We start from the raw sequence: 57331 nt of genomic DNA on the forward strand, positions 1-57331 counted from the left end.
CTTCCGGCGGTCTGTCCCGCTACCCCTCCTTTCCCCGCTCGGAACCGCCTTGGGCCGTAGGCCAAACGGCGGTAGACACCTGCTCCTTTGCTCTCTCCTGTAACACTCCCGCCGCGACTCGACGGACGAGCACCTTCACCGCGCCACCGGCACAGACTCGCTGCAGTGTGGTGGCTTCTGGCGGAAATCACAGCATTTTGTCGTACTATACGTCTGGCGTGCCCGTTCCCACGCTTTGATCGGCTTCGACATGTTCCGCCCGAATCCTTCCTCGCTCCGCCTTGTCCGGAGAGGCCCGGGCGGGCCCGGGCGACCGAGTCAGCGCCCTCCTGCCAGGGCCCGCTCCAGCAGCAGCACGGCGACGTAGTCGTCGTACTGTTCGGGCGGCACCTGGAGCGAGAGCGGAATCAGCCGCCGCCACCCCCGCGGCGGATGGTCCCGGAAGTAGCGGCGGCGGGCCTCGAGAGTGGTCCCGCGCTCCTGCACGGTCTCCACCCGGACAAGCCCGGAAAAGCGGCTCAGGGCCGCCAGTACGGCCTCCGAACCCGTCCCTCCTCCTACTATTATCCGGCCCACGCCGTACTGCTTCACCCACCCGGCCACCACCTCGGGCGCTTGCGACGCTGGCACGACCGTTCGGGCCAGCAGCTCGCCGGGCCGCCCAACCGCCAGGCCGCACTTCTGCCGGCCCGGGTCGACCGCAAGGACCACATCACTCACCGAAGGTGACCCAGAGAAGAAGGTGGGCATCGACGGGAACGCCGTCGCGACGGGCGGGGAGGAAGCGCCAGCGCAGCAGGCCCTGGCGCGCCGCCTGGTCGAGTTCCGGGTCGCCGGAGGAGATGAGGACCTCCACCTCGGCAACGGTGCCGTCGGCCAGGACGAGAAGCCGCACCCGGACTCGCCCGCGGACCGTCGCCTGGCCGGCCGCCATCCCTCCCGGGCCCGGTACGACCACAGCCCGCAGCACCGGGTGCAGCGGCGGCTGCTCCACCGGGACGGGAGGAGTGAGGACGGGCGAGGGTTCGCCGCGGGACGGTCCACCGGCGGCACCCGCCGGCGGCTGCGGCACCGGGGTCGACGGAGCGGGCGACGGAGCGTCCCGCGCCGGCGTCCCGGGGACGGGTTCCTCTGGCAGGGAGGCTGCGGAGGCAGGAGGCCCCCCAGCCCCCTCACCGGGACCGGCTCCTTCTCTTCCGGGAGGGGCCCCTCCCCCTTCCTGCGCAGCGGTCTGGGCCTTACCCTCTGCCTTCGCGGCGGCTCTCTCCCTCGGCTGAGACTGCGAGGCTTCAGGAGGTCCAGGTAAAGACCCTGCCGCTGTGGGGGGGGAGGTCGTCTGCCCCGAAAGTGCTGGCAGCGGTGGCGAGACCTGCGGTTGGACGGAGGGCGCCGGATGCGGCCGGGGAACCATTGCCTTCCCTGACAGGGTCGGCTTCGCCGGGCCAGCAGCCGGCCGCGGAGAAGGTGCGCGGGAGGGCTGCGGCGGGTGAGGGGCGTCCTGTTGTCGAGATTTCAGGAGTGCAGCCTGGAACTCGGGGTCGTCCTCATCGGCCGCAGACGGCCCGGGGATGCGGGGGTAGCCAGCCGCCGGGGAGGAGTCCCAGGGGGCGGGTGCGGGCCGCCGCCGCACCACGACTTCCGTGCCTGCCGCCAGGCCCGTCAGCAGGACAAGAGCGGCGACCGCCATCCTCCAGGGTACCCCGCGGTCTGTCATGGGTTCCGGCCAGCCTCTCCCCAGCCCTGTGCAATCACTGCGCTCACCGCCCTGATGCGAGCTGGACGAAGAAGGTCCTCCCCTGACCGGGATAGCCCCGCAGGGTCTCGTAGCGGGCGTCCAGCAGGTTGTCCACCCCGGCCAGCAGCAGGAGCGGGCCGAAGTTCCGCTCGTAGCGCAGGCCCACGGTCAGGTAGCCCGGAAGGGTCACGCGCGTCGCCGGGAAGGTGGAGGTGTCCAGGTCGTCGCGCGCCGAAGTGTAGTTCACCACGAGAGACGCCGCGCCTCCGGAGGGCCAGATCCGGCGGAGTACGGCTCCGGCCTGCCAGGGCGAGACGCGCAGCAACCGCAGCCCCGTCCCCCGGTCGACCCCATCGGTCCAGGTCAGGTTCCCCTGCACCGTCCATTCCTCGCCGATTCGCCATGCCGCCTCCGCCGAGACACCGGCGATGCGGGCCGAGCCGACGTTTTGCGGGTTGCAGCCGCCCACGATGAGGTTCCGGGCGTCGGTGGCAAACCCGTTGAGGCGCAGGAGCAGGCCCGGACGGGGGGCGGCCTCCAGGCCCAGGTCGGCAGCCCACGCCTCCTCTGGGCGCAGCGCGGGATTGCTGCACCCGGGGTAGCTAAGCTCGAAGAAAGTGGGGGGGCGGAAGGCCCGTCCCACGCTGCCGCGCACCCGTATCCGGTCAGTGAGGAGGTGGACGAACCCCAGCCGGGGGTTCACCTGCGCGCCGTGGGTCGGGTGGGCGTCGTAGCGCGCCCCCAGGCCCAGGTGCGTCTTCAGTCCCAGAACGGCGTCGTACTGCAGGTAGCCGGCCCAGGTGGCGGCATCGCCCTGGAATGCGGCAAAGGTGGAGGTGGAGCTGAAGGTGGTGCGCAGAAGCTCCAGCCCCCAGGTGAGGACGGCGCCGTCCGGGCGGCGGAGCACCCGCTGGAAGGCACCGCCCAGCGCCTCTCCGCGGTCGTCCGAGGAGAAGCCGGGCGAGGTAAACCCCAGTCGGTCCTCCAGCCACCACAGCCGCGCCCGCGTGGTCTGCGGGCCGGCCTCCTCCCAAGTCAGGGCCAGGAGCGAGCGCACATCGTCGAGGCGGTCTTCCGCCGTGGGGAAGAACGTCGGCCCTGGCAGGCCCGCTGCGCCCGCGGAGTGTCGCGCGATCAGGGTGAGGGTGCGCTGCGGGCCACCGGCGAGCTCCAGGTGCAGCGTCCCCGTCCAGCGGGTGGCGTCGCTGTTTGGCCGCTCGCCAGAGGTGCCCAGCACCTCTGCGCCGAGCGCGATCCGGCCCCCGGGCCAGACGCGTCCCAGGCGAAGACGCGCTCCGGCGCTCCCGAAGCTGCCGCCTCCCACGGAGTAGCCGGACCGCGCGGACGATCGCGTCCGCACCGAGATCACCCCGCCCAGCGCGTTCCCATAGATCGCGGAGTAGGACCCGCGCAGCACCTCTATCCGTTCCACCTCCGCGAGGGAGATGGTGCTCAGGTTGACCCCGAACTGGGCGGTGGCGTTCAGGGGCACGCCGTCGACCAGCACCAGCACCTGCTGTGGGGTGGAGCCGCGGATGGAGGCCTGGGTGAACCCACCGGGGCCACCGCCGGCGGCGCGGGTGGAGACCTCCGCCAGGAAGCGCAGGGCGTCGCCCAACGTGGCGAACCCCAGCCGGCGCAACTCCTCCCCGTCCAGGACGCTGACGAGGGCGGGCGTCGTGGTCGAGAGCTGGGGACGAAGGCCGGGGACGGTCACCTCCTCCCCCTCGAACGTGGGGACCTGGCCCCGGGCCGGGGCCACCAGGAAAAGCAAAATACCCACGACGGCAATCCCCGTGGGCACAGTACATAGAGCCATCGGACCCACTCCCCTTTCCGCGAAGGTGTGAGGGCCACGGCGGCAGGCAGGTCTTCTGGCTCCGGTTCATCGCGCGGCCGGCCTTCCCGGGCGGCAGGGTGATCGCCCTCGCCCAGTGGCCCCCTGGCCACACTCCCCGTTACAGCGGCGGGACCGCGCCGGATTCCCTGCGACCTCCGCAAGGCCTGCAGGTCACCGGCTTCCCTCTTCCGACGGAGCGGCGCTCCGTCAACCTGCGCCGTTCACTGGGGTATTCCCGGCCGGGTGGCCGATTCCTCCCGGGGAGTTATCTCAGCGTGGATGTGGCGCATCACCGTGCCCGTTGACGACTTGCCCGTAGGGAACCGCCTCGCCTGGGTCAGATGCGCGGGCGGAAAGAGACGCGCAGGGGGCCGACGGTGTATACGTCCTGCGTCACCACCACGTCCACACGAACTGGGCGGCGGGCCTGGGTGATGGCGCTCACCACGCGGCGCAGGGCGTCCAGCTCCGTCTCCACCAGCGGGGGGTCGGTGATGCGGGCGAACGGCGGCGAGAGGACCTCGCGGCGGGCGGCGGGGGCAGACTGGTCGAGCAGTTCCAGCAACTGTCGCCCCACCTCGTCACGGGAGCGCCGACCGTCGACCTGACCCGACCCCAGCACCCGGCCCCGCGGGAAGACCAGCCGGTTGTCCACCAGTTGAACCGAGACCTCCAGGGGCTCGCCCACCAGGGTGTTCTCGTTGGCCACGATGCGCACCACGGTCTCCCCTGGGTGCTGCTTGACCAGCTCCGCCACCTGGTCCCAGGTCAGGGCGGGAGGAAAGAGGCGCAGCACCGACCCCGTCGTCCCGTCGACGCCGATGCCGCTGGCCAGCGCCTGGTCCACCGCGCGCAGGCGCAGCGTGTCCACCTCTACCGCCACCTGTACCAGGGGGAGGCGGGCGTCGATGATCCCCCGCAGCACCTCCTGGTTGCGCAGGTAAGCTATGTCTCCCTGCTTCAACTGCTTCAGCCGACTCTCCGCCCCCCGGATTTCCCCCTGCAGGCTGTCGAGCTGGGCCTGGAGGCTGCGGAACTGGAAGAGCGCCTGGCGGGCGTCCTGCGAGACCAGCAGCACCGCGGCCACGGTGAGGACGGTGATGAGCATGCCGGTGGCCACAGTGATGATCTGGGCGGTGTGGCGGGGGCGCAATCCGAGGAGGGTGAGCCGGCGCCGCCCGATGGCCCGGCCGACCAGGTTTCCCACGAAGGCGATCCCCCCGCTAACCAGGATGAGCAGGGGAACCAGGATGATGCCGAACTCCATCAGCGGGAGACCAGCAGGCGGCCGAGCAGCCGCAGGTAGGCGATGACCTCTCGCGGTGAGAGTTTGCTGCGCCCGGTGGCGCGGTCGGTGAAGGTGTAGCCCACCTCCACCACGGTCAGCCCGGGGTTGCGCGCCAGGATCTCCAGCAGGATCTTGAACCCCAGGCCCCAGTAGTCGCCGGCGAGCACCTCACGGCGTGCGGCGAAGTAGCCCGAGAGCGGGTCGCGCACAGCCAGGCGCAGGAGGAGGCGTGCTCCGGCCGTCGCCACCATGCTGGCCAGGCGCCGCCAGGCGGGCCACCGCTGGATCCTCCCGCCCGGCACGTAGCGCGAGGCCACCGCCAGATCCGCGCCTCTCTGCACCGCCGCCACCAGGGCCGGCAGGACCTCCGGAGGGTGGGAGCCGTCGCAGTCCATCACCGCGACCACCGGCGCGGAGGCGACCGCCGCTCCCGCCAGCACCGCCGAGGCCAGCCCCGCCTTCCCCGGCCGGCGGATCACACGTATGGGCACGGGACCATCCGCGGCCAGGGCCGCGGCCACCTCCGCCGTCCCGTCGGGGGAGGCGTCGTCCACGACGATCACCTCCAGGTCCATCACCGGGACCAGCGGACGCAGGGCGGCCACCAGCCGGGGCAGGGCCTCTCGCTCGTTGTAGGTGGGCAGGATCAGGGCGGTCCGGGCCGTCATGGCGAGGCGCACGGAAGGGGCTGCGCCGTCCGCAGCACAAGCAGCTCGCCCCTCGATGCCATCGGTACCAGCTCCCCGGCAAAGGCCCGCCGCGCCCAGCGGTCGTAGTCGCCGCGCTCGAGTACCAGGAAGGCGCGTCCCGGGCCGCACAGTGCCCGCCGGGCTTCCGCCTCGCGAGGCGCGACCCACCGGACCGGGTGCCCGCTGTAGAAGACCAGGGAGGCCCGATCGCTCAGGCCGGCAGCGACGATGCGGTCACCCGGCTGGATCCGGGCCCCCAGTACCAGGGCCAGCGGCTTCATCGGCTTGAGGGTCTCCGCCGCAGGGAGGACGACGAAGACCAGGACCCCCAGGGTGACCGCCATGGTGGTAACCAGGGCGGCCAGAGCAGGCGCGTGCCTCCGCCAGGCCATCAACCCCGCTGCCACCGCCACGCCCCCGACCACCGGGAGGGCCAGCAGGCGGAGCTGCAGCCGCAAGGAGGCGTAATGCGCCGGTGATTGCCGCGCGCCCAGCACTGCCACAGCCACGACCAGAAACCCGGCAACGGACAGCAGCACCGCGCCGCTCCAGCGCAGGAGGCCATCGGCCCGGGGGTCGCCCTCCCACAGCGCAGCAGCACACAGGCGGGCGACGGCGACGGCGGCCACCGGCAGGAGAGGGAGGATGTAGTTAGGCAGCTTCGTACCCGCGGCGGAGTAGAACAGGAGCACAGTCCCCATCCACAGCAGCAGGAGGAGGCTGCTGTCCTTCTGGCGGGCCCTCCGCCAGTGGTAGACGCAGGCTGAGGGCAGCAGCGCGCTCCAGGGAAAGGCGCCGGCGGCCAGCACGGGCAGGTAGTAGTACCAAGGCCCGGGCTGGTTCTCCACGACGCCGAAGAAGCGGGTGAACAGGTAATAGCCCACCGCCGTGCGCAGGAACGCCCGGCCGTGGAGGGCGGTCTCGATGCCGTACCAGGAGAGGCCGATCAGGCCGTAGAGGAGCAGGCCCTCCCAGGGAAGCTCCCGCAGGCGCTCCCGAAGCCTTCCCCGCACCAGCCACCAGATCCCCAGCGCCATCCCCGGCAGCAGCAGGGCGATCGGACCTTTGGTCAGCGTCCCCAGGCCAGCCCAGACGAACAACCAGCGGTAGGCGCTCCTCCGATCCGGCCCGCTCCTGGCCTGCTCCGCCGCCACCGCCATCGAGAGTGCCAGAAGCATGAAGACCACAAGCGGGACGTCGAAGACGGCCATGCGGGACAGCAGGAAGTACTCCAGCATGGTCATCAGGATCAGCCCGGCCAGCAGCCCCGTGCGCAGGTCATAAAACCGGCGGGCAAGCAGCACGGTAACGAGCACGCCGGAGGCCCCAAAGAGCGCCGACCAGATCCGCGCGGTGAACTCCGTGAAACCAAACAGAGCACCGGTGGCGGCAACCAGCCACATATACAGAGGCGGGTGGACGAACCAGGGTGCGCCGTTGCTGTACAGGGTGAAGGGATCTCCCCGCTGGACGATGGCGCGGGCCACCTCGGTGTATTTCGCCTCGTCCTGGTCCCACAGGCTCCCCTGCCCCAGGGCAACAGTGAAGAAGGCCAGGGCGGCCGCCGCCAGCAGCAGGGGAGCAGCCCGCTCCGGCAGCCGGACGGTCAGCGCACCCGCCACAGGAGGGCACCCCCCAGCGAGGCCAGCAATAGGTTGGGCGTCCACGCGGCCAGCAGGGGCGGCAGGCGACCGGTCTGGCCCAGGGCAAGTGTGGCGTTGGTCAGCAGGTAGTAAATCAGGATGATCAGCACGGTCAGGCCCAGGCCGATGGAGGGCCCGCCGCGGTGCGGACGCAGCCCCAGGGGGATGGCCAGGAGGGCAAAGGGCAGGCTGCTGCTGGGCAGCGCCATCCGGGCGTGCATCCACACCAGGTACTCGACGACGACCTCCCCCGTACGCCGCAGGACGGCGATATAGGCGCGCAGCTCCCGGATGGTCATCTGCGAGGGGTCTTTGTGCTGGGCCAGGATCTCCCGCGGCGTGCGCCGGATCTGGGCCTCCAGGCGGTGGAAGCTCATCTCCACCGGTGGGCTCGCCGAAAGCAGGTGGACGGTCCCCTCCTCGAACTCCCACCGGCCGCCGCTGTAGCGGGCCCGCCTGGCCTCGATGACCCGGACCAGGCGCTCCGCCTCGAACTGGTTGACCACCAGCCCTTCCAGGACCTCGCCGCCCCCGGCCATGCGGCGGGCGTAGTAGACGGAGACGCGGGAGCCTTCCACCTCGCGGAAGAGGACGTAGCCGCGTGGAGACGGGGGCTGCCTGGTGGCGCGGCTTATCTCCTGGGCGAAGCGATCCTCCGCCAGGGGTACCGTCCACTCGCCAAGCACCGCTCCCCCTACCGCCACCAGCGCCGCCACCACCAGGACCGGCAGGCTCATCCTTCCCAGGCTGATCCCTCCTGTGCGCATGGCCACCACCTCGTTGTGCTCTGAGAGGCGGCCCGCGGTCATCAGCACCGCCAGCAGCAGGGCCATGGGCAGGGAGGCCACGGCCAGGTTGGGCAGCCGCAGCAGGAGCAGCCGCAGGACGGTGGGGAGGGCGATGTGCTGGCTGACGGCGATCCGCACCAGCCCGAAGATGTCGTTCACCGCCAGCAGGACGGTGAACAGGCCCACCCCAAAGAGGAAGAGGCCCAGCACCTGCTTCAGGATGTACCGATCCAGGATGGAGATCACAGCTGGAAGGTCTCTCCCAGGTAGAAGCGCCGTGCCTCCTCGCTCTCCATGATCTCCCGCGCTGTACCCGCCAGGAGGACGGAGCCCTGGTGGATGATCATGGAGCGGTCGGTGATGGCCAGGGTCTCCCGCACGTTGTGGTCGGTGACCACCACACCCAGGCCGCGGGCCCGCAGACCGCGCACCACCTCCTGGAGCTCCGACACGGACTTGGGGTCGATTCCGGTAAACGGCTCGTCCAGCAGGATGTAGGACGGCTCCATGGCCATGACCCGGGCGATCTCCACGCGCCGCCGCTCCCCTCCGGAAAGGGAGACTCCCACCTGGCGGCGCAGGTGGGTGAGGCCGAACTCCACCAGCAGCCGCTCCACCGTCTCCCGCCGCGCGGCGCGCGGCCGCCCGGCGGCCTCCAGGACGATGAGGATGTTCTCCTCCACGGTGAGCCCGCGGAAGATCGAGGGCTCCTGGGCCAGGTAGCCGATGCCCAGGCGCGCCCGCCTGTGCACGGGCAGGTGAGTCAGCTCCAGACCGTCCAGCCAGACCTCCCCGGCATTGGGCCGTACCAGGCCTACCATCATGTAAAAGGTCGTGGTCTTCCCGGCGCCGTTGGGCCCCAGCAGGCCGATGATCTCACCCCGCTCCACCTCCAGCGTCACGCCGTTGACCACGGTGCGCGCCCCGTACCGTTTGACCAGGTTGCGTGTCCGCAGCACGGCCGACCACTCCCCGGGGTTACTGCCCCGGCCCGCCCAGAGTCAGACGGGGACCGCCGGTTGCGGTCACCCGCCGCGCCCGCAGCTCCACTCTCACCACCTCGGCGGTCAGGGTATGGGAGCCGCGGCGCACCACCACCCCGCCGCTCAGGGTGACCACTCCGGCACGCCCGTCCGCTACCGCCAGCGGCGCGCGCGCCAGCAGCTCCCCGGCGGTGAGGCGGACGTCGTCCACAGCCGTCGCCCGCTCCTCCGCAAGGCGGGCCTCTACCCTACCCGCCTGCAGGCGCCCCTCCGGAAGGGTGAGGTCCGCGTCCCCGGCGGCGGTCCCCACCTCCGCCGCCGCGTCAAACTCCAGCCGCCGCCCTGCCAGCCGCATTTGCCCGAAGGTGAGGAGGGGACTGCCCTCGGCCATCACCCGCCTCCTGGCCAGGTCCACCTCGATCCGCCCCGCCGTCAGACGCACCAGGTCGGCGCCGCGCTGCGCGGTCACCTCCACGCCCTCCTCAGCCACGACAAGGTTGCTCCGCAGCCAGGCTGCGGTACGGGACGCCCGCAGGACCAGCGTCTCCTGCCGCAGGACCACGCCGCCGGACGCTTCCACCAAACCCCGCCGCTCATCGTAGCGAACCTCCGGGGCCTCCAGCCTGGCCGGGCCCCAGGCCACTACCACCGGGAAGCCTCGCAGGAGCCAGGTGCCGGCAGCACGGTCGTACTCGGCGTACGAGGCGCCGGTGACCTCTACGGGCGGTCCTCCCTGGGCCGCGGCGGGCTGGCCTGCGGCAAACGGCGCCCTCGCCGCAGCAGAGGGGCTGGCGGCACAGGTCAGGGTGGCCGCGAGCACCAGGGTGGCGGCCAGGGCCAGGGTGCCAGTGAGGGTCAGGGCCGCACCCGGGAGTGGAGCAGCGGCCACAGCGGTGCGCGACGAGACTGCGGGGGCGGGGAAAGGGCGACCGCGCACAGCTACTCCCGCACAGTCACGCGGATGTTCCCGCTCAGCCTGGCCCTGCGTAGCTCGATGTCGCTCTCCAGGCGGTCGGCGCGGACGGTAATCCGGTCCTGCACCAGCACCACGCCGCCGGTCGCCACTAGGAGGCGGCGAGCGGGCAACCACTGCACGCGCCCCGCCGCCAGAGACCGTCCCTGGGCACGGGCGCGTACCTCGCCCCACAGCGTCAGTACCTGCGCCCCAATAGAGAAGACGGCGCTGGCCGCGGCAACCGTCAGCACCGCCCTGCCCCGCTCGTAAAATGTTCCGTCCACGCCCTCCAGCCGCACCTCCTGTCGGGCGGCATCCGTCTCCAGAGTCCTGGCCCGCAGCTCCCACCGGATAGTGCCCGCCGCATCACCTCCGGTGAGGCGGCCGCCCACAACGGAGACCTCCGGCGGGGCAGTTTCAGAGGTGGGCGCGGGCGCACCGCGTACCGAGCCAGGCGCAGGCGTGGAAACAGGCGCAGGTGGGGAGGCGCCGGACGACGGGCCGGGATCGCCGGCGGACCCTCCGCGGCCCAGCCAGGTCAGGCCGGCCAGCCCCAGCACGGCGACCACCGCTGCGGCCGTCCACCACCTCACGCGCATCTGTGCCGGGGCTCCGTCTCCCCGCCTGAGCCGGCTCGTCGCCCTCTCCCCGCAGTCGTCAGATCGTCTGTATGGTACTCGAGCCCTCTCTGCCCAGCAAGCGCGCCAGGCGGAGGACCTCTGCTGCGGCGCGCTCCGCAGCGCCACCGTCCGCCAGCCCCAGGCGAAGCGCCCGCAGCTCCTCCTGCTGGCGGGTGCGCCGCGGCGTATCCGCCAGCCAGTCCGCTAGCGTCGCGGCCAGACGTCGGGGCGTCAGAGCGTCCTGCAGCAGCTCCGGCATCACCTCCCGTCCGGCCAGGAGGGAAGGCAGGCCGGCCCACTGCACAGCTGCGATCCGCCTGGCTATCCAGTAGTCCAGGCGGGAGGTCTTGTAGATGACGACGCCGGGGATGCCCAGGCAGAGCGCTTCCAGCGTGGCGGTCCCTGAGGCGATCACAGCGAAGTCGGAGGAGGCCAGGGCGTCGTATCCCGCCTGCGTCCCGCCCTCCACGACGGTGACTTGAAGACCCGCAGGCCGCAGCGCGGCTTCTACCTGCGTCCTGTAGTGGGGCGCGGCCAGCAGGAGGACAGCACGCAGCGCAGGGAGGCGCGCCCGAACGGAGGCCAGGGCGCCGGCGATGACGGGGAGGTGGCGGCGCAGCTCCTGGCGGCGGCTTCCTGGCAGAAGCGCCAGCAGCGGCGCCTGCAGGGGAATCCCCAGGCGACTGCGGACTACCTCGGGCGGTGCAGACGGCCGGACGCGGTCAACGGCGGGATGGCCGACGTAGCGGACGTCGGCGCCCGCCGCGCGGTACGCCTGGGCCTCGAAGGGAAAGGCCGCCAGCAGGCGCAGGCCCAGCTTGGCCACCCCACAGGCCCGCCGCCCTCGCCGTGTGGAGACCATGGGTGGCAGGAAGTAGGCGACGGGCACCCTGCCCTGAAGGCGACGGGCCAGGGCCAGGTTGAAACCGGGGAAGTCGATCAGGACCACCGCCCGGGGAGCGGCGGCGGCGATCGCCCGATGCACCCGGGAGAGCCGGGCCAGAAAGGCCGGCAGGCGAGGGAGCACCTCCAGCCACCCCACCACGCCCCACCCGGAGCTGTCCAGCAGCAGGCGCGCGCCCGCCGCAGCCATCCTCGGCCCTCCCACCGCTGGCAGATCCACATCGGGACGGAAGCGGCGCAGAGCGGCGACCAGGTCAGCCCCGTAGATGTCTCCCGAGACCTCTCCCGCCACCAGGAAGATACGGGGCCCCACTGCGGCCATGGACTGCCCTGGGACAGTGTGACCGCTCACCTCTGCCTGGGGCCCAGGGGGAACGAGGGCCCGCTCACTCGGCGCCCGACGCCCAGCGAACCACGCCGCGCGGCCGCTCGCGGGCGGCGCGGAGGAAGGCCACCAGCTCCCCCACCAGCGGGTGATCGCCCAGCTCGGCCTGCAACCGCTCCAGCGCCTGACCCAATCCCAGCGCGGACTGGTACAGGATGCGAAATGCCCGGCGCAGCACGGCGCGGTCGCCCGCACTGATTCCCTGCCGCTGCAGGCCGACGCGGTTCAGACTGCGGCAGCGCGCGGGACGCCCTTCCGCCAGCATGAACGGCGGGCAGTCCTGGCGCAGCAGGCTGAATCCGCCGATCATGGCCAGGCGGCCGATGTGCACGAACTGGTGGATCCCGGTCATCCCGCCGATGTACGCGCCGTCGTCCACCTGCACGTGCCCGGCCATCTGCACGCCGTTGACCACCACAACCCGATCCCCCAGACGGCAGTTGTGCCCGATGTGGGCGGAGCACATGATGAGGCACTCGTTGCCCACCACGGTGGCCGCACCCTCCCCGGTGGCCCGGCTGATGTTCACGTACTCCCGGATGCGGTTGCGGTCGCCGATCACCAGGTAGCTGCGCTCGCCCTGGAAGTGCCGGTCCTGCGGAATGGTGCCCAGGGTGGCACCGCTGGAGATCTCGTTGTCCATCCCGATGCGCACCCCGTCCTCGATGACCACGTGGGGGCCGATGCGGGTCCCCGGGCCGACGACCACGTCGCTGCCGACCACGGCGTAGGGCCCTACCACCACGCCGGGGTGCAGGCGGGCGCCGGGATGGACCACGGCGGTCGGGTGCACCTCCACCGAGTCCCGAGCATGATCCCTTCCCCGGGGGGTGCTCATAGTGAGTGCAACCCCATCACCGCGCCTCCCCCGGCCGTGGCCCCAGCGGCGAGGCCTCTACGGCGAACACGCTGATCCCCGCCTCCTCCGCACGGGCGGCCAGCCGCAGCCGCTCCAGGACGATGGTGCGGAAGGCCTCCACCGCCAGCACCCGTGCCCGTCCCGCCCGCATCACCTCCACGGTTTCCGGACCCACGGTGGGAAGATCGAAGCGGGGGTCTTGCTGCGGCCGGCTCACCTTCACCACTACTGCGCCCGGTGCCATGGCCGTGCCCCGCCGGATGGCGGCATCGGTCCCCTCCGCCGCCTCCACGGCCAGGATCGCCCCGTGCTTGAGAACCACGGTCTGGCCCACTTCGTGGGCCGCCAGTGCACGGCCCACGGCCAGGCCGATGCGCACGTCGCGCTCTTCCGCAGGGCTAAGTGGGGTGCCGGCCAGCAGCCCGGGCGGGGCCACAAGGTCGGGGACGTAGGCGAGCTGGTCCAGGACGCGGATCCCCTGCGCGGCCAGGCGGCGGGCCAGGGCGTCCAGGATCTGCTGGTCACCCCGTTCCGGCAGTCGCTCCAGGAACCCGCGCAGGTCGGACCCGGAGGCGAGCAGCCGCGCCACCATCTCTCCGCGGCGAAACCGCCCGGCCAGCAGTACCTCGCGCACTGCATGCCGGTGCCACAGGGCCTCCAGCTCCTCCCACTGCTCCGGGGCCAGCCTGGCGAAGACGTGGGCCAGGTGCTCCAGAGCCGGAGTCTCCCCCGCCATCTGCACGCAGACGAGGCGGCGGCCCCGCGCCCGCACCGCCCTGGCCAGCACCTCTGGCAGGCGCCCCTCGCCCGCCAGCAGTCCCACGGCACCGCGCAGTGCCTCCCCACCGCCTGGGGCGGCCCTGGGGAATCGTCTCTGGGGCCGGGCCGCGGTCACCTCTCGCCGACCAGCGGCTCCGCGGAGGGTGCGGGCGCCACCTGTTCCTCCGGCAGGAGGGCAGTCGCCGTCTCTTCCCGGGGAAGGGCAAACGCGATCTCCGCTTCTGCCGCCACCTCCTCCCCCACCCGGGCCACTCCCCAGACCTTTCCCAGCCGCCCGCGCAGGGCCCGCACCTCCACCTCGATGCGCAGGGTGTCGCCGGGTACCACCGGGCGGCGGAAACGACAGCGGTCGATCCCGGCCAGGTAGGCCAGGTGCCCGCGCAGGCGGGGGACGTTGAGGATCAGGCACGCCGCCACCTGGGCCATCGCCTCCACCACCAGCACCCCCGGCATAACCGGATAGCCCGGGATGTGACCGGCGAAGAAGGGTTCGTTGACGGTCACGTTCTTGATGCCGACGATGCGCCGCTCCTCCATCTCCACGATCCGGTCCACGAGGAGAAAGGGGTAGCGGTGGGGCAGGATGGCAAGGATCTGCTCAAGGCTCAGTGCGGGCATTTCTCTCCCCCCAGCGGCGCGCAATCTCCCGGGCCAGGGCCACGTGCAAGGCGTGGCCTCCGCGGACGACCTCCACGTATCCATGCAGGCGAGCACCCAGCAGGGCCAGGTCCCCCAGCAGGTCGAGGATCTTGTGCCGGACCGGCTCGTCGGCGAACCGGGGCGGGTTCAGGTAGCCGCCCGCGGCAATGACCAGGACGTTCCCCGGCCCGGCCCCCCGAGCCAGTCCCGCGGCGCGCAGCGTCGCGGCTTCGTCAACAAATCCCCAGGTCCGCGCCGGAGCAATCGCGGTGGCGAACACCGAGAGGTCGGCGGTGGCCACCTGACGGCCCAGGGGCGGCGGCAGGTCCACGATGTAGCGGACGCGGAGCTCGCCGCCCGCCCGGGTGACGGCGCGGGCATCCCCGACCGTCACCTCCACCTCGCCGAGTTCGATCACCCGGGCAGGCTCTTCCTGCTCCACGATGCCGGCCCCGGCCAGCGCCTCCACGTACCCGGCCGCGCTGCCGTCGAGGGCAGGCAGCTCCGGCCCTTCCACCTCCACCTGCAGGTTGTCGATGCAAAGACCCGCCGCCGCCGCCAGCAGGTGCTCCACGGAGGCCACGGTCACGCCGTCTCCCAGGGTGACCCCGCGGCGCGTGCTGCGCACGTTCTCCAGTGTCGCCCGAAGGGCGCCAGGGCCGAGGTCGCAGCGGGAGAAGATGACACCCGCACCGGGAGGCGCGCCCAGAAGGCGCACGCGTACCGCCGCGCCGCTGTGTACCCCCACGCCACTTAGGGAGACGGCTCTAGTGATGGTGCGCTGGCGGATGGGCATCCTCCCCCGGGCGATGCTACTCCTTCGGTCGCAGCAGGAGGCGCACAGGGTAATAGGAGCCGGCCGCGGGCATGGTAACGACGCCGACCTGCACGCTCTGCCCAGCCGGCACGGTGAGGGTACCAAGGACGCGCTCCTCGCCCGGCCGGTAGATGGCGATCTCCACCGGGCGGCCATCCACCAGGAAGGTTCCGCGCGCCGGACCGCCGGCGGCGACGGCCACCAGCTCCGCCTGCACCTCGGTCGGCCCGCCGGCCACTGTGAGCAGCAGGCGGTAGACGACGCCGTAGTCTCCCACCAGCGGCTCGGCCGTGCGCACGTCCTGCAGTCCGGCCGCCGCCCCCAGGTCCACCAGGGGCACCGGCCCGCCCAGCTCCACCCGTCGATGGACGGTCACCGTGGGCAAGGGGAAGACGCCCCGGGGATGGGGGTAGGCCACCTGGTACACGGGCAGGGGGACCGTGCCCTCCAGCAGCCAGGGGAGGCGGACTTGCACCCGGACCTCGAGCTCCTCTCCCCGCAGCAACTGGAGCTGCAGGATACCCGAGACCAGCTGCCGGGGAGCCATCGTCTGGACGGTGAAGGCATAGGCGGAGTTTGGCGGAACCTCCAGCACGTAGCCCCGGCCGGCAGCCAGGTTCCGCAGGAAGCGCGCCGCGGCGGCATGCCCCACAAACAGAGAATCGGGGGAGGGACCGGCCAGGCCACTGATCAGCAGCATCTCTGAGGGCTGCGTGCTGCGGTTCCACAGCATAACGGAGAGGATGCGAGGGCACGCCGGGGTCCCGTTCATGTGGTGGTAGAGCAGGCGGATCGGGTGGCGCGCGTCTACCGCTTCGGAGAAGAGGATCCCGTCGGCGTCCACGACCTCGGGTCGGTTGCTCACTAACAGCAGTGCCGGATCCGCCACCTGCACCCGTTCCCGCAGCACAACCACGCGCGCCACCCCGTCCACCGGCAGCGCATATGGGCTGCGTACCACCACCGGGACGGCCAGCTCCACCCGGTCGGCGTCCGCGGCCATCCCCTCCAGGGACGGGAAGGGACCCACGGCCAGCGTGGCCCCGGGCCCCCGGCGCACCACCTGGTCGATGCGCCGCCGTACCGCCTCCCTGATCAGTGCCGCATCCGTCAGGTCGCCGCTGACCCGTACCGTAACCTCCTCGGGGATGGTTCCGGCAAGCGGTCGCACCACCACCGGCAGCAAGACCCGCCCTCCTCCCACGGCCACCGGCACCACCGTGGAGCCCACCGCACGGGCCTCCACCACCACAGTGCCTCCTTCCACCCGCACAGAAGCGATGCGCCGGTCGAAAGGCCCAAGCCTCACCGCTCCCGGGAGGAAGGCCTGGACGGAGACGCTTGCCCTCTCTCCGGGCGAAAGCCGCAGCAGCGGCGGAAACAGACGGACGGTGTTGCGGGCCAGGGCCTGCTGCAGCCGCGCCGCCCACTGCGCGGCCAGCGCCTCCGGGGTGGTCCGGTTGAGCCGCGCCAGCTCTCCGTCGGCAGTGACCAGGTGCCGCTCGTTCACCAGCAGGTCCGCGGCTCCGGGACGGGGGCGCACGGCGACGGTGTATGGGCCCCCCGCCGCTACCAGCGCGCCGAGTCGGCGCACCACTTCCGCCGCCCGCAGCGCCGCCCCCGGCCCGCGCACCCGTAGCACCACCACCTCCTGCAGGACGACCGCCACCGCAGGCTCCGCACCGGTCTGCGGGAGCAGACGCACCGGAGCCTCCGCCCTCCCCCCGGCGGCGAGGAGGGTGAGGCTCACCGTGCAGGCCAGGAGGGTCGTCAGAGGCAGCCGCAGGGACAGCATCACCGCTTCGAGCGGGAGCGCGCGCGCCGGGTCGCCAGCTCAGCCAGGCGCCGTTGCAGCGCCTCAAATCCGGCGAAAAGCTCGGGCAGCCGCCGCAGGTATGCCTGCACCCGCAGCTCCTGCCGGTGCGGCCAGGCCGGGAAGCCGGAGACGACCTGCCGCGCGGGGATGTTCTTGGTCACCCCGGCCTGAGCCAGCACCGTGGCTCCGGCGCCGATGCGGGTGTGGTCCCGCACTCCCACCTGCCCGGCCAGGACAGCGCCGTCCTCCACGGTCACGCTGCCGGCCAGGCCCACCTGGCCGGCGATCAGCACCCCGCGGCCGATGCGCACGTTGTGGGCCACCTGCACCAGGTTGTCGATCTTGGTGCGCGCCCCGATGCGCGTCTCCCCCAGGGTGCCCCGGTCCACCGCGGTGTTGGCTCCGATCTCCACGTCGTCCTCAATGACCACCCGGCCCAGGTGAGGGATCTTCACCGGCCCGCTCTCGCCCTGCGCATAGCCAAACCCGTCGCTACCCACCACCACCCCCGGGTGAAGGATGACGCGGTGGCCGAGGACGCAGCCGGCGCGCACGGTCACCTGGGGACCGAGGATACAGTCCTCCCCCACACGCGCGTCGCTCTCCACCACGGTTCCGGCCAGCAGCGCGCTGCGCGCCCCCACGCGCGCCCGATCGCCAAGCACCACGTGCGGCCCCACGTGCACGCCGTCCCCCAGGACGACATCGGTCCCCAGCACCGCGGTGGGATGGACTCCCGGAGGATAGGCAGGCGCGGGGGAGAAGAGGGCCAGCAGGCGGGCAAAGGCCAGGCGGGCGTTAGCCGCGCGGATCGCCGGCTTTCGCCCGGGAGGCAGCTCCGCAGGGAGGAGGACGGCGGCAGCGGCGCTGGCCTCGGCCGCGCGCAGGGCGTCGGCATCAGCGGCGTAGACGATGGTCCCCGGGCTCGCCGCCTCGGGCTCCCCCACCCCGCTGATCTCCACGGCGGGGTCGCCGGCCAGAGTACCGCCCAGGTGAGTGGCCAGGTCGCCCAGTCTCATCGCCGGTCACCGCAGTCTGGCGATCACCTCTTCGGTGATGTCGACGGTACGGCCGGGGAGAGCGTACACCACGGGGCTCTTCACCAGCACGGCGCCCCGCAGCCCTCGCTCCCGAACTATCTGGCCCACCACGTCGCGGATCTCCTTGTTCAGCCGGTCCTCCAGCTCCCCCTTCAGCTGCGCCAGCTCCCGCAGGTACTGGTTGCGCCGCGCCTCCAGATCCGCGGGGGAGAGCTGCCCTGCTAGCAGCTGCAGATCCAGGGCCATGGCCTTCTCTCGCTCGTCCAGCTGTCGCTGGTAGGAGAGCGCCCGAACGCTCTCGTTGAGGATGCGGTTTGTGTCTACGAGGGCGAGCCTGCCCCCGCCGCAGGCAGCCAGCCCCACGGCGGCCGAAAGCAGGAGCACCATGGCCGTGACCATCGAGGTGCGGCGCCGCGCAGGCACGGTCCTACCGCTTCAGCCGGGCGAGCACCTCGGTGGTGAGGTCCTCGCCCGTCAGGTTGCTCAGGTAGCGGGTCAGCACTACATCGAAGCCCCGGGCGGCAGCCAGGGCGGCCACCTCGATCTTCACGTCGGAGAGGATCACGTCCTCCAGGCGGGAGCGCTGCTCGGTGAGCGCCTGCCGCTCTGCCAGGAGCTGCTGCTCCCGCTCCCGCAGCCCCTCCGCATACCGGTTCTGGGCGGCGGCCAGCTGGCCTTCGGCCAGGCTGAGCAGGCGGCGACGGAAGGCCTCCAGCTGCGCCTCGAAGGCCCGCTGCCTGGCCGTCATCAGGCGTCGTGTCCCGGCCTCCAGCTCCTGCCTCTTTGCCTCCACCATCCGGGCGAACTCTCGCTCCGCCTCCCGCTGCGCCCTGGCCAGCCGGCCGTTGGCCTCGGCCACGCGGGCCTTCTCGAAGTCGCGCAGGATCACCTCCACCAGCTCAGCCCTGGCGCGGACCTTGGCATCCCGCTCTGTGAGCAGCCGGTCCAGCTCTTCCGTGAGCTGGCGCAGCTCCTCCTCCGAGGCCACGCCGATGACGGCCGCCTTCAGCCGCAGGTTGGCGATGGGGAAGCGGTACTCGTCCAGGACCTCGGCCTCATAGCGGCGCAGCTCGGCACGCAGCTCCGCCGCCCGGGCCTCCACCGCCTGTTTCAACTCCGCGTGTATCTGCGCGCGCAGCCGCTCCAGCTTCGCCGTCTGCTCCTCTCGCAGGGAAGCGGCGTAGCGCTCCAGGGCGGCCTCCTGCCGCTGCCGCAGGGAAGCCATCTCCGCCTGGAACTCCGCCTCCAGGCGCTTGGCCTGGGTGCGCAGCTGCGCCTCCAGGCGGTCCTGCAAAAGCGGCGGAGCCTGCGGCGGGACGGCGAGCTGCGCCTCCAGGTCGGCCAGCTTTGTATTCAGGGCGTCCAGCTCCGGCCAGCGTGGATGCGCCCGTGCCACCCGGTCCACGTCCACGACGCCCACACGCAGCCCCCCCCTGCCTGTGGGCGTCGGCTGCGGCCGGACCGCCGCGCCCTGAGGCCGACAGCCAGCCGCCCCCAGGAACGCCAGGAGCAGGAACACGGAGAGGCGCCGGAGCATGCGGCTACTTGCCCGCCACCTTCTGGATCACCTGATCGGTGAGATCCACCCCGCCGAAGAGCACCACCGAGCGCTCCAGGACAATGGCCACCCCCTGCGCCCTGGCTACCTCCTCGATCGCCGCGCGGATCTCCCGGTCCAGGCCACCGAACAGCTCCTGGCGCTTGGCCAGCACCTGCTGCTGCAGCTGCCGGTCCAGCAGCTGCCGCTGCTCCGCCGTCATCCCCTTGGATCGCTCCCGGAACTCCCGCTGCTTGGCCGCAAAGAACTCCTGCAGGGCGCGCTCGGAGGCCGCCCGCCGCGGGTGCGCGTCCAGCGCCCGCTGCATGTCCACGATGCCGATGGCGAAGCTCTGGCCGAAGGCGGGCACTCCACCTCGGGACAGCGTCCACACCACGGCCGCGACCAGCAGCAGCACTCCCCCGCCGAGGGCGAACCACCAGCTCCGCCGCAGCGTCCGTACGCCATCCAGCCGCGTCCTCACCTTTCTCCCTCCCTCCTGGGCCGCCGGTAACTACCGGCGGTCAAACACTCCAATTGTAGCCGCCGTCAAGGCCGGCCGCAGCTACAGGTTGCTGATCAGGCGCACCCAGTACTCGCCCCCCGACCTGCCGACAATCTCGCCGGAGAGGAATTCGGTGAAGCGGTATCGCACGCTCCCCTCCACCTGCTGGGCCGGCAGCAGGTATGCCAGGCGCACGCTCACATCCGGCCCCACCCGGTAGGTGACGAACCCGGTGACCTCCCCGGTGTTCAGCGTATAGGCCGCCCCCAGGTCCCAGACCGCATCCGGCGCGTAGCGCAGCCCCAGGTCGTAGCGGGCGGAGAGGGTGTTGGGCAGCAGCCCCACCTCGGCGAACGTCTCCAGGCGGCCGAAGAGACGGCCGAGGTGGGCCCGCAGTTCCGGACCCGGGGCCCGCGTGCCCACGTTGAGCTGCGCCTCGACCCGCCCCAGCCAGAGGAGCGAATCGGCCACCACGGTCACATACGTCGTCTCCCCCACGGAGAGGACGGGCCGGGCCACGACGCGGTACTCGGCCGCAGGTGGATATGCCCGCAATCGCTCTGCCAAAAGCCGCTCCAGCGTTTCGCGCTGCCCCTGGACGAAGGCGACGGGCAGTCCGCGGATGGGCCCGGCCATGGACAGGACCGCCGGGGCGTGCTGCTCCAGCAGGAGGAACGGGATGGAGCTGGAGCGGAAGCGCACGCCGATGTCCCGCACCACGCGGCCATCGCGGGGCAGGAGGTCCACATCCACTCGGGCCACCCTCCCCGCCCGCACCCGCGCCGCTCCGCTGAACCCGGGCAACGCCTCCTCTACGGCGCGGCGGACCTCCTGGGCGACAAGCGGCCCGGCCCAGTCCAGGGACTGCACCGGCAGGCCCACGAGCATTGCCCGCACAGCCGACGCCACCGCCTGCTGCACCGGCTGCAGGACCAGGGGGGCCACGGCGGAATCCACGTCGCTGTGCGGGAGGACCTCGACCTCGTGGACCAGCGGCGGTGCGGGGCGCAGGCGCACCGCCACCACGGCGGTGGGCCCCACCTCCACGCGGGCCTCGGCGACGGTGTAGCCGCCCACCACCCGGTCCACCACTGTGGTCAGCGTGGCCCGCAGCTGCGTCAGGCCCGGACGGAGCTGGTCCACCGGGCGGCCGACCAGCAACCGCTGCGCCACCGTCTCCACGGTGCTCTGCAGGCGGGCCTGAACCACGGGGGGGACGCCGCCGTCCACGGCCAGGTGCACTTCCACCGCCTCGACCACCGCGCCGCTGGCTGCGGCCCACGGGACCAGCAGCAGGAGCAGGGCCAGGCTGCAGACCGCTCGCCCGGCCGCGGCTAGAACGGGTGTCCCAGGTTGAGCCACGTCTGGGTCCCGGCGGGGCCAAAGGCGAAGTCCAGGCGGAGCACGCCCAGGGGAGACCTGAAGGCCACGCCCACGCCGTAGTTGGCCACGAAACCGGGGGTGCTGAGCGCCGTCCCCCACGCCGCCCCGCCGTCGACGAAAACGATGCCGGTGAAGTCCTTGAAGAAGGGAGCGATGCCGCCAAGCGGCGCGCGGTACTCGACGTTGGCCAGCGCCATGGCGGTACCGCGGTACTGGCCACCGCTGAACCCGCGCAGCGTGGTGGGGCCGCCCAGGGCGAACAGCTCCTGCCCGGGGATGGCGCCGCTGCCCAGCCCGGCGCCGACCCGCCCCGCGATCAGGGATTCCCCGCCCAGGGGGATGTACTGGACGTACTCGGCAAAATACTTCTGGAAGTTGAACTCACTGCCCAGCGGCGGCAGGGCGAACTCCAGGGAGAGCATCTGCCGGCTGCCTCGGGTGGGGTTGATGCGGCTGTCCCGCAGGTCCCTGCTCCCGCTTACCGTCACCGACACTGTCCGCCCCGGGGAGAAGAAGGCGGGCGGAGCGCAGGGGTCGGGCGGGCAGGTCCCGCTGGGGTCGATGGGCAAGGGGGTGATGGCGGCGCGCTCCGAGCGCAGCCGCAGGCTCACGGTGGTGTGGGCGTCCATCGGCCGCATCACCTCAGCCAGGCTGCCGACCCGCTCCAGGTCGAAGCGGGCCGTCGTCGCCCCCCCGCTGACCTCAGTCTGCGTGGCCACGGTCTGGTAGAGGTTGAGGTCCAGCGAGGTCTGGTGTGGGTCCAGGAACGGCTCGCGGAAGCTCAGGACGAAGGTGAACTTGGCGGCCTGGGTTGCCGTGGGGGAGAAACCCCGCTCCGCCCTCAGGGCGACGGTCTGCGCCCGTCCCCGCCAGTTCCGCTCCCGGTATGCGATCTGCCCCGTCAATCCTTCGGTGGTACTGTAGCCGGCACCGAAGCTGAGCTCGCCGGTGCGGGCCTCTTTCACTTCGATCTCGATGACGGCGGCCTCGGGGGTGGACCCTGGCTGGGGGCGGGCCTGTACCGACTCGAAGAGGCCCGTCTCGAAGAGGCGCTGCAGGTCGGCGTTCATCTGCCGCACGTTGAAGACGTCGCCCCGCTGCAGCCGCACATAGCGCCGGGCCACGGCGGGCCGGGTCTTGGTCAGCCCGCGGAAGACCACATCCTCCACCCGCCCCTCGGCCAGGCGCACGCGGAGCCGGCCGTCGTCCGCGGGGTCCAGCCCGATATCCACCACGCGGGCCAGCACATACCCCCGTTCTTCGTAGAGCTTCTCCACGGCGCGCACCCCGTCGCGGGCGCGCTTCGTGTTCAGCACCTCCCCCATGGGAATGTCCAGGGCCCGGACGATATCCGCCGTGGCGACCACCGTGTTGCCCTGCACCACCACCGCCACCACCCGCGGGTTCTCCACGACCAGGAAGACCACCCGCAGGCCCGCCGGGTCGGTCTCCACGCGGACGGAGACGTCGGCGAACCATCCCAGGTCTGCAATAGCCTGAACGTCCCGCCGCAGCTGCTCGGGGGTGGGTACATCGCCCACCTTGATGGTGACCACCGCCAGGATCTGCGCGGTGGGAATGTACCTGTTGCCCACCACCTCAACGGCCGCCACCCGCGGAGATGGCGTGGGTGAAGGGGCCGGTGTGGGCGATTGCGTCGGCGCCGGTGTGGGTGCAGGGACGGGAGCCGGTGCAGACTCCGGCGCGGGCGAAGGTGGGGGCACGGGCGACGGTGAGGGTACGGGCGACGGTGACGGCGCGGGCGATGGCGCCTGCGCGTGGGAGGTGGAAATGATCCCCGGCGCCGCCAGTAGGAACAGCAGGGCGATCAGGGCACAGGACACATGAAGCGCGCAGCGCCGGCAGAGGAGGACAGGCATCTCGCTGGATACTGCCTACCGGCGCTCCCCGCGAAGCGACCGCTCCGCTGCAATGACCAGATCGATGAGCTCGGCATCGGAGACCAGGGTGGGAGGCGCCGAGGTCAGGGTGGCCGCAGCGGCGGTCCGGGGTGTCGGCGCCGGCCTGGCAGCAGGCCGCATGGAGGGACGCCCAACCCGCTTCACCTGCAGGGGCGACGCGACCCGCGCCTGCGGCACCACGCGCGGAATAGGGGCCGCGACGGCCGGCGGGGCAGCCGTCTCCTCCGGGGTAAGCACCGCCGGCACCAGCGCCAGCATGATGCCCGGCTGCCTGAACCTGACCACAGCGGGCGGGGGAGCCAGCCCGGGAGCCACCTCTACCCGGGTAGCCAGCAGCGACCGGCCGCCCAGGAGCAGGGCCAGCAGGGCAGCGGCGCCCAGCACCGTCATCACCGCCGGGGAGCGAGGAAGCACCTCCTCCCGTGCAGGGAAGGTGCGCTCGCGGGCGTGGTGCACCTCCGCTTCGGCCAGCAGCAAGGTGAGGATGCCGCGGGCGAGCCGCCCGTCCGTCACCTCCTGCCTGGCCCGGGCCAGCCACCGTTCGGCGAAGCCGATGTGGCGCACCAGGTGCTCCTGCGCAGCGTCTCGCTCACTGGCCTGTGATTGCACAGCGCCTCCCTCCTCAACGGTAGCAGGCAGGCGAACCTTCCGATAGTTACTATCCGCAGGCGGCGCCACTCAATCGCATATCGGCTGCAGCACTCCCGCGCGGTCAGGAGGTCTCCGGCCGCGGCGCCGAGGGGTTCAGCGCAGCCCTGACCCGGGCGATAGCCTGCTTCTGCAGCCGGTAGAAGTGGGAGAGGCTGATACGCAGCGCACCGGCCACCTGTCGTGGGTCCTGGCGGGTGAGGAACGCCCGCAGGATGGCCCGCTCCCGCCCCGGGAGGTCGGCCACGACCGCCCGGATCTGCTCGTAGAGGACCCGATCCTCCACCCGCAGCAGGGAGAGCTCCGCCTCCAGGTCGCCCAGCGCACCCCCCGGCACCAGTTCCTCCGCCAGGAGCTGGTCCAGGGAAAGCTCGCCGGTGCGGCGGGCGAAGGCGTTGAGCATGCGGCCGCGAATGCGGTAGGCAGCGAAGGTGCTGAAGCGGACCCCGCGGCCCGGGTCGAAGCGCTCCACCGCCTCGATCAGGCCCACTGTCCCCTCCTGAATCGTGTCCATCAGGAGCGCCTGCGGCGGACGCAGCTGCATGGCCAGCTTGAAAACCAGCGGCTGGTAAGCCTCGATCAGGCGGAGGCGACTGGCCGCATCGCCGCTGCGGTACTGCGCCCACAGCCCTGCCTCCTCATCGGGGCGGAGCAGGTTGACCTTTTGGAGCTCACGCAGATACTCCTCAAACATGGCGCGCCTCTGTGCGCCTGTCCTCTCCCGCTTGGGGCGAATTCGTCCGCCCGGGGCGAAATCCTGCGCCCGGGCCCGCCGGAATCAAAAGCGGAGGGTGTACTGGAGCAGGGCGCCGCTCCGGCCGGCGTTGTCCACGGAGAACGCCAGCATCACGTTGCGCAGGAAGCGCCACTCCAGGGACCAGACGAAACGGGTCTCCTGCTCGAAGATGGTGGTCAGCCGCAGGTAGAGGTCGCGCACCAGCAGCCGGCCCACGCGCAGTTGCAGCGGCCGGGCGAAGTCGTACTGCACGGTGAACTCGCCGAGCCCCAGAGCGCGGGCGATGGCCGCCTCCACCCCGCCGAACAGCGCCCGCCCCAGCTCGGCCCGCAGCAGCGCCTGCACGTCGGCACCTGGCTCTGCCACCGCGCCACCGGCCAGTAGCCCGACGATCTGCTCCCGACTGTGTGGGGGATCCGACCGCAGGACCACCCGGTCGACGATCTCTTCGGGGAAGACCTGCCGCGCTTCCAGGAAGACCTTGGTGGTGCTGCCGTCCGCCAGCAGGAGGTCCGTCTCGGCATCCAGCGAGATCAGGGGGCGCATCCCCAGCTGCGGGAGGAAACGAGCTTCCCCTTCGCGCAGGGTGAAGGTGCGACCGAACACGGTCACCGCTCCCCGTTGCGCCGTCAACCGTCCGGTGACGCTGGGCTGGCGTAGGGTCCCGCCCACGGAGAGCGTATCTCCCGGGGCAAGCTCCACGCGCATCCGCCCCAGGTGCACGGTCAGGTCCTCCCCGCTGGTCAGGCGCAGGTCGCGCAGGCGCAGGTCCGGGCCCCGGGAGGCGGCCTGCCGCCCTGGCGCGGGCAGCAGCCCCAGGGCGTCCAGGTCGCCCCGCTTCACCGTCACCTCCCCGGTCAGCTCGGGCGGGGCCTGCGCACCGGTGAGGGATCCGGTGAGGACGAGGTCGGCATCCACCGCCCCGGTGAAGAACGGCGGCGCCTCGATCCGGGCGTCGCGCGCCCGCACCGCCAGCCGCTCCACCCGGTCCGGTCGGAAGTGGGCGATGGCCACAGACCCCGTGGCCTCCAGCCTCCCCTCGCCCAGGCGGGCAGTGAAGGATGAGAGCGAGAGGCGATCCTGGCTGAAGCTGATCCCGGCCTGCACCGCCTCCAGCGGGGGGTTCAGGCCGCGCAGGCGGATGTGCCCGTCACGCACGGTCATCCCGCCGCTCATTACCGGGCGGCCGGGGGTCCCTGAGAGGAGCACCTGCCCCTCCAGCCTGCCGGTGGACTCCTGCACCGGGGGGAGGAGCAGCGCCAAGATGCTGAGGTCGGCCTGCACCAGGGAGACTTCAAAGCGCATGGGCCGTTCGGCCAGGACCCCGCGCCCCGGGCCAAGAGGGATGACCCCCACCCCCTTGACCCGGTGCCCGTCCTGGCTGAGCAGCGCCTGCTCCACGTGGAGCTGCCCGTCCCGGTAGAAGGCGTTCGCCACCAGCGAGTCGAACCGCAGGCCGTTGACGCTGCCGCGGCGCACGTCCAGGGACAGCCCGACCTCCGGGTCCTGCCAGCGGCCGTTGATCTGCGTGGTGAAGGTGAGCGTGCCGGCCAGCGGCCGCTCCGGGCGCAGCAGCGGCCGGAGCAGCGCCAGGTTCAGGTCGGTGCCCCCGACCTCCAGCTGGCTATCCCCGTGCAGTACCACCTGCCCCCGCGCAGCGAAGATCCCCTCTCCGGAGCGCCCGCGCAGCCTGTCCACCCTGACCACGTCGTTGCGGAAGCTGAGCCCGACGTCCACTTCATCGATGGGCTGGTCGCCCAGCCTACCCCGGGTCAGGCGCGCCTGCAGCGCCGCCGACGGGCGGGCCCGCGTCCCCTGCACCGTGACGATGCCGTCGAGGCGCCCATCCAGCGGGACCGGCGCCCGCAGCCGCCCCAGGGAGAGCAGCGTGGCCAGGCTGCCGCGGGAGACCTCACCGTGCAGGTCAAGCACAGGGGGGCGCAACCCCAGGATCCCGCGGACGGTGTATGTGCCCTCGCCCTGGGAGAGCGTGACGGGCTCGAGGGCCAGCCGGCCAGAGGCCCAGCGCACGACGCCGTCGGCGCGGTCGAACGGCTGCCGGTTCAACACCAGGTCCCGCGCCGAAAACGCGGCCACTACCGCCGGATCAGCGGCGGTGCCCTCGACGCGCCCCTGCAGGTCCAGGTGCCCTGCCATCTGGACCACCTCAGCGGGCAGCGCGGTCAGGTGCTTCAGGTCCAGGTCCCGCACGGCGAAGCTGAGGCTCAGGGCTCCCGTCCGATCCACAGTGCCGCGCGCCGTGAGCACGGAGTCCCCCACGCGGGCGCGTAGCGCCTCCAGGGTCAGCGCTCCACCCTGCCAGCGAAACGTGGCCGCGGCTTCGTCTACCCGCTGCCTCTGGACGCTGCCCTCGAGCAGGGTCACCCGGCCGCTGGCCAGGGGCCGGGTCACCGTTCCTCCGACGGTGAGCCGGCCGGAGAGGCGGCCGGTGAGGTGCAGCGGCACGGCGGCGGAGCGGATCAGGCTGGCTGCGGGGATGCCCTCTGCCTGAACCGTGAGTGCCACGGAAGATGGGTCTTTCCATCGCACCGTTCCCGACACCAGGTAGGTCCCCCTCCCCTCCCGCAGCACCAGGCCGGGCGTGGCCAGGGCGTGACGGGACACCCGCAGCGGCCCCTGTGCGCTGTCGAACTCCAGCGAGGCCAGGGTCCCGGGGCCAGAGAGGACGGTGCCGTTGAACACTGGCTCGGACCGCGTCCCGGTTACCCTCCCGGCAGCCTCCACCGTCGCCTGCAGGCGCGGAGGCGCCCCGATCTGGCGAGCGACCTCCCGCAGGTCCAATCCGGTGGCCGCGGCGTCGACATCCAGTATGCCCCGGCGCGAGACGGAGCCTGCTGCACGCAGCACCGTCTTGCCGCGGCCGGCGACGAGATACGGGAAGGCGACCTCGGCGTCCGCGTACCACCCGCCGGCGCGCAGGTAGTCCACGTGCAGCCCGCCGGCCTGGCCCGGGCCCATCCTCCCCGCAGCCTCCGCGAACAGTGCCTTGGGGGCGCGGCCCAGCACGACGCTCCCCTGCAGCCGACCGCTCAGGGGGAGGCGCAGCCCGGCACGGGCCAGCAGCTCCGGCGGGAGGTTCTCGACCTCCGCCGCGGCCAGCAGCGTCCCGCCGCTGCCCATGGCCAGGCGCAGCTCGCCCTGCAGGCGGGCGTCTCCTGCCACCGCGGTGACGTCCCGCAGGACGAGGAGGTCGCCCAGGAGGGAAAGCCCCGCCGACTCCACGGCCACGGGCTGTCGGTTCACCGCGCCACGAGCCCTGATGATCGTCCCCTGAATCAGCGGAGCGGACCAGGAGCCGGTGATGCGCACGTCCGCGCCCGTGGTGCCCTCAAGGCGGACTCGCGCTGTGGGGAAGAGGAGGCGCTGCACCGCGGCCAGGTCCAGCCGCGGCGAGGTCACCACCAGGTCCAGCCGGCGGCCGAAGCGCAACGCCGCTTCCCCGCGTAGACGTAGCCACGACCCATCGACCTTAAGGCTCAGAGCGTCGGTAGCCACACGGTCGTTGTCCACACGGAGCAGGCCGGACATCCCGTACAGGCGGGTCCGCTGCGGCAGCAGCGTTGCCGCCCCGTCCACAAGGCGCACGCTGCCCCGGTAGTCCAGAGTACGCCTCCCTCCCCACGGCGCCCTCAGCAGGTGGAGTTGCGCGTCCGCTGCCCCCCCGGTGAAGACCAGGGCTGGCGTGCGCACGAGGTACGGCCCCCACTGTACCAGGGGGGCGCCCTCCGCCCGCAGGTCGGCGTCCAGCACGCCGCGGTCGAGGAGGTACCTCCCCTGCAAGGTGACCGGCGTGCGCCTGCCCGTGTGCAGGCTGACCAGAGCCGCCTCCAGCTCCACGGTCGGCGCCAGGCGGAAGTCTGCCCGGCCGCTGACCTGGACGAAACGCGCGCGGAACGGATACGGCGGCCCGGAGTGGTCGGTGAGAGTAACCCTCCCATCCCGCACGACGACCAGAGGCGCCAGGCCCGCGCCCTTCATGGCCGGGGCACCCGGCTGGGCTACCAGGTCCAGCACGTTCCACCGCCCGGCGGAGGAGATCTCCAGCCAGATCTCCGGACGGACCAGGGTGATGGTGGTGATGCTGCGCAGGACACCGCGGCGGCGCAGCAGGTCGCCCAGCAGGGCGGCGGGACGGAAGGAGACGACGATCTGCGCGGCCGTAATGATGGCACCCTCGGCCGTGGGCTCTCTGCGGCCGACGGTCACCCCTTCAAGGACCACGCCTCGCAGCGGGTCGCCGCGCAGGGCGCCGATCTGCACCGGCCGCTGGAACTGGCGCGCGGCCGCCGCCTGCACCGCCCGGCGGGCCTGCTCGTGCAGCCGCCCCGAAGTCGCGACGGCGTACAGGACGGCTCCGCCCGCGGTTAGGAGGACAACGGCCAGGACGAAGGATCGACGAAACATGGGCGGCTTGGCTCCACCAGACACTATGCCCTGCTGTCCTGAAAACGGAACTCTGCGCCCGCCTTTCAGAAAAACGGCCACCCGCGGGCGCCGGGTTCGGGCCGGCGCAGCACGAAGGGACGGAGGCGACCGCCCCCGTCCCTAGTGTCCGCAGGCTAACCTTCCCGCCCTCGCCGCCCGGGCGGGGCCGTGCCCGGGCGGCCCGCCGCCTCAGCGCACATGAATGGGGACCCGGAACTCCCCCTGGATCACCCAGTTGGTCCGGATCAACCGGCCGGCGAAGACGTCGAACTTAGTGAACTCCGCTCCGGTCGCCGGCAGGCCGAAGGGGACCAGGCGGATCAGGATCTGGTTGTTGGTCCCCAGGCTCTCAAAGATCTCCACCGCCTCCTCCAGGGTGTCCCCGGGGAAGGGGGGCTGCTCGGTGAGCAGGTCTCGTACGATCACGTCTTCCGGGCTGGTTCCAGTCAGGTCGATCCCCGCCGAGCTGACGAGGAGCACCGCCGGGCCCCGCGGGTAATTCCGCGGCACAGGGACCTCGATGACCCGAGAGACCTGCTGGTCCTGCTGGTAGGGGCGGACGGTGATCCGGACGCGGATGGTCCCTCCCGGGTCGACCTCCCGTGTCTCCGCCTCAACGTTGGTGATCTCCGCTGTCTCCCGCTTGCGGGAGAGGGTCATCTCCACCTTCAGGTCAAACGGGTCCAGGTCGGCGAAGGGATTGAAGAAGAGGAACTGGACTGCCGTGGAGATGTCCAGTACTGAGGCCAGGGCCACGTCCTGCTGGCTGTAGAAGATATTCTCCCGGGAGATGACTCCGGGCAGCCGCCTGGCGCGCACCGCCATCTTTACCCGGGCCGACCCCTCCCCCTGGACCTGGTCGCGTCCCCGCTCTGCGGCGACGAAGGCCACCAGGGGCGCGAAGAGGCGCACCAGATCGGCGCGGCGCACCACCTGGGCCGCCCGGCTCACCGTCTTTCCTGAGTCGGCGTCGTTGACGGTGACTCGGACGGTGAACATGCGGGGGAACTTCCCCACCAGGCCGCGGATGCCTGGCCCGCGGTCCTCGTCGATCTGCCCGACCAGCGGTCCCAGGTTGCCCTCCAGGAAGGGACGCTGCAGCGTCTGCACCACGGTGACGATCTCGGCGGTGGTCAGGCCGTAGGCCACCGACCCCAGGTTCTCCCAGGGGTGACCGCAGATGAGCAGCTTGCTCCCCACCCGCAGCGTCGTGGTGCAGATGCCGCCGAACTCCACGTCGCCCAGCACCTGGAGGATCCCCACCGGCGAGCCGGCGCGGATCTGCGCCGCCTCCCCGGCGGCCTGCCCTCCGCCATACTGCACCAGCGGCCGCTGGGCCAGCCGCTCGCCCATCACCTTCTGCAGGAGGGTGAAGGCGCGGGGGGTCAGGCCTCCGGCCAGGGTCACCGGCTGCGCCGGGAGGAAGGCCAGGGTGCCGGGCAGTGCCGCCGCCTGGCGGGCCTGGGCGGGAGTGCGGGCCACCACCACCCGGTGGACCGGCTTCCCGTCCACCACCAGCGGGGTGGTGGGGGAGAAGACGGTGGGCCAGGGAGCGGCTGCAGCCTGCGGCTGCTCCAGCAGCGGCAGCATGTACTCGATGGGGGTGCCCAGCCCCAGGTCCTTCCTGGTCTGGAAGAGATAGCTGGCGCTGTGGGCGCCCACCAGCTTCCCGTTGATGTACAAGGGGCTGCCGCTCATCCCCGCAGCGGTGCCGCCTGTCTGCTCCATCAGGGGGCCGTAGGTCCGGTAGAGAATCAGGTGCTTCACCGGGATGGCGCCGCCACCTCCCGCCAGCAGCGCCATTACCTCGAAGTTGAACTCCGCGATCTGCGGGCTCTTCACCGTGGTCCGGCCCACGCCCCGCATCCCCGGCTTGATCTCCGCCACCTTCATGATCGGGGGCAGCCCCTCCTGGGCGCTGCCCACCGCCGCCGGCGGCAGGAGGACCGCCAGGGCCAACCCGCATACCATGACCGCTCGCCACACACGTGTCACGTCCCTCTCTCCTCTCTCACTCCCCACGCTTCCGCGCCGGGTTGGAAAAAAATTCGGGAAGAGAGGACCTCTCCCCTACGCCGCGGACCTGTGCCCCTGGATGTCACACCACCGTCACCCCGGCGGGAAACTTTCTCACCTGGGCCGCAGGTGGGCGACCACCATCCCCCGTTCCCGGATCTGCTGCCCCGGGCGCACCAGCACCTCCACCACCGTGCCGTCAGCGGGCGCGCGGGCGGCAACCGCCCTGCCCACCAGGGCACGGACGTAGACCAGGGGGTCGCCGTCGCGCACCTCCTGTCCGGGCCGGACCAGGCCGTCCGCCAGCACCTCGCCCGTGAGGGTGGCCCGCACCTCCAGCACACCCGCCGCAGCCGCAGCGGCCGAGGCCAGCGGCAGGAGCAGCGAAACGCCAAGGACAAGGATGCGCACCGGTCTCCTCATCCTCCATTATGCCCGGCGACGGGCGGCGCGGCTACGCTGGCTCGGCCGGGGTGCGGGTTGGCCAAACTCCTCCGGCGGGGAGGGCCGGCGGCCGAAGTAGAAACGCAGGGCCTCCACGATCCGTTCGGCAGCCCGCCCGTCGCCGTAGGGGTTCTGCCTGCGGGCCATCGCCTCGTACGCCGCCGGGTCGGAGAGCAGCCGACCGGCCTCGGCCACGATGCGCGCCCGGTCCGTTCCCACCAGGCGGGCCGTTCCCGCCTGGATTCCCTCCGGTCGCTCCGTCACCTGTCGCAGGACGAGGACGGGCTTGCCCAGCGCGGGCGCCTCCTCCTGGATGCCTCCGGAGTCGGTGAGGATGAGGTGGGCGCGGCGCATCAAGGCTACCCAGGGGACGTACTCCGGCGGCTCCAGCAGGTGCGCCCGGGGGTGGCCGCGCAGGACCTGGTGCACCACGCGGCGCACCGCCGGGTTGGGGTGCACGGAGAAGACCAGCTCCACGTCGGGATATCGCTCCAGCAGGTCCAGCAGGGCCAGGTAGATCTGACGCAGCGGCTCTCCCCAGTTCTCCCGGCGGTGAGTGGTCACCAGCAGGAGGCGGCGGCCCTCCAGCGGCGGGATCTGCGGGGGCAGCGCCCCGGTCGCACGTGTGGCTACAGCCTGCAGGGCGTCGATCACCGTGTTGCCGGTGACAAAGATGCGCCCGGGGTCCACCGCTTCGCGCAGCAGGTTCTGCCGCGCCTGCTCGGTGGGGGCAAAGTGCAGGTCGGCCAGCACCGAAACCAGCCGCCGGTTCATCTCCTCGGGGAAGGGCTGGTACTTGTCGGCGGTGCGCAACCCCGCCTCCACGTGCCCAACCGGCAGGCGGTGGTAGTAGGCGGCCAGCGCGCCCACGAAGCAGGTGTGGGCGTCCCCCTGCACCAGGACCATGGCCGGCCGCAGCCTTTCCAGCAGGGATGACAGCCCCTGCAGCGACCGGGTGACGATGTCGCTGAGGCCCTGTTCGGGGAGCATGATGTCCAGGTCGTGGTCGGGGACGATGTCGAAGACGGAGAGCACCTGGTCCAACATCTCCCGGTGCTGCCCGGTGACCACCACCAGGGGCTGGAAGTCGCCGCACTGACGCAGCGCCTCTACCAGCGGGGCCATCTTCACGGCTTCGGGCCTTGTGCCGAAGATGGTGACGACGCGCAGGGGGTCGGGCACGCGCTACGCCGGGCGGCCTCCGCCGCGGGTGTCCCGCACCGCCGCCGCCTTCCGCTCCAGCAGCCCCATGCGCCGCGCCCCGACGTACAGGGCGGCGGCGATCACCGCCAGGGTGACCACCGAGGCCGTGCGGTTGACGCCGGCCACCGCCAGCGCACCCACGCCGAAGAAGGCGCTGACCAGGTAGAGGAGGAGGACCGTCTGCCGCTGGGAGAGCCCCCGGTCCAGCAGCCGATGGTGCAGGTGCCCGCGGTCCGGCAGGTAGATGGGCTGGCGGCTGCGGAAGCGGCGGACGATGGCGAAGGCGGTATCCACGATGGGCACGGCCAGCGCCAGCAGGGGGACCGCCAGAGAGAGGGCGGTGTAGGACTTGTACAGGCCCATCACCGAGATGCCGCCCAGGACGTAGCCCACGAACATGGAGCCGGAGTCGCCCATGATGATGCGCGCCGGGTTGAAGTTGTGCCGCAGGAAACCCAGCATGCTGCCGATGAGGCACGCCGCCAGGAGCATGGAGGTGGCGTCCCCCTTGACCATGGCCGTGAGCAGGAGCGTGGTCCCGGCGATGGCGGCGATGCCCGAGGCCAGGCCGTCCACCCCGTCGATGAAGTTGGTGGCGTTGACCACTCCCACCACCCAGACGATGGTGAACAGCGGCCCCAGCGGACCTACCGCCACCGTCCGCCCCGTCAGGGGGTGGGTGACGAACTGCGTGCTAAGTCCGAAGGGGATGAGCACGGCCCCCGCGGCCACCTGCAGCAGGAATTTGAGAGCCGGATGCAGCCCCCTGGCGTCGTCCCAGATCCCCACCAGGAAAAGGAAGGTCGATCCCAGGAGGATCCCCAAGACCGCCTGGTCGGCGCGCGGGCTGAGGGGGATGCGGATGGTGAGGACGTCGCCGCGGTGGGTGAAGACGATGTCCCGCGTGATGACCGTAGCCACCAGGAGGGCGGCGAGGAAGCCGACGTAGATGGCCACCCCGCCCAGCCGCGGCATGGGGCGCACGTTGATCCGCCGCCCGCCGGGGTAGTCTATGGCACCGATGCGCCGGGCAAAGCGCCGCAGCCCCGGAGTCAGGGCGTTGGTCACCACCAGGGCGACCAGGGCGGCGGCAATCCAGGAGGGGAGGATCATGGCCAGACCATTGTACCGTTTCTGGGGTGGCCCTAGACCGGCTGGGGCTGCGGCCGGGCCTCGAAGAGGTCGCTCACCGAGCGGTCCTCGTGGATGCGACGGATGGCCTCCCCCAGCAGCGGAGCCACGGAGATGACGCGGATCTTCTCGCCGCGCTTCTCCGCCGGCAGGGCCACGGTGTTGGTCACCACCAGCTCGCGCAGCGGGCTCTGGGCGATGCGCGCCAGCGCCGGCCCGGAGAGGATAGCGTGGGTCACGTACGCCGCCACCTCCTCCACGCCACGCCGCAGCAGGGCCTGCGCGGCCATGGTCAGCGTCCCCGCTGTGTCGGCGATGTCGTCCACGATGACAGCCCGGCGGCGGTAGACCTTGCCGATGACGTGCACCACCTCCCGCACCTGGTTGGGCTGGTCCCGCCGCTTGTCGATGATGGCCAGGGGAGCGCCCAGCAGCGCGGCGAACTCCCGCGCCCGCTGCGTCCCCCCGATGTCTGGGGAGACGATGACCAGGTTCTCCGGCCGCTGCCGCCGCAGGTCTTCAGCCAGGAGCATACGCGAGGGGAGGTGGTCCAGCGGGATGTCGAAGAAACCCCAGATTTGGCCGGCGTGCAGGTCCACGGCCAGGATGCGGTGCGCCCCGGCGGCGACAAGCAGGTTGGCCACCAGCTTGCTGCTTATGGGTTCGCGCGGCCGGATCTTGCGGTCCTGCCGCGCGTAGCCAAAGTAGGGTATCACCGCCGTGATCCGCGCCGCAGAGGCACGGCGCAGCGCGTCGATGATCACCAGCAGCTCCATCAGGTGCTCGTTGACCGGCGGCGACGTGGGCTGGATGATGAAGACATCCTCGCCGCGCACGCTCTCCTCGATGGTGATACGCACCTCGCCGTCGGCGAAGCGGGCCAGGGTGATCTCCCCCAGAGGGATGTCCAGGTAGTCGGCCACCTCCTGAGCCAGCGCCGGATTGGCCGATCCGCTGAAGACCTTGAGGGTGCGCCCACCCATGGCCCCCTCACCTGCCCACCCGGCTGTGCCGGATTACCCGCGCGGGGACCCCCACGGCCACGGCGCCGGCGGGGACGTCCCTGGTCACCACCGAGCCCGCACCCGTGCTGGCCCCCCTGCCGATACGCACCGGCGCCACCAGCATGGTGTCGCTGCCGATGAAGGCCTCGTCCTCGATGACCGTGGGCCATTTCTTCCCGGAGCGGTCGCGCAGGTTGCAGGTGATGGTACCCGCGCCGATGTTCACCCGCTCCCCCACGGTGGCGTCCCCCAGGTAGGACTTGTGGTGCACCTTGGTCCCGTCGCCGATGGTGCTGTTCTTCACCTCGGCGAAGTTGCCGATCTCCACCCGCCGCCCGATGCGCGAGCCGGGGCGGAGGTGGCTGTAAGGGCCGACGCGGCTGCCCTCGCCCACCGTAGACTGCACCACGGTGGAGGCCACCACGGTCACCCTGTCGGCGATGACGGCATCAACCAGGCGGGCCTGCGGACCGATGGTGCAGCCGCGACCGATGCGGGTCTGCCCTTCCAGGGAGCTGCCCGGGTGGATTACCGTCTCCTCCCCCACTACCACCCCCGCGTGGATGTAGGTGGCCTGGGGGTCCACCACGGTGACGCCGCCGTCCATGAGACGCTCCAGCAGCCGGGCGCGCATGGCCGCCTCCGCCCGGGCCAGATCGCGTCGCGAATTCACGCCCAGCACCTCCAGGGGGTCGTCCGCCGCCAGGGCGTCCACCCGGGCGCCGACCCGCAGCGCCCAGGCGACGACGTCGGTCAGGTAGTACTCGCCCTGGACATTGGCCGGCCGCACGTGTCCCAGCCCTTCCCGCAGAAGGGCCAGGTCGAAGACGTAGGTGCCGGCATTGATCTCCTGAATGGCCCGCTCCCCAGGGGTGGCGTCGGCCTCCTCCACGATGCGCTGCACCCCTCCGCCGGAGTCGCGGAGGACGCGGCCGTAGCCGGTAGGGTCGGACAGGTGGGCCGTGAGCAGGGTGATCCCGGGCCGGGCGTCCTCATGGTGCGACACCAGGCGTCGCAGCGTCCGGGCGGTGAGCAGAGGGACATCCCCGTAGAGCACCAGCACGGCCTCCGCCTCCTCCACCGCCTGCAGCCCCACCAGCACCGCGTCTGCTGTCCCTTTCTGCTCTGCCTGCACGACGAAGGAAGCACCGTCGCCGACCTCCGCCTGTACCGCCTCTGCGCCCCGGCCGACGACCACCACCGGCTGGATCAGGCCCGCCTCTTCCAGGGTCGCCAGGACGTAGCGGACCATCGGCCGCCCGCAGATGGGGTGCAGAACCTTGGGAAGGCTGGAACGCATGCGCTTGCCCACGCCGGCGGCAAGGACGATGGGACGGACGGTCATCTGTGGAAGGCCTTTACGGGAACCTCCTGCCGCACAGAAGTTCTTGACCCCCCGGAGCAATCCTTCCCCAGCCCGCCGCCCCCCGGCGGCAGGTCTTCCGCCAAGCCTGACGCCGCCGCAGCACCGGCACCGCTTGCCGCCGGCGGGAAATCGGCTATCCGCCCGATAGCGGAGCCTTACCGCCATTTCTAAACTCCACGGCGTGCGCGGGCTTGCTGCTGCGGTCATCGTCTTGCTGCTTTCCGCCTTGAACTTCCCGGCATCTGCCGGCGACGATTCCGCGCGTCCTGCCTCCCTGGAGGAGCGCATGGCCGGGCTTGCGGTGCGCACTGGCGCCCGGGCCGTGCTGCTCCTGCTGTGCTGCACGCCCTGTCCCGTCAGGAGGTAGGCGTTCGCCACCAGCCCGACGCATTGGACCGGGCACTGGCCGCCAGCGCCTACGCCCGGCTGGCCGAGGAGATTGCGGCGGCCATGGGTGAGGCCCTGCGCGACTTGGGACACCCGGTGCTGGAGTCGCTGGCGGAGGCAGCCGGCCGGCTGCTGGACGACCTCGTTACCTTCGTGGAGGGAGCGGACTTCATCGGCGAGGACGCCCGAGAGTGGACAGCTTCCGACCTGCTGGCCCTGGCCGCGGGGTCGGGGTCGCGCAGCGAGACTCTCTACCTGCTGTACAACAACCGGAATGGGGATACCGGCGGGTACGCTGTGGACCTGACGGTGACCGCCCGCCAGGCCACGCCGTAGGCAGGACCGGGGCGAAGGGCCCCTGGCCAGGATCCCGGTAAGGAAGCGCTTTGGGCACAGGCAGAAGCGTGGCTGGGGGGGCAGGCTTCGATCCTGCGCTGCCGGAGTCAAAGTCCGGTGTCCTCCCGATTAGACGACCCCCCAGCGCACCTGTATTGTCCTGAGGAGCGGGAAGCCGGTCAACCCCTGGGGGCCCGGTGGGGCGGGCCCGTCCTCATCATGTGACCCGCCCCTCTCCCGCAAGGGCGACCACGTCTATCTCCACCAGCGCCCCGCGCGGCAGGCGGCTGACCGCCACCGTGGTCCGCGCCGGCGGCTCCTCCTGGAAGAACGCACCGTATTCCTCGTTCATCGGACCGAAGTCGTCCATCTGCGCCAGGAAGACCGTGCACTTGACCACGCGCCGCAACGACGACCCCGAGGCCTCCAGGATGGCCCGGACGTTCTCCAGGACCTGACGGGTCTGCTGCTTGATGTCCGTCCCCACCAGCTGGCCGGTCTGGGGGTCCAGGGCGATCTGGCCCGAGAGGAAGAGCAGTCCTCCTGCCCGCACCGCCTGAGCGTAGGGGCCGATGGCCCGCGGCGCCCGGTCCGTGCTGATGATCTCCCGCTGCATACCTCAAACCTCCCCGTGTGACCTGGAGCAGGACCCGGCACAGGCCGTCTCCCGCCGCGTCGATTATACGCGCGACGCGTCACCGCGCGCACGATGCACGATCCCGACGCGCGCACCGGTGCACCATGGGAAAGGGCAGAGGGGGTGGCTACAGGGCCTGCAGCATGGCCTGCAGGCGGCGGCGCAGCGGCTCTGGGGCGGGCCGCCCCGCGCACCGCTGCCTGATGACCTCCCGGAGCCTCAGCTCGAACTCGTGGCGCGGTCCGCAGTCGCGGCACAGCCGCAGGTGTTCCTGGATCAGGTGGGAGGTCTGGGGATCGAGCTCCCGGTCCATGTACTGCCACAGCAGACGCACGACCTCTTCGCAGTGCACCGCGCTCATCGCCCCTCCCCTCCCTCGCCGGAGGGAAGCCGCCGCGCCCGCAGGGCGTACTCCCAAAGCGCCCGCTGCAGCAGCCATCGTCCGCGGAAGAGGCGGGACATCACCGTGCCAATGGGGACTCCCAGGATGCGGGCGATCTCTTTGTAGGTGAACCCTTCCAGGTCCGCCAGGATGACCGCGGTGCGGAAAGCCTCCGGCAGCGAGGCCAGGGCCGCCTCCACGTCGGCGTCCATGATCGTCTGCAGGATGACCTCTTCCGGGTTCCCCTGGCGGCGCAGCTCCTCACTGGCCCGGACGCGGCTGTAGAGGTACTGTGTCTCCATGTCCTCCTGGTCCACCACCTCTGGTTCGCGGTCCGTCTTGCGGTAGGCGTCGATGTAGGCGTTCATCAGGATGCGGTACAGCCAGGCGCGGGCGTTGGAGCCCGGCTGGAAGGTGTGAAAGGAGCGCCAGGCCTTGAGGAAAGTCTCCTGCACCAGGTCCTCCGCGGCGTCCCGGTCGCGGGTTAGGCGCAAAGCCGCGCTGTAGAGACGGTGGAGGTGCTCCTCCGCCAGCGCCGCAAACTCCCGGGCGGCCGGGGTCTGTGGCGAAGGCTGGTTCACCATCGGTGAAGGGGACCCCCCAGCGACCTCCCCACGTCCCGCTCAACGTGCGGCTGCGGGAGAAGATTCCAGGACTGCGGCGGGCGGATAACGGAAAGGACAAGGCACCCCCGACAATCGCGCCCATTTGGGGCCCTCGCCCCGCCCTTTGATGGTCGGGCCAGACCTGCGTGTCCGGGGTGCCCTGCCCTGCTATGAACCTTCGACCAGGGGGGAGCGTTGTCCTGCCGCAGGTAGGCCGGCGGGCATAGCCCAGCCCCCGGCAGGCATCGCGGTCCTCAGGCGGGAGATTTGGGCTCTACTCTGCGCCGGGGGCGTGCCCGTAGATCATGTCGTGCAGGGTGAGGCGTTCCAGCACCCCTTCAGCCGCGGCCTTCATGGCCATCCAGATGGGGCGGATGCCGCAGCCCGGGAGGTAAGCGCAGTTGGGATCCTCCACCCCCACGCACCACCACGGCGCTGCTCCCTCCTCCAGGACCTCGAAGGCCTCCCGCAGGGTAATCTGGGCTGGAGGGCGGGAGAGGGTGTGTCCACCGGCCGGCCCCCGTTTGCTGGCCACCAGCCCGGCCCGGCGCAGCGAGGCCATGATCTGGTTGAGGTAGGATTCGGGCAGGCCCTGCCGGGCGGCGATCTCGTGGCTCTGGACGTACCCCTCGCCGTAGTGGCGGGCCAGATCCACCAGCGCGCGCAGGCCGTACTCTGCGCGGCTGCTCACCTTCACCGCGCGTGCGCCGTGATCGATCCGGGTACGTACCCTCACTGCACGACCACGTCCTCTTCGCTCACCCGGCCGTCGACAATGCGGAAGCCCCGCACCTCTGGCCGCTGCGCCTGTTGCAGCGATATTATCACATAGACCGCCTCCGGGTAGAATGCCCTGGCCACGTCCGTGCGCGAGGGCGCGGCCTGGCTGGCGGTGTGCGAGTGGTAGATGCCCACGATCTCCAGTCCTTCCCGGTCCATCTCCCGCAGGAACTGCAAGAGCTGCCGGTCGTCCAGTCGGTAGGTGTAGGGGCTCTGATCGACGTTGTGCCCGCGGTAGACGCGGAGGACCTGCCCGTCCCGCCCTGCCAGCAACCCACAGCACTCCAGGGGAAAGGTCTCCCGCGCGTGGGCGATCATCTCTTCCAGGTGCTCCCGCGTCAGCCGCAGCGTCATCTATCCGAACACCCCGGTGGAGAGGTAGCGGCCGCCGCCGTCGGGCAGAACCACCACAATCACCCCCTGGCCGATCTCGCGGGCCACCTGCAGCGCCGCCAGCATGGCCGCGCCGGCCGAGGGGCCGACCAGCCAGCCTTCCTCCCGTGCCAGGCGCCGAGTCATGGCGTAGGCGGCCTCGGTGGTAACGGCGATCACCCGGTGGTGCACGGAGGGGTCATAGATGCCCGGGACGATGGAGGTGGCCATGTGCTTCAGCCCCTCCAGGCCGTGCAGCGGGCCGTCGGGCTCCACGGCGATGATCTGCACGTGTGGCCGCTCCTCCCGCAGCCGCCGTCCCACCCCCACCAGGGTGCCCGAGGTGCCCAGGCCGGCGATGAAGTGGGTGAGGCGGCCCTCGCTCTGGGCGATGATCTCCGCTCCCGTGGTCTCGTAGTGGGCGCGCCAGTTGGCGGGATTGTTGTACTGATCCAGCAGGAGGTAACGGTACGGCGCGGCGGCAAACAGCTGCCGCGCCAGGCGGATGGCTCCGTCGGACCCCTCCAGCGGGTCGGAGGGGATGACCGTGGCCCCGAAGGCCTGGATGATCCGCCGTCGCTCCACGCTCACGTTCTGCGGCATGACCAGCTCCACCCGGTAGCCCTTGGCCGCTCCGATCATGGCGTAGGCGATGCCCGCGTTCCCCGAGGTGGCATCCAGGAGGACCTTCCCCGGGGTGAGCCGGCCCTCGCGCTCCGCCTCCTCGATCATCCGCAGCACGGGCCGGTCCTTCACCGACCCTCCGGGATTGAACCACTCCGCCTTGGCCAGGATCTCCACCCCGGGGGGGACACCGCCCAGGCGCGTCACCCGCAGCAGCGGCGTGCGACCGATGCACCCCAGGAGGTGGCTGCCGAGACGGTGGGCGGGCGAGACCGGGCGGGTGGACACTCCTGCCGTCACCTCAGTCGTCAAAGAGGACCGTGGGCTCCGGGTAGAGACGCACCCGATGGGCCAGCAGGCGCGCGTGGATCAGATCGCGCAGGGCGGCGTTCTTCTCCTCCACCGTGCCGGGCGCACGCAGCACCTCCAGCGGCAGGTTGACTCGCAGCGCGCGGTTGGGGATGACATGGCGGGTGATCCCGGTGGGCAGCTTCTGCGGGAGGACGGCCAGCCGCAGGATCTGCGCCTTGGTGAAGCGCGGGAAGACCACCAGCACGCCGATCCGGTCGTATTCGGCACGCAGGAGGCGGCGGTCCGTGGTCAGGACGCGGTAGATGGGTACGCGTCCGTTGTAGGCGTCCACCACGGCGCGCATGGCCCCCACCCGCGCGGTGAGGGACCGCTCCGCCCGCACACCCAGCACCCCCTGCTCCCAGATCAGGCCGCAGGCCAGGCGGCCGTTGCGCAGCGCGCCGGCCAGCCGGGCGGTGCTGTCCAGGGGAACCAGCGGTAGCTGTGGAAGCAGGCGCGCCAGCGCGGGGCCATCCTCCCGCAGCAGGTGGTGCCACACCTCCACGCGCACCGCAGCCGCGCCGTAATCCACGACCTGAAGGAGGTGGTGCGGGAGGCCCAGGCGCTGCAGGGCGCAGGTGCGGTTCGCCCCGTCCAGAATCACGTAGCCGCCATCCGGCAGCGCCGCGGCCAGCGGCGGGTTGCGCAGCACCCCCTCCTGCTCCAGCTGCTCCACCAGCGCGGCGACGCGCCTCGGATCGGCGTCCTCGTGCAGGTGGACCTCCGCCGCCGGGACGATGCGCAGGGTGGGGAGGACCTGGGCGGAGGAGGAACGGGCGGGAGGCGTCATGGGCGACCGAGGACCCTGGCCAGGTGGTCGATGACGTCGATCTTGGTGACGATGCCGACGACGCGTCCGCTGTCGATGACCACAGCCGCGTTGGCGCTGAGGAAGATCTCCGCCAGCTCGCCCACCGGCGTCTCCGGCGTGACCACCGGGGCGCCGGGGTTAACCAGAAGGGTGATGGGGTCGTCGAGGCCGCCTCCGCCCTCCAGCAGGTAGGAGAGCAGATCCACCTCGCTGACCATGCCCACCAGGCCGCCGTCAGCCACCACCGGCAGCTGGGAGACGTCGTACTGCTTCATCTTGGCGATCACCGCGCGCACCTGCTCGTCGGGCGTCGCGGTGATCAGCGGCAGGCCCTTGGCCCGCAGCAGGTCGGCCACGGTGCCCAGCTCCGCCTCCAGGTAGCCGTTCTCCCGCATCCAGTCGTCGTCGAAGACCTTGGAGAGGTAGCGAAACCCGGAGTCGGGCAGGATGACCACAGCCCGCTTCCCCTCTCCGTGGTCGGGCAGACCGCGCAGGTAGCGCAGGGCCCCGGCCACGGCGCTGCCGCTGCTGCCTCCGCAGAACAACCCCTCTTCCCGCACCAGGCGACGGGTCATGAGGAAGGATTCCCGGTCGGTGACCTGGACCACCTCATCCACGACGCGGAAGTCCATGGTTCCGGGAAGGAAGTCCTCGCCGATCCCTTCCACCTTGTAGGTGTGCGCCTCCCCCAGCGTGCCGCTGCGGAAGTAGTGGCTGTACACCGAGCCCACCGGGTCCACACCCACCACCTTCACCTGAGGGTTGCGCTCCTTAAGGAAGCGTCCCACTCCGGAGATGGTCCCCCCGGTGCCCATGCCACAGACGAGGATGTCCACGCGGCCGCCGCTGTCCTCCCAGATCTCCGGGCCGGTGGTTTCGTAGTGAGCGGCGGGGTTGTCCGGGTTGTGGTACTGGTCGGCGTACCAGGCGCCGGCGGTCTCCTCCGCCAGCCGCCGGCTGACGCTGTAGTAGGAGCGCGGGTCCTGGGGCGCCACCGCCGTGGGCGTGATCACCACCCTGGCGCCGAAGGCGCGCAGGAGGCGGATCTTCTCCTCGGACATCTTATCCGGCATCACGAAGATGCAGCGGTAGCCGCGCACGGCTGCCACCAGGGCCAGGCCCATGCCGGTGTTGCCCGAGGTGGCCTCAACGATGGTCCCCCCCGGCCGCAGCCTCCCCTGCGCCTCCGCCACAGCCACCATGCGCACGCCGATGCGGTCCTTCACCGACCCTCCGGGGTTGAGGAACTCCAGCTTGGCCACCACGTCGGCGCGCACGCCCCGGGCCACCCGGTGCAGGCGCACCAGCGGGGTCCCTCCCACCACCTCCAGGATGCTGTCGTGGATGCGTTCGCCGGCGCGCACCTGCGTCCTCACCCCTCGGCCTCCCCCGCCGTCCCCCCGGCCATGGCCGGAATGATGGACACCTCGTCCTGCGGCCCCACCGGGGTCTCCTCCCCGCGCAGGGTGCGCATCTCGTCGCCGTTGACGAAGATGTTGATGTAGGCGCGCACGTGCCCCTGGTCGTCCAGCACCTGGGCGCCCACCCCCGGGTAGGCCGCGTGCAGGTTCGCCAGCACCTCCCGCACCGTGCTTCCCGGGATCTGCACCCGGCTCTGCCCGCCGGTCTGCCGCCGCAGCGGCGCGGGCAGGTAGACAGTTGCCATGGACATCACCTCCTACGCACCCCACGAATTCTGTCCGCGAATTCGTGGGGACCCCCGGAACTCATCTCCCCCTTCCTAGGACCCCAGCGCCTGGTCCAGGTCCGCCATCAGATCCTCCGGGTGCTCCAACCCCACCGAGAGGCGCAGCAGCCCCTCCTCCACCGCCAGGGGTGTCCCCGCCACGCTGGCGTGAGTCATCGACGCCGGGTGATCGATCAACGACTCAACCCCGCCCAGGCTCTCCGCCAGGAGGAACAGTCGGGTCGCGGACGCGACCCGACGGGCTTCCGCCTTCCCGCCGTGGACCACGAACGAGACCATGCCGCCGAAGCAGCGCATCTGCCGCGCGGCCAGCTCGTGGCCGGGATGGTCGGCCAGCCCCGGATAGAGGACCAGGCTGACCCGCGGATGCCGGCGCAGGAAGTGAGCCACCTTCGCCGCGTTCTGCGGGTGCCGCTCCATGCGCACCGCCAGGGTGCGCAGCCCGCGCAGAACCAGCCAGCAGTCCAGCGGGCCGGGGACGGCGCCCACCGCATTTTGCAGGAACTTCAGCCGCTGGTACAGGTCGGCGCGGGAGGTGAGCACCGCCCCGCCCACTACGTCGCTGTGGCCCCCCAGGTACTTGGTCGTGGAGTGGACCACCAGGTCGGCGCCCAGGCGCAGCGGCTGCTGCCCGTAGGGGGTGGCAAAGGTATTGTCCACCGCCACCAGCGCCCCGGCGGCGTGGCCCAGCTCCGCCAGGCGGGCGATGTCCAGGATGTGCAGGTAGGGGTTGGTGGGCGTCTCCAGGAAGAGCAGCCGGGTGCTTTCCCGCATCGTCCGCTCCACCGTGGGAAGGTTGCGCATGTCCACGAAGGTGGTCTCGATGCCATAGCGCTGCAGGACACGAACGAAGAGGCGGTGTGTGCCGCCGTAGACATCATCCGGGGCCACCACGTGGTCCCCGGGGGCAAGCAGCAGGGCCACTGCGGTGATGGCCGCCATCCCCGAGGCGAAGGCCAGCCCGTACTCCGCCTCCTCCAGAGAGGCCAGTGCCCGCTCCAGGGCGGTGCGGGTGGGGTTGGCGGTGCGGGAGTAATCGTACCCCCGGTGCTCCCCTGGAGCCTGCTGCACGTAGGTAGAAGTCTGGTAGATGGGAGGGATCACCGCCCCGGTGGTGGGGTCGGGCGCCTGGCCATCGTGGATGGCCCGCGTCTCGAAGCGGTGGGAGGACGGCATCAGGAGCACACCGTCTCCGCCGCCAGCGGGGCCAGCCGCTCTTCCACCTCCGGCCGCCCCACCGGCAGCAGCTCCAGGGCGTACACTTCGGCGAACCGTCGTGCGTAGGCATCGGCCACCGCGGCAACGGAGACCTCCTGGCCCAGCAGACGGCTCATGGAGGTGACGGGGCGGTTCAGGCCGCAGGGGTTGATCCAGGTGAAGGGCTCCAGATCTGTGGTGACGTTCAGGGCCACCCCATGCATGGTCACCCGCCGCTTCACCGCCACGCCCACGGCGGCCAGTTTCGCCTCGCCTACCCAGACGCCGGGGAAGCCGCGCATCCGGACGGCGTTGATCCCGAAGTCGGCGACGGTTCGGATCACCGACTCCTCCAGCGCTCGCATGAAGCGCACCACGTCCTCATCCATGGCCCGCAGGTCGAGGATGGGATACGCCACCAGCTGCCCCGGCCCGTGGTAGGTGACCCCGCCGCCGCGCTCGATCTGGTAGATCTCGACGCCGCGCTGCCGCAGCACCTCGGGAGGCAGCAGCAGGTGCCCCCGATCCCCGGACCGCCCCAGGGTGATCACCGGGTGATGCTGCAGCAGCAGGACCACGTCGGGGATGGCTGCCCGCTGCCGGGCGGCGACCAGCCGCCGCTGCAGCGCCCAGGCGTCGGCAAAGGGCGTCAGCCCTTCAAGGGTCACCAGCCATGCATCCCGCATCTTGGCTCCTATTCTAGCCGCATGCCCACGGCCAGGCGTGACCGCAGGCAGCAACGACCCGGCACGGTCGGACGCTCATGGCAACGTCGTCTGGGCTGGTCGGGCCTGTGCAGCCCGACGGGAGGGCGAAGGCCGCTAGGCCTCCGCCCGGAGACAGATGCAGGAGCGAGGGCGCGGAGCCAGGGGGTGCGCAGGTACTGGGCGCACAGACATGACAGCAGGCATCATAGCACGACATTCAGGCGGAGACCAGCGGTTCTGCCAGGACCGCCTCCCCGTCCGGGAAGCAGACCAGCGGGTGGCCCGGGGCGACGGTTACCTCCACCCGGGTCCCCGGAGGGTAGTTCGCCGTGTGTTTCTGCAGGCTGTGCAGTGTAGCCCCAGAGGGCAGGGCGATGCGGTATAGTTTCAGCGCGCCCTGGAAGAGACAGGCGGTGACGACCCCCGGCCCGGGTCCCGCGGCGATATCTACATCGTCGGCGCGCACCAGGAGGTCCACCCGGGTACCCGGAGGCAGCGGCGTGCGGAAGGCCAGCACGCCGATCTCGGTGACCAGACCCTCCGCCTGCACCGTGGCCGCCAGGAAGTCGGCGCGCCCCAGAAACCCGGCGACGAAGCGCGTGCGCGGCAGGTGGAAGATGGCCTCGGGGACGTCCACCTGGGCAATCCGTCCCTCGTGCATCACCGCCACCTGGTCACCCATGAAGAGGGCCTCCTCCTGGTCGTGGGTGACGAAGACTGCCGTCATCCGGGTCTGACGCAGGATGGCGCGTACTTCCTCGCGCAGCTGCACCCGCAGGTCGGCGTCCAGGTTGCTGAATGGCTCATCCAGCAGCAGCGCCAGGGGCCGCGGAGCCAGCGCCCGGGCCAGGGCCACGCGCTGCTGCTCGCCGCCCGAGAGCTCGAAGGCCATGCGCTCCTCCAGGCCATCAAGCCCCACCAGCGCCAGCAGGTCACGCACGCGGCGCGCCCGGTCCGCATCCCGCAGGCCGTAGGCGACGTTCTCCGCCACAGTCAGGTGGGGAAAGAGGGCGTAGTCCTGGAAGACGAACCCGACCCGCCGCCGCTCCGGCGGCACAAACCTGCCCTGGCCGGTCACCACCTCCCCCCCCACCTCGACGACGCCCTGGTCGGGGCGCTCCAGCCCGGCGATCAGCCGCAGGACGGTGGTCTTGCCGCACCCGGAAGGTCCCAGCAGGGCAAGGATACGGCCCTGGGGGACGGCTAGGTCCAGCTCACGCACCACCGGAAGGCGGCCGTAGGCCTTGCTCACGCCGCGGCAGCGGATAGCCGCCTCCAGAGCCCTCACCCCTCTCCCCTCCACCGCTCCTGCGCCAGCAGCAGCCACAGGGAGAGGGAGGAGAATCCCAGCAGCATCAGCGCGGGAGCGGCTGCCCGGGCGAAGAACCCTTCGGTGGCCGTGGACCAGATGCGCGTGGCCAGCGTCTCGAAGCCCGTGGGGCCAAGCAGCAGCGTCGCCGGCAGCTCCTTCATCGTGGTGAGGAAGACCAGCGCCGCCGCTGCCACCACCCCCGGGCGGACCAGCGGCAGGGTAACGGTGCGCAGGACCTGGAAGGGGCTGCGCCCCAGGGTCTGCGCCGCCTCCTCCTGTGAGGGGCTCACCTGCGCCAGGCCCGCACGCAGCGGGCCCAGTGCCTGGGGCAGGAAGTGAACGGCGTAGGCGAAGATCAGTAGCCCCAGCGTCTGGTAGACGAACGGCAGATAGCGTGCGGCGAAGAAGACCAGCGATAGCGCCAGGACGATGCCGGGAAGGGCGAACCCGGCGTAGGTGAGGCGCGAGATCAGGCCGGCCAGCCACCCCCCGTGGCGCACGGAGAGGATGGCCACGGGCAGCGCCGCCACCACCGTGACTCCCGCCGCCAGGACGGAGGCATACAGGGAGCGAAAGGCGGGGCGCAACGCCAGAGCCAGGGGCTCACCCTGCCGTACTCCCACCACCAGCCAGTAGCCGATGACCCCTACAGGGACAAGCACGCCCAGCACGGTCGCCAGCCCGCACAGCGTCAGGGCCGGCCACCGCCAGGGGCCCAGCCGCCGGGGGGGAAGGGCACGGGAGGTCCCCCGCAGGCGGTAGAACCGGCCCCGCCCTTGCCGATCCTCCAGGAGCACTATCAGCGAGGCCATGGCTACCAGCACCAGGGAGAGGACGGCCGCGTAGTGCCGGTTGAAGGACGCCTGATACTGCAGGTAGATGGCCGTGGTGAAGGACTCGAACTGCATCATGGAAACGGCACCGAAGTCGCTGAGCACGTACAGCGCCACCAGCACGGCACCCGCGCCCACCCACGGCCTCAAGTGGGGGACGGTGACGCGGCAGAAGGCGCGCCAGCCTCCATCGCCCAGGGTGCGCGCTGCCTCCTCCAGGGCCGGGTCCATCCCGCGCAGGCCCGCCCGGGCGCTTAGCAGGACGTAGGGATAGGTCACCAGGGTGAGGGTGATCCAGGCACCGGGGAACCCGTAAAGGCCCCCTGGCCGCAAGGCGATCCCCAGGCGGTCTGCCAGGTGGTGCACCACCCCCCACGGCCCGAAGACGGTAGCCACGATGATCCCGCTGATGAAGGAGGGTACCGCCAGCGGCAGAACGGTGAGTGTACTCCACAGCCGCGCGCCCGGCAGGTCGGTGCGGGTGGTCACCCAGGCCAGGGGCAGGGCGACGGCCACCGCGCTGGCGGTGACGGCCGAAGCCAGAAGCACGGTGCGCAGGAGGATGCGGAGTGTACGGGGCTGCACCAGCAGGCGCCAGATCCCTTCGTCCGCGCCGGCCGCACGCACTCCCAGGTAGAGCACGGGCAGCAGCAGCGCCCCTGCCACCAGCAGCGAGGGTAGCAGAACTAGAGGGCCGGGAGGCCGACGACGGACCGGACCGCGGACCGGGCCCTCCCTGCGCAGCGTCAGGGCAGACGGCAGGGCCACAGCCATGGCCGCTACAGGATACCTGCCTCCCGCAGCAGGCGGAGGGTCTCCTCCAGAGCCTGCAGGTGGTTGAGGTCCACGGGCGGGGTGCTGATCTGCGCCAGCGGCCGCAGCAGGGGGTGGGCGGGAATGCCGGCGACCAGCGGGTACTCGAAAGTCTCAGTGGCGAAGTAGCGCTGCGCCTGGGGGGATAGCAGGAACTCCACCAGGCGCAGGGCCGCGGCACTGCGCGCAGTGTCTATAACGCCCACGCCGGCCACGTTGATCAGGTTGCCGGCGTCAGGCCCGGGGAAGAAGTAGTTACGCACCGGGAAGCCCTCCCCCCGCTCCTGCAGGAAGCGGAAGAGGTAGTAGTGGTTGACGAATCCCACGTCGATCTCGCCCGCGCCCAGGGCAGCGACGATGGCGGTGTTGTTGCGGTAGGCCCGTGGGGCGTTGGCCCTCATTCCCAGGAGCCACGCCCGCGTCCGCTCATTCCCCCACAGCAGGCGCATGGCCGTCACGTGCGCCTGGAAGGACCCGTTGGTCGGCGCCCAGCCCATGCGCCCCCGCCAGCGGGGGTCTGTGAAGTCGCGGATAGAGGCGGGAAGATCGCGGGGGGAGAGGCGACGCGTGTTGTACGCGACGACGCGGGCCCGGCCGCTAATCCCCACCCACAGCCCCTCGCCAGAGCGAAAGCGGGGTTCCACCTTCTGCAGAAGCCCCTCCGGCAGGCGCTGCAGCCGGCCGGCGTAGGCCAGCGCCCCCAGCGCACCGGCATCCTGAGCGAAGTAGACGTCCGCAGGACTGTTGGCCCCCTCCTCCATGATGGTGGCGGCGAGCTCGGCCGTCTCCCCGTAACGGACGCGTAACCGGACTCCGCTGGCCTGAGCGAACCGCTCCAGCAGCGGCCCCACGAGCTCCTGATTGCGTCCGGAGTAGACCGTGACCGTGGCCGGCTGCGCTCCCAGAGTGGCGAAGGACCCGAGGAGGAACGGCAGGAGGGCCACCAGGAGGACTATGGGGCGCGCGCACCGCAGGCAGGCACCGCTCATGGCCTCTCCCATCCCTCCCCTGCTCCCGAGAGCAGGCGGACTTGGATCGCTCCGCGCGTTACGCTATCCTAATTCTTGACCATGGAACAACAGAATCCACCAACAATCGTTGTTGGGTACACCGTGCGGCATGATCAGCGCCGCTGAGCTGCGCCAGCGCCTCCGGGAGGCCGGCCGGCGGGTCACGCCCCAGCGCGACCTGATCTTCCGCCTGCTGGAGGAGACCCAGGCCGACCACCCCTCCGCCGAGATGCTCCACCTGCGGGCCGCGCGCCAGATGCCCTCCATCTCCCTGCGCACGGTCTACGCAGTGCTGGCCGAGCTACAGGAGCTGGCCGTGGTGCGGCCCCTGGACCTGGGCACCGGCAGCACGCGATTCTGCACCAACGTCCGCAACCACCACCACCTGGTCTGCGAACGCTGCGGCCGGGTAAAGGACGTCTTCATGGAGCTGGCCTCGCTGGAGGTCCCCGAGGAACAGCGCAGCGGGTTTCTGGTCAAGGAGCAGTCGGTGGTCTTCCGCGGCCTGTGCGCCGGGTGCCGGGGCGCGGGCGCCTGACCCCGGTCCAGAGGGTGCTGCCCCTTCTACGGCTGCAGCGCCGCCAGCTCCCGGGTGGCCGCGGCCACCGCCTCTGCGGGATAGGCGTAGTCCTCCAGACGGCCGCTCAGGTACTCCTGGTAGGCCTGCAGGTCGAAGTGGCCGTGCCCGCTGAGGTTGAACAGGATAACCCGCGGGACCCCCAGCTCCCTCGCCTCCAGGGCCTCGTCGATGACCCGGCGCACGGCATGCGCCGACTCGGGCGCGGGGACGATCCCCTCGCTGCGGGCGAACTGCACCGCCGCCTCGAAGACCGCGCGCTGGCCGTAGGCTGCGGCCTCCACATACCCGGCATCGTAGAGCAGGCACAGCGACGGCGCGTCGCCATGGTAGCGCAGGCCGCCGGCGTGGATCCCCGGGGGGATGAAGGTGTGTCCCAGGGTGTACATCTTGAACAGGGGGGTGGTGGCCGCGGTGTCGCCGAAGTCGTAGAGGTAGCGGCCGCGGGTGAGCGAAGGGCAGGCCTCGGGCTCCACGGCCACGAAGCGGACGTCCTTGCCCTTGAACCGGTCCCGCAGGAACGGGTAAGCCAACCCGGCGTAGTTGCTCCCCCCGCCCACGCAGCCGATGACCACGTCGGGGTACTCACCGGCCAGCTCCATCTGCCGCCTGGCCTCCAGGCCGATGACGGTCTGGTGCAGGAGGACGTGGTTGGCCACGCTGCCGATGGAGTACTTGGTGTCGTCATGCGTGGCCGCGTCCTCCACCGCCTCGCTGATGGCGATGCCCAGACTCCCCGGAGAGTGCGGGTCCCGCTGGCGGATCGTCCGCCCGGCATGGGTCCTCTCGCTGGGGCTGGGCAGGACCTCCGCCCCCCAGGTCTCCATGATCACCCGGCGGTAGGGCTTCTGCTCGTAGGAGACCCGCACCATGTACACGGTGCACTCCAGGCCGAAAAGGCGGCAGGCCAGGGCCAGCGCGCTGCCCCACTGTCCGGCGCCGGTCTCCGTGGTCAGGCGACGCACCCCCGCCTCCCGGTTGTAGAAGGCCTGGGCCACCGCGGTGTTGGGTTTGTGGCTGCCCGCGGGGCTGGTGCCCTCATACTTGTAGTAGATGTGCGCCGGCGTCCCCAGGGTCCGCTCCAGGCGGTGGGCACGGTATAGCGGCGTGGGGCGCCACAGCTGGTAGATCTCCCGCACCGGCTCGGGGATTTCCACCTCCCGCTCGGTGGAGACCTCCTGCTGGATGATCTGCGGGGGGAAGAGCGGCGCCAGGTCATCCGGACCGATGGGCTGCTTGGTGGCCGGATGGAGCACCGGGGGGAGCGGTAGCGGCAGGTCGGCCAGGATGTTGTACCAGGCCCCAGGCAGGTCGCGCTCGTCCAGCACGAATTTGGTCTGCGGCATGCAGCCTCCACCTCCGGACAGGGAATGCGCTGGATGTAGTGCCGAAGACAACGGATAGCGGTTCGTCTCCGTGAGGGGAAATCCCTGCGCCGGATGGCGGGGAGCGGACCCAGGAGCTTCCGTCCCCTGCGGCCCTCGTCCCCAGAAATCCGCGGCACCGGACTGCCGGGGTGGGCCTACTCCATCTGGCGCACAGCCAGGGTGCGCAGGCGGTTGATGGCGGCGGCCAGCTCGTAGCGACGGGGCAGAGCGTAGTCGCCGGGGTGCCCCTCAAACCCCGAGAGGACCTCCAGACCCCGCTGCGCCACGTCCGCCAGCACCATATCCAGCACCGCGCCCAGGGGGCGCTCGCCGTCGAAGTAGCCTTTCTCCAGCGCGTAGAAGATGGCGTCGCCGATGGCACGGGTCTGGCTGGGATCCACCACCTGCTCCACCGCCGAAAGGTCGATGGTCTCGCGGCCGAAGACGATGGTGCGCAGCCCCTTGGCGTCCACGCGCAGGCGTCGTTCGCGGTAGGGATTAAACCCATGGGGCAGGGGGATGCGGGAGCGCACGCGCTCGAAGGGCCGTCCCTCGCTTGCCCGCCCGGAGGGCCGCGCGGCGGCGATGCGCCGCGCCTCCTCGGTGACCACGCGGGGGGCGAAGCTCTCCATTAGGATGACAGTGTCAGCCACCGCGAAGTAGTCACCCGAGCCGCCCATGACCAGCACCGTGGAGACGCCGTGGGCCTGGTAGAGGTGCCGCACCTGGTCGATGAAGGGGGTGATGGGTTCCAGGGCCTTGGGTACCAGCCGCTGCATGGCCTCGTCGCGAATCATGAAATTGGTGGCGCTGGTGTCCTCGTCGACGAGCAGGACTCGCGCCCCCACCTCCAGCGCCTCCATGATGTTGGCCGCCTGGGAGGTGCTGCCGCTGGCGTTGTCCGTGGAGAAGGCCTGCGTCTCCTGCCCGAAGGGGAGGTTGGTGATGAACGGGCTGATGTCCACCCGGGCAACCCGGCGGCCGTCCTCGGCGCGGATCTTCACCGTGTCGGGGTGCGTGGCCACGTACTCCCGCCCGTCGCCGGGGATGTGGGGGTAGATGCCGCGGGCCAGAGCGGCCAGCAGCGTGGACTTGCCGTGGAAGCCACCACCCACGATCAGGGTGATCCCCGCGGGGATGGCCATGCCGCTGACCGCACCGAGGTGCGGCGCCTGCAGCGTCACCGCCAGCTGCGGAGGGGCCCGGAAGGGGACAGCCCGGTGGGCCGGAAGGGGAAGGTCGGAAGCGCCGCTCTCCCGGGGGAGGATGGCCCCGTCGGCGATGAAAGCAACCAGCCCTCTGGCCCGCACAGCCTCCTGCAGGGCAGCATGATCCTCCGCCACCTCCACGTGGCGCCGCGCCGCCCGGGCGTCCAGGTTCGCCCACATCAACGCCCCTTCCACGGCGGCCGGGAGATCTTCGAAGAAGATGGCCAGCGCCTGCCTGGCCTGGATCTTCCGCCCCTCCGCGGGCAGGCCCAGGGCCAGGCGCAGCTCCACGAAGTCCTCGTGCAGGCGACAGGCGGTCCGCGGCAGGATTTCCTGTCCGCCGGCGTCCACCAGGAGCACGCCGCTGCGACCCGGCCCCCCGCCGCGCCGTCCCTGGCGGCGGGTCACCTCGCGGAAGCGGCGGGCCAGGAAGTCCTCCAGGGCCACGCGCCGCACGACCCCGTCGCGCAGGTCGGGGGGAATCTGCGCCTCTGCCATGTCCACCCGGACGCGCAGCAGGGAGGGCGGGGCGAAGGGGTCGGGCTGCACGTGATCGATGAAGAGGACGAAACGGGGGAAGCGGTAGGCCCCGGCGATGGCCTTGTAGGCGGCGTACCCTTTGCCCTCCAGCGTCAGCAACTTGTCCCGCAGGCGGTCGGCCGGCAGCATGGTCAGCAGGGGCGGCTCGGCCTCACCGCTGCGGCCGGAGCAGGCGCGCCGCCACCTGCGCGTAGAACTTCGCCGCCATCACCGCCTCGTCCAGGTCCACGTACTCGTCGGCGGAGTGGGCCAGGTCGGGGATGCCCGGCCCAAAGAGGATGGTGGGGATGCCGCGGGCGGCGAAGAAGCGGCCGTCGCTGGCCTGCTGGTAGCCCACCGGAGTGGAGTCCAGCCCCAGCCCGGCGGCTACCTCTCGGGCGGCGAGCACCAGCGGCGCGTCGGCCGGGGTTTCGATGGGCGGTCCCTGCTGCAGCGGCTCCACGGTCACGTCCAGGTCGGGGTCCTCCTCCCGCAGCCTGGCCACCACCCGATCGATCTCCGCCAGGGCCTCGGCCGGGTGCTCGTGGGGCAGGGTGCGCCGGTCGACGGTGGCCTCGCAGCGGTCGGGGACCACATTGGTGGCGATCCCGCCGCTGATGGTCCCCACGGAGAGTGAGGGAGGCGGGGTGAGCGGATGCCTCTCCCGGGCCAGCCGCGCGCCGATCTCCTGCTCCAGGGCGGTGAGCACCTTGACCATGGAGCGGATGGCGTTGACCCCGCGCCACGGAGTGGAACCGTGGGCGGTGCGGCCGCGAGTGACCAGGCGCACCCACAGCAGACCTTTCTCCGCGATGGCGATGCGGTTGTGGGTGACCTCGCCGACGATGACCTGGTCGGGCCGCAGCAGACCCCGCTCCACCAGCATCTCTGTGCCCCTGGCCCCGCCCACCTCCTCGTCGCTTACCAGGGAGAGCAGCAGCGACCCCGCCAGCGGTACCTCCAGACGCAACAGCGCCTCCACCGCCGTTACCATGGCCGCCACCGATGCCTTGGGGTCGGCCGCCCCCCGGCCGTAGAGGCGCGTCCCCTCGATCTGCGCACCCAGGGGGTCGTGGCGCCAGGCGCGGCGGTCTCCGGGAGGCACTGTGTCCAGGTGGCTGTTCAGCAGGAGCTCCGGGCGTCCCGACCCCAGGCGCAGCAGGAGGTTGGGCTTCTTGGGCTCCTCCGCCAGGACCTGGAAGTCCACCCCCAGCCTGCGCAGGCGTGCCCCAATCAGGTCCACGGCGCGGCGGGTGTCGCCCGGAGGGTTGGTGGTGTCAGTGCGCACCAGCGAGGCAAGCAACCCCACCAGGGAGGACCGCTGCCGCTCGACCTCCCCGGTCAGCACGGGGGCATCGGAGGGCGTCGCAGAGCTCATCGGGCCAGAAGTAGGTTCTCCGCAGGCGGGAGCGTTGCCTGCGGGGTCAGCGGGTGGGAGCCGGGGCGGGCGGGGAAGTGGCCGGGCGGGCCACCCGCTGTCGGGCAATCTCCACTGCCTTCGCCAGCTGGGCATCGTGGCCGCGAAGGAAGTCCTCCGAGGTGAGGTCGAGGATCACATCCGGGGTCACCCCCGCCCCTTCCAGCCGCCGCCCCTTCCCGCTGGTGAGCCGGCGGATGGTCACGCTGAGCGCGGAGCCGTCGGAGAGCTCGAACAGCGTGCTGGCCTCCACCGCTCCCGCGGTCTTCACCCCCACCAGCGTCCCCCGCCGGTGCTCCACCACCGCCGCCGCCAGCAGCTCCGCCGCGGAGGCGGTCCCTTCGTTCACCAGCACCACCAGGGGAGTGGCCCCAGGCAGCAGGGGGCCGCGCTCGGTGTACACCACCTCCGTCCCCCGGCTGGTGACCTGCTGGTAAATGGGGAGACCGCGGGGGACAAGCAGGTTCAGGGCCTCCCGCAGCTCGTGGAGGAAGCCGCCGATGTTGCTGCGCAGATCCAGCACCAGGGCGCGCATCCCCTGCCCCAGCAGGCGCTGCAGCGCGGTGCGCAGCTCTCTCGCCGAACCCTGCGTGAACTCGTAAAGGTAGATGTAAGCAATCCCCGGCTCGACCATCCGCGCGGCGAACAGCGGCGGGACCACGATGGGCGCCCGGGTGATGGCGCGCATCAGCGGTGCCGGGTAGCCGGGACGTTCGAAGGTAACCGTCACGGTGCTGCCGGCGGGGCCGCGGATCATGTTGACCACCTGCTCGGCGGTGAGGCCCCCGGTGGGCGTGTCGTTCACGCGGACGATTCGGTCGAACGGACGCACGTCCAGGCGCTGCGCCGGACTGCCCGGTATGACCTGCCACACGTAGAAGCGCCCGTCCTTGGGCAAAAGGACCATGCCCACGCCGGCGAAGCCGGCCTGCTGCCGCTGCCGGGCGATGCGCTCGCGGTACTGCTCGGGGGTGAGGAAACCGGTATGCGAGTCGTTGAGGCTGGCGGTGACCGCGGTGATGGCGGCGTAGGCCAGATCACGGGCCGACACCTTGCCCTGCGCAGCGGTGAGGGCTGCGGCAAACGCGGCACGGAAGATCCTCTCCGCCTCGTCGGGAGCGGTGCCCCTGGGGATGACGGCGAACCGGGCGGGGACGCCGGCGCTGCTCAGAGACGCCGTGATCCCCTCCAGGGCGGCGTTGAGCAGGCGCACCCGGTCCACCAGTGCCTGCTCCACGTACTCCGCATCCAGCACCTGGATCGCTTCCAGAACCAGCCCGGCGTCGGCGGCAGCGCGCGCGGGAGCGGGCAGCACGGCCACCGCTGCCACGACAGCCAGCAGGAGCAGGCGCTTCATCCTCGCGGCGAACCTCAGGCGCATACCTCCACCCTCAGTCTGGCCATCCGCTCACAGCGCCGGACGGAACGGCACCAGACGCAGGATCCAGGTGTTCAGGACAAAGAGAGCGTCGCTGGCCAGGGCCAGGCCCATGATCAGGAGGAAGACGCCGCTCAGGGTGGTGATGGACCGGCTGTAGCGGCGCAGCCAGGAGAGGTCCAGGGTCAGCGTGAGCAGCAGGGCCGCCAGCAGGAAGGGTACACCCATACCCAGGGCATAGGTGAACAGGAGGAGCGCGCCGCGCTGCGTGCTCTGCTCCTGCGCCGCCAGCGTCAGCACCGCGGTGAGCACCGGACCGATGCACGGCGTCCAGGCGAAGCCGAAGGCCATCCCCACGGGGACCGCTCCTGCCAGGCCCCAGGGGCGGCGGCTGAAGTGGAAGCGGTGCTCCCGGTACAGCAGGGGCGCCCGCAGCAGGACGGCCAGGCCCAGGGCGATGATCAGCAGGCCGCCGACACGGCTGAGCCAGATGCGGTTGGACAGGACGAAACCGCCCAGCAGCGACGCCGAGGCCCCCAGGGCTGTGAAGACGAGGGCGAAGCCCCCGACGAACAGCCCGGTGGCCAGGAGCACCCGCCCTGCGTGGCGGCGCCTCTGGGCCGCTTCCATCTCCTGGAGAGAGAGCCCGGAGACGAAGGAGATGTACCCGGGGATCAAGGGGACGACGCAGGGCGAGAGAAACCCCAGCACGCCTGCGGCGAACGCAACGGGAAAGCTGACATCAGGCACCGCACCGTCTCCGCCTTGGGCCCATTGTACATTCCCCCAAACGCCCGCGCCTACGCCCTTCTTCTCCTGCGCAGCGGATGCAGGCGCACAGCCGATCCGGCGCGAAGGCCGGTGCGCGTCGCAGCGCTGCCCTCGCGCACAGCGATCTCCAGCAGGCCCTCGCTGCCGGGGAGGAGGAGGAGCTCTCCCCGCCTGCCGCTGCCGTAGGTGGCCTGCAGGCGGAGGGGCCATGCGCCGCGGGCGGTGCGCAGGGTGAAGGCAGGGTGCGGCGCGGCCAGCTCCGGCGGGATGCTGGTGACCAGGTTGCCGAAAGGGTCGACGTAGAGGATCTCACCGACCAGCACCTCCCCACGCCACTCTGCGTGCGGTGCGGGCAGCTCCACCGGATCATCGATAGGACGGCCCAGACGGGCAGGCGGTTCGCCCAGGAGCAGCCGGGCCGCCGCCGGCGCGAAGAGGTCGCGACCGTGGAAGGTGCTGGAGGCAGACGGCAGGGCGACCGCGGGGTCGAGGTGAAAGACCCGCGGCCACCCCAGGCGGCGCGCCGCAGGCAGGAGCAGACCGTTGTCGGGCCCGACGAAGCACTGCCCGCCCGAAGCCACCACCAGCGGGCGCCGCTCGGTACCCACGCCCGGATCGACCACGGCCAGGTGGACGGTGCCGGCCGGGCAGAATGGCGCCACGGCGGCCAGCAGGAACGCCCCCTGCCGCACATCGTGACGGCGCACATCGTGGCTGATGTCCAGGAAGCATGTCTCCACGCGCGCCGCCACCACCGCCTTCATGGCGGCGGGGTAGGGGGAGCGGCTACCGAAGTCGGACAGCAGGGTCAACAGGCGCATGGCGTCGTCGCAGCACTGCCGGACTGTCTGCCGGGCCCGCCGCTCCTGAGCCGGCTGAAGGGTCCGTCGCTCATCCCTCCTCCGCCCAGGAGACCACAAACCGGGCCAGCACCTCAGCGGTGGCCGCCACCGAGGCCAGGTCCACCCACTCCTCCGCAGCGTGCGCACCCGACCCTGCAGGACCGAAGATCACCGTGGGGATACCGGCGGCGGCCAGCAGCGCCGAGTCCATCCAGGGGGAGGCCCCCACCAGGGCCGGTTCCCGCCCCAGCACCGATCTGGCGGCA

54 protein-coding genes, 1 tRNA gene, 1 pseudogene and 1 riboswitch (1 of these 57 cut by a window edge) are annotated in these 57331 nt (G+C 71.3%); of the genes and pseudogenes, 3 read left to right on the top strand and 53 right to left on the bottom strand.

All coding sequences use genetic code 11. The annotated features are described in order from the left end of the window. Nucleotides 1-318 precede the first annotated feature (318 nt). From QN152_02615 to QN152_02720, 22 genes and pseudogenes are all read right to left on the bottom strand, one after another. The gene (locus QN152_02615; protein ID MDR7538409.1) at nucleotides 319-720 is read right to left on the bottom strand and encodes a hypothetical protein; all 402 of its coding nucleotides are present in this window, start codon (nucleotides 718-720) and stop codon (nucleotides 319-321) included. Continuing rightward, nucleotides 713-1072: an energy transducer TonB gene (locus tag QN152_02620; protein MDR7538410.1), complete on the bottom strand. Its 360-nt coding sequence runs from the start codon at nucleotides 1070-1072 to the stop codon at nucleotides 713-715. The genes QN152_02615 and QN152_02620 overlap by 8 nt, the downstream gene beginning before the upstream one ends. Nucleotides 1073-1757: 685 nt before the next feature. Beyond that, on the bottom strand, nucleotides 1758-3554 hold the full coding sequence (locus tag QN152_02625; GenBank protein MDR7538411.1) for a TonB-dependent receptor: 1797 nt from the start codon (nucleotides 3552-3554) through the stop codon (nucleotides 1758-1760). A gap of 27 nt (nucleotides 3555-3581) precedes the next feature. Continuing rightward, nucleotides 3582-3806: riboswitch (cobalamin riboswitch) on the bottom strand. 106 nt (nucleotides 3807-3912) lie between these two features. Further along, nucleotides 3913-4842, bottom strand: coding sequence for a DUF3084 domain-containing protein (locus QN152_02630; GenBank protein MDR7538412.1), 930 nt, complete (start codon nucleotides 4840-4842; stop codon nucleotides 3913-3915). Further along, the gene (locus tag QN152_02635) at nucleotides 4842-5543 is read right to left on the bottom strand and encodes a polyprenol monophosphomannose synthase (protein MDR7538413.1); all 702 of its coding nucleotides are present in this window, start codon (nucleotides 5541-5543) and stop codon (nucleotides 4842-4844) included. Before QN152_02635 ends, QN152_02630 begins: the two co-directional genes overlap by 1 nt. Then, nucleotides 5528-7174 carry a glycosyltransferase family 39 protein gene (locus tag QN152_02640; protein MDR7538414.1) on the bottom strand — a complete coding sequence of 549 codons (1647 nt, stop codon included), beginning with the start codon at nucleotides 7172-7174 and terminating at the stop codon, nucleotides 5528-5530. Before QN152_02640 ends, QN152_02635 begins: the two co-directional genes overlap by 16 nt. Then, nucleotides 7159-8229 (bottom strand): LptF/LptG family permease, encoded by a 1071-nt coding sequence (locus tag QN152_02645; protein ID MDR7538415.1) that lies wholly within the window; start codon nucleotides 8227-8229, stop codon nucleotides 7159-7161. The genes QN152_02640 and QN152_02645 overlap by 16 nt, the downstream gene beginning before the upstream one ends. After that, a complete protein-coding gene (gene lptB / locus QN152_02650; protein MDR7538416.1) occupies nucleotides 8226-8942 on the bottom strand; it encodes an LPS export ABC transporter ATP-binding protein in 717 nt (238 codons plus the stop codon). Before lptB ends, QN152_02645 begins: the two co-directional genes overlap by 4 nt. A 19-nt stretch (nucleotides 8943-8961) precedes the next feature. Continuing rightward, on the bottom strand, nucleotides 8962-9903 hold the full coding sequence (locus QN152_02655) for a hypothetical protein (protein ID MDR7538417.1): 942 nt from the start codon (nucleotides 9901-9903) through the stop codon (nucleotides 8962-8964). A 2-nt stretch (nucleotides 9904-9905) separates the two neighbouring features. Next, a complete protein-coding gene (lptC, locus tag QN152_02660; protein ID MDR7538418.1) occupies nucleotides 9906-10520 on the bottom strand; it encodes an LPS export ABC transporter periplasmic protein LptC in 615 nt (204 codons plus the stop codon). Between the two features lie 58 nt (nucleotides 10521-10578). Beyond that, on the bottom strand, nucleotides 10579-11766 hold the full coding sequence (gene lpxB / locus QN152_02665) for a lipid-A-disaccharide synthase (GenBank protein MDR7538419.1): 1188 nt from the start codon (nucleotides 11764-11766) through the stop codon (nucleotides 10579-10581). 64 nt (nucleotides 11767-11830) lie between these two features. Further along, entirely contained in the window at nucleotides 11831-12628 is a 798-nt protein-coding gene (gene lpxA / locus QN152_02670) for an acyl-ACP--UDP-N-acetylglucosamine O-acyltransferase (protein MDR7538420.1), read from the bottom strand. Between the two features lie 55 nt (nucleotides 12629-12683). After that, the gene (gene lpxI / locus QN152_02675) at nucleotides 12684-13511 is read right to left on the bottom strand and encodes a UDP-2,3-diacylglucosamine diphosphatase LpxI (GenBank protein ID MDR7538421.1); all 828 of its coding nucleotides are present in this window, start codon (nucleotides 13509-13511) and stop codon (nucleotides 12684-12686) included. A gap of 146 nt (nucleotides 13512-13657) precedes the next feature. Beyond that, a pseudogene (gene fabZ / locus QN152_02680) lies at nucleotides 13658-14086 on the bottom strand (3-hydroxyacyl-ACP dehydratase FabZ). After that, the gene (lpxC, locus tag QN152_02685; protein ID MDR7538422.1) at nucleotides 14067-14903 is read right to left on the bottom strand and encodes a UDP-3-O-acyl-N-acetylglucosamine deacetylase; all 837 of its coding nucleotides are present in this window, start codon (nucleotides 14901-14903) and stop codon (nucleotides 14067-14069) included. Before lpxC ends, fabZ begins: the two are co-directional and overlap by 20 nt. Nucleotides 14904-14919: 16 nt before the next feature. Then, a complete protein-coding gene (locus QN152_02690; GenBank protein ID MDR7538423.1) occupies nucleotides 14920-16719 on the bottom strand; it encodes a hypothetical protein in 1800 nt (599 codons plus the stop codon). Further along, complete coding sequence (gene lpxD / locus QN152_02695; protein ID MDR7538424.1) at nucleotides 16719-17759, bottom strand: UDP-3-O-(3-hydroxymyristoyl)glucosamine N-acyltransferase; 1041 nt, start codon at nucleotides 17757-17759, stop codon at nucleotides 16719-16721. The genes QN152_02690 and lpxD overlap by 1 nt, the downstream gene beginning before the upstream one ends. 6 nt (nucleotides 17760-17765) lie before the next feature. Next, nucleotides 17766-18203 carry an OmpH family outer membrane protein gene (locus QN152_02700; GenBank protein ID MDR7538425.1) on the bottom strand — a complete coding sequence of 146 codons (438 nt, stop codon included), beginning with the start codon at nucleotides 18201-18203 and terminating at the stop codon, nucleotides 17766-17768. A 4-nt stretch (nucleotides 18204-18207) separates the two neighbouring features. Continuing rightward, a complete protein-coding gene (locus QN152_02705; GenBank protein MDR7538426.1) occupies nucleotides 18208-19317 on the bottom strand; it encodes a hypothetical protein in 1110 nt (369 codons plus the stop codon). A 4-nt stretch (nucleotides 19318-19321) separates the two neighbouring features. After that, the gene (locus tag QN152_02710; protein ID MDR7538427.1) at nucleotides 19322-19801 is read right to left on the bottom strand and encodes an OmpH family outer membrane protein; all 480 of its coding nucleotides are present in this window, start codon (nucleotides 19799-19801) and stop codon (nucleotides 19322-19324) included. A gap of 81 nt (nucleotides 19802-19882) precedes the next feature. Beyond that, a complete protein-coding gene (locus tag QN152_02715; GenBank protein ID MDR7538428.1) occupies nucleotides 19883-21184 on the bottom strand; it encodes a hypothetical protein in 1302 nt (433 codons plus the stop codon). Next, nucleotides 21157-22818, bottom strand: a complete 1662-nt coding sequence (locus QN152_02720) for a BamA/TamA family outer membrane protein (GenBank protein MDR7538429.1) — start codon at nucleotides 22816-22818, stop codon at nucleotides 21157-21159. Before QN152_02720 ends, QN152_02715 begins: the two co-directional genes overlap by 28 nt. Nucleotides 22819-22847: 29 nt before the next feature. On the opposite strand from QN152_02720, the gene QN152_02725 reads away from it, so the two are divergent. Continuing rightward, nucleotides 22848-23000 carry a hypothetical protein gene (locus QN152_02725; protein ID MDR7538430.1) on the top strand — a complete coding sequence of 51 codons (153 nt, stop codon included), beginning with the start codon at nucleotides 22848-22850 and terminating at the stop codon, nucleotides 22998-23000. Nucleotides 23001-23100: 100 nt separating this feature from the next. On the opposite strand, the gene QN152_02730 is transcribed toward QN152_02725, so the two are convergent. The 9 genes from QN152_02730 to glmU all read right to left on the bottom strand — a co-directional run bounded on the left by QN152_02730 (nucleotide 23101) and on the right by glmU (nucleotide 36100). Beyond that, complete coding sequence (locus QN152_02730) at nucleotides 23101-23736, bottom strand: hypothetical protein (GenBank protein MDR7538431.1); 636 nt, start codon at nucleotides 23734-23736, stop codon at nucleotides 23101-23103. 103 nt (nucleotides 23737-23839) lie between these two features. Beyond that, nucleotides 23840-24469, bottom strand: coding sequence for a sigma-70 family RNA polymerase sigma factor (locus QN152_02735; protein ID MDR7538432.1), 630 nt, complete (start codon nucleotides 24467-24469; stop codon nucleotides 23840-23842). 84 nt (nucleotides 24470-24553) lie between these two features. Next, a complete protein-coding gene (locus tag QN152_02740; protein ID MDR7538433.1) occupies nucleotides 24554-28936 on the bottom strand; it encodes a translocation/assembly module TamB domain-containing protein in 4383 nt (1460 codons plus the stop codon). A 210-nt stretch (nucleotides 28937-29146) separates the two neighbouring features. Next, nucleotides 29147-30952, bottom strand: a complete 1806-nt coding sequence (locus QN152_02745; GenBank protein ID MDR7538434.1) for a SpoIVB peptidase S55 domain-containing protein — start codon at nucleotides 30950-30952, stop codon at nucleotides 29147-29149. Between the two features lie 135 nt (nucleotides 30953-31087). After that, a complete protein-coding gene (locus tag QN152_02750) occupies nucleotides 31088-31384 on the bottom strand; it encodes a hypothetical protein (protein MDR7538435.1) in 297 nt (98 codons plus the stop codon). An 18-nt stretch (nucleotides 31385-31402) separates the two neighbouring features. Continuing rightward, a complete protein-coding gene (gene wecB, locus QN152_02755; protein ID MDR7538436.1) occupies nucleotides 31403-32599 on the bottom strand; it encodes a UDP-N-acetylglucosamine 2-epimerase (non-hydrolyzing) in 1197 nt (398 codons plus the stop codon). 3 nt (nucleotides 32600-32602) lie between these two features. Continuing rightward, nucleotides 32603-33733, bottom strand: coding sequence for an MraY family glycosyltransferase (locus tag QN152_02760; protein MDR7538437.1), 1131 nt, complete (start codon nucleotides 33731-33733; stop codon nucleotides 32603-32605). A 32-nt stretch (nucleotides 33734-33765) separates the two neighbouring features. Further along, a complete protein-coding gene (locus QN152_02765; protein MDR7538438.1) occupies nucleotides 33766-34734 on the bottom strand; it encodes a ribose-phosphate pyrophosphokinase in 969 nt (322 codons plus the stop codon). A 7-nt stretch (nucleotides 34735-34741) separates the two neighbouring features. After that, nucleotides 34742-36100 carry a bifunctional UDP-N-acetylglucosamine diphosphorylase/glucosamine-1-phosphate N-acetyltransferase GlmU gene (gene glmU, locus QN152_02770; protein ID MDR7538439.1) on the bottom strand — a complete coding sequence of 453 codons (1359 nt, stop codon included), beginning with the start codon at nucleotides 36098-36100 and terminating at the stop codon, nucleotides 34742-34744. A 357-nt stretch (nucleotides 36101-36457) separates the two neighbouring features. Between glmU and QN152_02775 the strand changes: the two genes are divergently transcribed. After that, nucleotides 36458-36844, top strand: a complete 387-nt coding sequence (locus tag QN152_02775) for a hypothetical protein (protein MDR7538440.1) — start codon at nucleotides 36458-36460, stop codon at nucleotides 36842-36844. 69 nt (nucleotides 36845-36913) lie between these two features. On the opposite strand, the gene QN152_02780 is transcribed toward QN152_02775, so the two are convergent. The 15 genes from QN152_02780 to QN152_02850 form a co-directional block, all read right to left on the bottom strand. Further along, nucleotides 36914-36988, bottom strand: a tRNA-Gln gene (locus tag QN152_02780). A 73-nt stretch (nucleotides 36989-37061) separates the two neighbouring features. Further along, nucleotides 37062-37460 carry a RidA family protein gene (locus QN152_02785; GenBank protein ID MDR7538441.1) on the bottom strand — a complete coding sequence of 133 codons (399 nt, stop codon included), beginning with the start codon at nucleotides 37458-37460 and terminating at the stop codon, nucleotides 37062-37064. A gap of 148 nt (nucleotides 37461-37608) precedes the next feature. Then, entirely contained in the window at nucleotides 37609-37842 is a 234-nt protein-coding gene (locus tag QN152_02790; protein MDR7538442.1) for a zf-HC2 domain-containing protein, read from the bottom strand. Then, nucleotides 37839-38447, bottom strand: coding sequence for a sigma-70 family RNA polymerase sigma factor (locus QN152_02795; GenBank protein MDR7538443.1), 609 nt, complete (start codon nucleotides 38445-38447; stop codon nucleotides 37839-37841). Before QN152_02795 ends, QN152_02790 begins: the two co-directional genes overlap by 4 nt. Nucleotides 38448-38742: 295 nt before the next feature. Next, nucleotides 38743-39204 (bottom strand): Rrf2 family transcriptional regulator, encoded by a 462-nt coding sequence (locus QN152_02800; protein ID MDR7538444.1) that lies wholly within the window; start codon nucleotides 39202-39204, stop codon nucleotides 38743-38745. Continuing rightward, nucleotides 39201-39602 (bottom strand): M67 family metallopeptidase, encoded by a 402-nt coding sequence (locus QN152_02805; GenBank protein ID MDR7538445.1) that lies wholly within the window; start codon nucleotides 39600-39602, stop codon nucleotides 39201-39203. Before QN152_02805 ends, QN152_02800 begins: the two co-directional genes overlap by 4 nt. Continuing rightward, complete coding sequence (locus QN152_02810; GenBank protein ID MDR7538446.1) at nucleotides 39603-40532, bottom strand: cysteine synthase family protein; 930 nt, start codon at nucleotides 40530-40532, stop codon at nucleotides 39603-39605. Between the two features lie 13 nt (nucleotides 40533-40545). After that, nucleotides 40546-41385 carry a ParB N-terminal domain-containing protein gene (locus QN152_02815; protein MDR7538447.1) on the bottom strand — a complete coding sequence of 280 codons (840 nt, stop codon included), beginning with the start codon at nucleotides 41383-41385 and terminating at the stop codon, nucleotides 40546-40548. Next, complete coding sequence (locus QN152_02820) at nucleotides 41382-42782, bottom strand: cystathionine beta-synthase (GenBank protein ID MDR7538448.1); 1401 nt, start codon at nucleotides 42780-42782, stop codon at nucleotides 41382-41384. The genes QN152_02815 and QN152_02820 overlap by 4 nt, the downstream gene beginning before the upstream one ends. Beyond that, nucleotides 42779-43072 (bottom strand): ubiquitin-like small modifier protein 1, encoded by a 294-nt coding sequence (locus QN152_02825; protein MDR7538449.1) that lies wholly within the window; start codon nucleotides 43070-43072, stop codon nucleotides 42779-42781. Before QN152_02825 ends, QN152_02820 begins: the two co-directional genes overlap by 4 nt. A gap of 75 nt (nucleotides 43073-43147) precedes the next feature. Continuing rightward, nucleotides 43148-44290, bottom strand: a complete 1143-nt coding sequence (locus tag QN152_02830) for a cystathionine gamma-synthase (protein MDR7538450.1) — start codon at nucleotides 44288-44290, stop codon at nucleotides 43148-43150. Continuing rightward, nucleotides 44290-44997 (bottom strand): lipoyl(octanoyl) transferase LipB, encoded by a 708-nt coding sequence (lipB, locus tag QN152_02835; protein MDR7538451.1) that lies wholly within the window; start codon nucleotides 44995-44997, stop codon nucleotides 44290-44292. The genes QN152_02830 and lipB overlap by 1 nt, the downstream gene beginning before the upstream one ends. 238 nt (nucleotides 44998-45235) lie before the next feature. Continuing rightward, entirely contained in the window at nucleotides 45236-46306 is a 1071-nt protein-coding gene (locus QN152_02840) for an ABC transporter ATP-binding protein (GenBank protein ID MDR7538452.1), read from the bottom strand. Further along, nucleotides 46303-47937, bottom strand: a complete 1635-nt coding sequence (locus QN152_02845; protein MDR7538453.1) for an iron ABC transporter permease — start codon at nucleotides 47935-47937, stop codon at nucleotides 46303-46305. Before QN152_02845 ends, QN152_02840 begins: the two co-directional genes overlap by 4 nt. A gap of 5 nt (nucleotides 47938-47942) precedes the next feature. Continuing rightward, entirely contained in the window at nucleotides 47943-48977 is a 1035-nt protein-coding gene (locus tag QN152_02850; protein ID MDR7538454.1) for an iron ABC transporter substrate-binding protein, read from the bottom strand. A gap of 118 nt (nucleotides 48978-49095) precedes the next feature. Between QN152_02850 and QN152_02855 the strand changes: the two genes are divergently transcribed. Continuing rightward, nucleotides 49096-49524 (top strand): Fur family transcriptional regulator, encoded by a 429-nt coding sequence (locus QN152_02855; GenBank protein MDR7538455.1) that lies wholly within the window; start codon nucleotides 49096-49098, stop codon nucleotides 49522-49524. 26 nt (nucleotides 49525-49550) lie between these two features. Here the strand turns inward: QN152_02855 and QN152_02860 are convergent, their stop codons facing one another. The 7 genes from QN152_02860 to QN152_02890 form a co-directional block, all read right to left on the bottom strand. Further along, nucleotides 49551-50909 (bottom strand): TrpB-like pyridoxal phosphate-dependent enzyme, encoded by a 1359-nt coding sequence (locus QN152_02860; GenBank protein MDR7538456.1) that lies wholly within the window; start codon nucleotides 50907-50909, stop codon nucleotides 49551-49553. Nucleotides 50910-51085: 176 nt separating this feature from the next. After that, nucleotides 51086-52807, bottom strand: coding sequence for an ABC-ATPase domain-containing protein (locus tag QN152_02865; protein MDR7538457.1), 1722 nt, complete (start codon nucleotides 52805-52807; stop codon nucleotides 51086-51088). Between the two features lie 22 nt (nucleotides 52808-52829). Next, nucleotides 52830-54035: a M20 family metallopeptidase gene (locus QN152_02870; protein ID MDR7538458.1), complete on the bottom strand. Its 1206-nt coding sequence runs from the start codon at nucleotides 54033-54035 to the stop codon at nucleotides 52830-52832. Nucleotides 54036-54081: 46 nt separating this feature from the next. Beyond that, entirely contained in the window at nucleotides 54082-55431 is a 1350-nt protein-coding gene (locus tag QN152_02875; GenBank protein MDR7538459.1) for a S41 family peptidase, read from the bottom strand. A gap of 51 nt (nucleotides 55432-55482) precedes the next feature. Continuing rightward, entirely contained in the window at nucleotides 55483-56202 is a 720-nt protein-coding gene (locus tag QN152_02880; GenBank protein MDR7538460.1) for a cytochrome c biogenesis protein CcdA, read from the bottom strand. Between the two features lie 50 nt (nucleotides 56203-56252). Beyond that, nucleotides 56253-57044, bottom strand: a complete 792-nt coding sequence (locus QN152_02885; GenBank protein MDR7538461.1) for an SAM-dependent chlorinase/fluorinase — start codon at nucleotides 57042-57044, stop codon at nucleotides 56253-56255. A gap of 70 nt (nucleotides 57045-57114) precedes the next feature. Further along, a protein-coding gene (locus tag QN152_02890) for an ArgE/DapE family deacylase (protein MDR7538462.1) crosses the window boundary here: on the bottom strand, nucleotides 57115-57331 show its 3' portion. It continues 938 nt past the right edge of the window; only the last 217 of its 1155 coding nucleotides appear in the window; the start codon falls outside the window, past its right edge; its stop codon occupies nucleotides 57115-57117.

This window comes from Armatimonadota bacterium (genome assembly GCA_031459715.1).
GTDB lineage: Bacteria > Sysuimicrobiota > Sysuimicrobiia > Sysuimicrobiales > Humicultoraceae > Humicultor > Humicultor tengchongensis.

What these genes read in the sequence shown, in the direction of transcription:
- glmU (MDR7538439.1), bottom strand. Translation starts at nt 36,100, where the DNA reads ATGACCGTCCGTCCCATCGTCCTTGCCGCCGGCGTGGGCAAGCGCATG.
- QN152_02705 (MDR7538426.1), bottom strand. Translation starts at nt 19,317, where the DNA reads ATGCTCCGGCGCCTCTCCGTGTTCCTGCTCCTGGCGTTCCTGGGGGCG.
- QN152_02865 (MDR7538457.1), bottom strand. Translation starts at nt 52,807, where the DNA reads ATGCTGCCGGCCGACCGCCTGCGGGACAAGTTGCTGACGCTGGAGGGC.
- QN152_02860 (MDR7538456.1), bottom strand. Translation starts at nt 50,909, where the DNA reads ATGCCGCAGACCAAATTCGTGCTGGACGAGCGCGACCTGCCTGGGGCC.
- QN152_02850 (MDR7538454.1), bottom strand. Translation starts at nt 48,977, where the DNA reads ATGGGAGAGGCCATGAGCGGTGCCTGCCTGCGGTGCGCGCGCCCCATA.
- QN152_02625 (MDR7538411.1), bottom strand. Translation starts at nt 3,554, where the DNA reads ATGGCTCTATGTACTGTGCCCACGGGGATTGCCGTCGTGGGTATTTTG.
- QN152_02740 (MDR7538433.1), bottom strand. Translation starts at nt 28,936, where the DNA reads ATGTTTCGTCGATCCTTCGTCCTGGCCGTTGTCCTCCTAACCGCGGGC.
- lipB (MDR7538451.1), bottom strand. Translation starts at nt 44,997, where the DNA reads ATGCGGGATGCATGGCTGGTGACCCTTGAAGGGCTGACGCCCTTTGCC.
- lptC (MDR7538418.1), bottom strand. Translation starts at nt 10,520, where the DNA reads ATGCGCGTGAGGTGGTGGACGGCCGCAGCGGTGGTCGCCGTGCTGGGG.
- QN152_02790 (MDR7538442.1), bottom strand. Translation starts at nt 37,842, where the DNA reads ATGAGCGCGGTGCACTGCGAAGAGGTCGTGCGTCTGCTGTGGCAGTAC.
- lpxD (MDR7538424.1), bottom strand. Translation starts at nt 17,759, where the DNA reads ATGAGACTGGGCGACCTGGCCACTCACCTGGGCGGTACTCTGGCCGGC.
- QN152_02690 (MDR7538423.1), bottom strand. Translation starts at nt 16,719, where the DNA reads ATGCTGTCCCTGCGGCTGCCTCTGACGACCCTCCTGGCCTGCACGGTG.
- QN152_02765 (MDR7538438.1), bottom strand. Translation starts at nt 34,734, where the DNA reads ATGGGTGGGCGCACCCTCAAGGTCTTCAGCGGATCGGCCAATCCGGCG.
- QN152_02825 (MDR7538449.1), bottom strand. Translation starts at nt 43,072, where the DNA reads ATGGCAACTGTCTACCTGCCCGCGCCGCTGCGGCGGCAGACCGGCGGG.
- lpxC (MDR7538422.1), bottom strand. Translation starts at nt 14,903, where the DNA reads ATGCCCATCCGCCAGCGCACCATCACTAGAGCCGTCTCCCTAAGTGGC.
- QN152_02845 (MDR7538453.1), bottom strand. Translation starts at nt 47,937, where the DNA reads ATGGCTGTGGCCCTGCCGTCTGCCCTGACGCTGCGCAGGGAGGGCCCG.
- QN152_02795 (MDR7538443.1), bottom strand. Translation starts at nt 38,447, where the DNA reads ATGGTGAACCAGCCTTCGCCACAGACCCCGGCCGCCCGGGAGTTTGCG.
- QN152_02875 (MDR7538459.1), bottom strand. Translation starts at nt 55,431, where the DNA reads ATGAAGCGCCTGCTCCTGCTGGCTGTCGTGGCAGCGGTGGCCGTGCTG.
- QN152_02760 (MDR7538437.1), bottom strand. Translation starts at nt 33,733, where the DNA reads ATGATCCTCCCCTCCTGGATTGCCGCCGCCCTGGTCGCCCTGGTGGTG.
- QN152_02805 (MDR7538445.1), bottom strand. Translation starts at nt 39,602, where the DNA reads ATGACGCTGCGGCTGACGCGGGAGCACCTGGAAGAGATGATCGCCCAC.
- QN152_02815 (MDR7538447.1), bottom strand. Translation starts at nt 41,385, where the DNA reads ATGACGCCTCCCGCCCGTTCCTCCTCCGCCCAGGTCCTCCCCACCCTG.
- QN152_02785 (MDR7538441.1), bottom strand. Translation starts at nt 37,460, where the DNA reads ATGCAGCGGGAGATCATCAGCACGGACCGGGCGCCGCGGGCCATCGGC.
- QN152_02870 (MDR7538458.1), bottom strand. Translation starts at nt 54,035, where the DNA reads ATGAGCTCTGCGACGCCCTCCGATGCCCCCGTGCTGACCGGGGAGGTC.
- QN152_02855 (MDR7538455.1), top strand. Translation starts at nt 49,096, where the DNA reads ATGATCAGCGCCGCTGAGCTGCGCCAGCGCCTCCGGGAGGCCGGCCGG.
- QN152_02735 (MDR7538432.1), bottom strand. Translation starts at nt 24,469, where the DNA reads ATGTTTGAGGAGTATCTGCGTGAGCTCCAAAAGGTCAACCTGCTCCGC.
- lpxB (MDR7538419.1), bottom strand. Translation starts at nt 11,766, where the DNA reads ATGGCCGCAGTGGGGCCCCGTATCTTCCTGGTGGCGGGAGAGGTCTCG.
- QN152_02885 (MDR7538461.1), bottom strand. Translation starts at nt 57,044, where the DNA reads ATGCGCCTGTTGACCCTGCTGTCCGACTTCGGTAGCCGCTCCCCCTAC.
- QN152_02630 (MDR7538412.1), bottom strand. Translation starts at nt 4,842, where the DNA reads ATGGAGTTCGGCATCATCCTGGTTCCCCTGCTCATCCTGGTTAGCGGG.
- QN152_02830 (MDR7538450.1), bottom strand. Translation starts at nt 44,290, where the DNA reads ATGCCGTCCTCCCACCGCTTCGAGACGCGGGCCATCCACGATGGCCAG.